Origin of the sequence: Desulfoluna butyratoxydans, assembly GCF_900699765.1 — a bacterium.
Lineage (GTDB): Bacteria > Desulfobacterota > Desulfobacteria > Desulfobacterales > Desulfolunaceae > Desulfoluna > Desulfoluna butyratoxydans.
In genome coordinates this window covers 57672-115342 of sequence record NZ_CAADHO010000010.1, presented here as the reverse complement: position 1 = coordinate 115342, position 57671 = coordinate 57672, and the positions used below count along the sequence as shown (strand labels likewise).

General features: G+C 59.8%; 38 protein-coding genes and 2 tRNA genes (2 of these 40 cut by a window edge). 18 read left to right on the top strand and 22 right to left on the bottom strand.

Annotated features, from left to right (window positions below; genetic code table 11):
• Positions 1 to 524 carry the 3' portion of a DUF3334 family protein gene (locus MSL71_RS21600; protein WP_180144772.1) on the top strand. It extends 34 nt beyond the left edge of the window, so the window shows 524 of its 558 coding nt (coding positions 35–558); its start codon lies beyond the left edge, outside the window; it ends in the stop codon at positions 522 to 524.
• Positions 525 to 543: 19 nt separating this feature from the next.
• Here the strand turns inward: MSL71_RS21600 and recB are convergent, their stop codons facing one another.
• Entirely contained in the window at positions 544 to 4095 is a 3552-nt protein-coding gene (gene recB / locus MSL71_RS21595) for an exodeoxyribonuclease V subunit beta (protein ID WP_180144769.1), read from the bottom strand.
• Complete coding sequence (gene recC, locus MSL71_RS21590) at positions 4092 to 7337, bottom strand: exodeoxyribonuclease V subunit gamma (RefSeq protein ID WP_180144767.1); 3246 nt, start codon at positions 7335 to 7337, stop codon at positions 4092 to 4094. The genes recB and recC overlap by 4 nt, the downstream gene beginning before the upstream one ends.
• 336 nt (positions 7338 to 7673) lie before the next feature.
• Here recC and MSL71_RS21585 point away from each other — a divergent pair, with 336 nt between their 5' ends.
• The 6 genes from MSL71_RS21585 to MSL71_RS21560 are packed head-to-tail and all read left to right on the top strand — an operon-like array spanning position 7674 to position 15524.
• Entirely contained in the window at positions 7674 to 8315 is a 642-nt protein-coding gene (locus MSL71_RS21585; protein ID WP_180144765.1) for a MotA/TolQ/ExbB proton channel family protein, read from the top strand.
• Positions 8316 to 8330: 15 nt separating this feature from the next.
• Positions 8331 to 8792, top strand: a complete 462-nt coding sequence (locus MSL71_RS21580) for a hypothetical protein (RefSeq protein ID WP_180144763.1) — start codon at positions 8331 to 8333, stop codon at positions 8790 to 8792.
• 48 nt (positions 8793 to 8840) lie between these two features.
• Positions 8841 to 10250, top strand: a complete 1410-nt coding sequence (locus tag MSL71_RS21575; RefSeq protein WP_180144761.1) for a hypothetical protein — start codon at positions 8841 to 8843, stop codon at positions 10248 to 10250.
• A gap of 3 nt (positions 10251 to 10253) precedes the next feature.
• Positions 10254 to 12341: a hypothetical protein gene (locus tag MSL71_RS21570; protein ID WP_180144758.1), complete on the top strand. Its 2088-nt coding sequence runs from the start codon at positions 10254 to 10256 to the stop codon at positions 12339 to 12341.
• Complete coding sequence (locus MSL71_RS21565; protein ID WP_180144755.1) at positions 12338 to 14044, top strand: hypothetical protein; 1707 nt, start codon at positions 12338 to 12340, stop codon at positions 14042 to 14044. Before MSL71_RS21570 ends, MSL71_RS21565 begins: the two co-directional genes overlap by 4 nt.
• 1 nt (position 14045) lies before the next feature.
• Complete coding sequence (locus MSL71_RS21560; RefSeq protein ID WP_180144752.1) at positions 14046 to 15524, top strand: hypothetical protein; 1479 nt, start codon at positions 14046 to 14048, stop codon at positions 15522 to 15524.
• 115 nt (positions 15525 to 15639) lie between these two features.
• Here the strand turns inward: MSL71_RS21560 and dnaE are convergent, their stop codons facing one another.
• The 9 genes from dnaE to MSL71_RS21515 all read right to left on the bottom strand — a co-directional run bounded on the left by dnaE (position 15640) and on the right by MSL71_RS21515 (position 29558).
• The gene (gene dnaE, locus MSL71_RS21555) at positions 15640 to 19191 is read right to left on the bottom strand and encodes a DNA polymerase III subunit alpha (RefSeq protein ID WP_180144748.1); all 3552 of its coding nucleotides are present in this window, start codon (positions 19189 to 19191) and stop codon (positions 15640 to 15642) included.
• 238 nt (positions 19192 to 19429) lie between these two features.
• Positions 19430 to 20893 carry an IMP dehydrogenase gene (gene guaB / locus MSL71_RS21550; RefSeq protein ID WP_180144745.1) on the bottom strand — a complete coding sequence of 488 codons (1464 nt, stop codon included), beginning with the start codon at positions 20891 to 20893 and terminating at the stop codon, positions 19430 to 19432.
• A 744-nt stretch (positions 20894 to 21637) separates the two neighbouring features.
• Positions 21638 to 22708, bottom strand: coding sequence for a polysaccharide deacetylase family protein (locus MSL71_RS21545; protein WP_180144742.1), 1071 nt, complete (start codon positions 22706 to 22708; stop codon positions 21638 to 21640).
• Positions 22709 to 22864: 156 nt separating this feature from the next.
• Positions 22865 to 23974 (bottom strand): GGDEF domain-containing protein, encoded by a 1110-nt coding sequence (locus tag MSL71_RS21540; protein ID WP_180144738.1) that lies wholly within the window; start codon positions 23972 to 23974, stop codon positions 22865 to 22867.
• Between the two features lie 355 nt (positions 23975 to 24329).
• A complete protein-coding gene (locus tag MSL71_RS21535; RefSeq protein WP_180144735.1) occupies positions 24330 to 25820 on the bottom strand; it encodes an ABC transporter ATP-binding protein in 1491 nt (496 codons plus the stop codon).
• A complete protein-coding gene (gene gpt / locus MSL71_RS21530; protein ID WP_180144732.1) occupies positions 25817 to 26308 on the bottom strand; it encodes a xanthine phosphoribosyltransferase in 492 nt (163 codons plus the stop codon). Before gpt ends, MSL71_RS21535 begins: the two co-directional genes overlap by 4 nt.
• 83 nt (positions 26309 to 26391) lie before the next feature.
• Entirely contained in the window at positions 26392 to 27312 is a 921-nt protein-coding gene (locus MSL71_RS21525; protein WP_180144729.1) for an ABC transporter permease, read from the bottom strand.
• The gene (locus MSL71_RS21520) at positions 27309 to 28373 is read right to left on the bottom strand and encodes an ABC transporter permease (RefSeq protein WP_180144726.1); all 1065 of its coding nucleotides are present in this window, start codon (positions 28371 to 28373) and stop codon (positions 27309 to 27311) included. The genes MSL71_RS21525 and MSL71_RS21520 overlap by 4 nt, the downstream gene beginning before the upstream one ends.
• 123 nt (positions 28374 to 28496) lie before the next feature.
• Positions 28497 to 29558 carry a BMP family ABC transporter substrate-binding protein gene (locus tag MSL71_RS21515; RefSeq protein WP_180144723.1) on the bottom strand — a complete coding sequence of 354 codons (1062 nt, stop codon included), beginning with the start codon at positions 29556 to 29558 and terminating at the stop codon, positions 28497 to 28499.
• Positions 29559 to 29925: 367 nt separating this feature from the next.
• On the opposite strand from MSL71_RS21515, the gene guaD reads away from it, so the two are divergent.
• A complete protein-coding gene (guaD, locus tag MSL71_RS21510) occupies positions 29926 to 31245 on the top strand; it encodes a guanine deaminase (RefSeq protein WP_180144720.1) in 1320 nt (439 codons plus the stop codon).
• 125 nt (positions 31246 to 31370) lie between these two features.
• Here guaD and MSL71_RS21505 read toward each other — a convergent pair whose 3' ends face one another.
• A complete protein-coding gene (locus MSL71_RS21505; protein ID WP_180144717.1) occupies positions 31371 to 31703 on the bottom strand; it encodes a DUF4404 domain-containing protein in 333 nt (110 codons plus the stop codon).
• A gap of 103 nt (positions 31704 to 31806) precedes the next feature.
• Complete coding sequence (locus MSL71_RS21500; protein WP_180144714.1) at positions 31807 to 32478, bottom strand: CBS and ACT domain-containing protein; 672 nt, start codon at positions 32476 to 32478, stop codon at positions 31807 to 31809.
• Between the two features lie 551 nt (positions 32479 to 33029).
• Between MSL71_RS21500 and MSL71_RS21495 the strand changes: the two genes are divergently transcribed.
• The 5 genes from MSL71_RS21495 to MSL71_RS21475 all read left to right on the top strand — a co-directional run bounded on the left by MSL71_RS21495 (position 33030) and on the right by MSL71_RS21475 (position 37990).
• A complete protein-coding gene (locus tag MSL71_RS21495) occupies positions 33030 to 34160 on the top strand; it encodes a branched-chain amino acid ABC transporter substrate-binding protein (RefSeq protein WP_180144702.1) in 1131 nt (376 codons plus the stop codon).
• A 103-nt stretch (positions 34161 to 34263) separates the two neighbouring features.
• Positions 34264 to 35172: a branched-chain amino acid ABC transporter permease gene (locus MSL71_RS21490; protein WP_218951103.1), complete on the top strand. Its 909-nt coding sequence runs from the start codon at positions 34264 to 34266 to the stop codon at positions 35170 to 35172.
• 65 nt (positions 35173 to 35237) lie between these two features.
• Positions 35238 to 36491, top strand: a complete 1254-nt coding sequence (livM, locus tag MSL71_RS21485) for a high-affinity branched-chain amino acid ABC transporter permease LivM (protein ID WP_180144699.1) — start codon at positions 35238 to 35240, stop codon at positions 36489 to 36491.
• Between the two features lies 1 nt (position 36492).
• A complete protein-coding gene (locus tag MSL71_RS21480; protein ID WP_180144696.1) occupies positions 36493 to 37290 on the top strand; it encodes an ABC transporter ATP-binding protein in 798 nt (265 codons plus the stop codon).
• Positions 37283 to 37990: an ABC transporter ATP-binding protein gene (locus MSL71_RS21475; RefSeq protein WP_180144692.1), complete on the top strand. Its 708-nt coding sequence runs from the start codon at positions 37283 to 37285 to the stop codon at positions 37988 to 37990. Before MSL71_RS21480 ends, MSL71_RS21475 begins: the two co-directional genes overlap by 8 nt.
• Before the next feature lie 100 nt (positions 37991 to 38090).
• Here MSL71_RS21475 and MSL71_RS21470 read toward each other — a convergent pair whose 3' ends face one another.
• Positions 38091 to 38549 (bottom strand): hypothetical protein, encoded by a 459-nt coding sequence (locus MSL71_RS21470; protein ID WP_180144689.1) that lies wholly within the window; start codon positions 38547 to 38549, stop codon positions 38091 to 38093.
• A gap of 451 nt (positions 38550 to 39000) precedes the next feature.
• Between MSL71_RS21470 and MSL71_RS21465 the strand changes: the two genes are divergently transcribed.
• A complete protein-coding gene (locus tag MSL71_RS21465) occupies positions 39001 to 39825 on the top strand; it encodes a pterin-binding domain-containing protein (RefSeq protein WP_180144686.1) in 825 nt (274 codons plus the stop codon).
• 60 nt (positions 39826 to 39885) lie between these two features.
• Here the strand turns inward: MSL71_RS21465 and MSL71_RS21460 are convergent, their stop codons facing one another.
• The 6 genes from MSL71_RS21460 to MSL71_RS21435 form a co-directional block, all read right to left on the bottom strand.
• The gene (locus MSL71_RS21460) at positions 39886 to 42054 is read right to left on the bottom strand and encodes an acetate--CoA ligase family protein (protein ID WP_180144683.1); all 2169 of its coding nucleotides are present in this window, start codon (positions 42052 to 42054) and stop codon (positions 39886 to 39888) included.
• Positions 42055 to 42361: 307 nt separating this feature from the next.
• On the bottom strand, positions 42362 to 43465 hold the full coding sequence (locus MSL71_RS21455; RefSeq protein WP_180144681.1) for a hypothetical protein: 1104 nt from the start codon (positions 43463 to 43465) through the stop codon (positions 42362 to 42364).
• A 212-nt stretch (positions 43466 to 43677) separates the two neighbouring features.
• Positions 43678 to 44478, bottom strand: coding sequence for a hypothetical protein (locus MSL71_RS21450; protein WP_180144678.1), 801 nt, complete (start codon positions 44476 to 44478; stop codon positions 43678 to 43680).
• Between the two features lie 476 nt (positions 44479 to 44954).
• Positions 44955 to 46031, bottom strand: coding sequence for a PorV/PorQ family protein (locus MSL71_RS21445; protein ID WP_180144675.1), 1077 nt, complete (start codon positions 46029 to 46031; stop codon positions 44955 to 44957).
• A gap of 53 nt (positions 46032 to 46084) precedes the next feature.
• Complete coding sequence (locus MSL71_RS21440) at positions 46085 to 46891, bottom strand: hypothetical protein (RefSeq protein ID WP_180144672.1); 807 nt, start codon at positions 46889 to 46891, stop codon at positions 46085 to 46087.
• Positions 46892 to 47227: 336 nt separating this feature from the next.
• A complete protein-coding gene (locus MSL71_RS21435) occupies positions 47228 to 47386 on the bottom strand; it encodes a hypothetical protein (RefSeq protein WP_180144669.1) in 159 nt (52 codons plus the stop codon).
• A 468-nt stretch (positions 47387 to 47854) separates the two neighbouring features.
• Here MSL71_RS21435 and MSL71_RS21430 point away from each other — a divergent pair, with 468 nt between their 5' ends.
• Positions 47855 to 51217, top strand: a complete 3363-nt coding sequence (locus MSL71_RS21430) for a UvrD-helicase domain-containing protein (protein WP_180144666.1) — start codon at positions 47855 to 47857, stop codon at positions 51215 to 51217.
• A gap of 84 nt (positions 51218 to 51301) precedes the next feature.
• Here the strand turns inward: MSL71_RS21430 and MSL71_RS21425 are convergent, their stop codons facing one another.
• Positions 51302 to 52240, bottom strand: a complete 939-nt coding sequence (locus tag MSL71_RS21425; protein WP_180144663.1) for a bifunctional riboflavin kinase/FAD synthetase — start codon at positions 52238 to 52240, stop codon at positions 51302 to 51304.
• Positions 52241 to 52407: 167 nt separating this feature from the next.
• On the opposite strand from MSL71_RS21425, the gene MSL71_RS21420 reads away from it, so the two are divergent.
• The 3 genes from MSL71_RS21420 (at position 52408) to MSL71_RS21410 (ending at position 56540) form a co-directional block, all read left to right on the top strand.
• A tRNA-Leu gene (locus tag MSL71_RS21420) sits at positions 52408 to 52494 on the top strand.
• A 235-nt stretch (positions 52495 to 52729) separates the two neighbouring features.
• Positions 52730 to 52816 (top strand) — tRNA-Leu (locus tag MSL71_RS21415).
• A gap of 256 nt (positions 52817 to 53072) precedes the next feature.
• On the top strand, positions 53073 to 56540 hold the full coding sequence (locus MSL71_RS21410; protein WP_180144660.1) for a response regulator: 3468 nt from the start codon (positions 53073 to 53075) through the stop codon (positions 56538 to 56540).
• A gap of 15 nt (positions 56541 to 56555) precedes the next feature.
• Here the strand turns inward: MSL71_RS21410 and MSL71_RS21405 are convergent, their stop codons facing one another.
• On the bottom strand, positions 56556 to 57671 hold the 3' portion of the coding sequence (locus tag MSL71_RS21405) for an MATE family efflux transporter (RefSeq protein WP_180144657.1). 324 nt of this gene lie beyond the right edge of the window; only the last 1116 of its 1440 coding nucleotides appear in the window; the start codon falls outside the window, past its right edge — the gene reads right to left on this strand; its stop codon occupies positions 56556 to 56558.

The window sequence follows — 57671 nt, the reverse complement described above, 5'->3', positions numbered from 1 at the left end:
TCGCCGCCGTCCTCTCCGAAGCGGTGTCCCATGTGCTGGAAATCAGCACCCGAAAGACCATTGCGTGCGCAGGGACCCTCCAGACCATCCCCAAGCTCATCATGCGGCCCGACATCAGCTGCTTTGTGCAGCTCAGCGGTGATTTCAACGGGCTTATTGTCTTTAATTTCAACGACCGCACCGCCGTCAAGCTCTACCGAAGCTACATGACCTCCATGGGCATCCCCGAAGGCGACCTCGTCAAGGACTTCACCTCCAACGAGGTAACGGACAGCATCGGTGAGATCTTCAACCAGGTGGTGGGTGACTTCACCCGCCTCATCGAAACCGAATTCGGTCTCTCCATCCTCCGGGGCCAGCCCAAGGTCCTGGCCCTCACCAGCGCCATCACCCTTACCATCGACGCGGACTACCACGAGAACCGGCGCCTGGCCTTCTCCATCGACAACGACCGCTTCCAGGCCGAACTGGCCCTGGAACAGACCAAGTTCACCCGCCTGCCCGATTTCAAGCGCCCGTCATAAACGTGGCGGAGGCTGTTTCTCAGGCCTGGCATTCAATGAGCAGCTCATCGAGTTCCCGGATGCACCCCTCTTCGGGCCGGTCATAAAAGACCCCGTTGCCGGTTCCGTCCACCCCGCGGAGAAACAGGTACCAGGACCCGGCCATGTGGGTATCGTAATCGTAGGCCTCGCCCAGCTTCAGGGCGAGGTGGCGGTTGAGGGCCACAGTATAGAGAAGATACTGAAGCCCGTAGTGGTGCTCCCCCATGGCCCTTGCCAGGGCCTCTTTTCCGTAGCGCTCCGGGCTGTTTCCCAGATGGTTGGACTTCCAGTCGATGATGCCGAAGCCGTCCCCCACCTGAAAGATCAAATCCACAAACCCTTTGAGGTACCCCTGCACAGGGGAAAAACGAAGCCCCTCCATGATGAGCTCCCCATCGTCAAAGGAGCCGTAGCCCCAGCGGTTCAGAACCTCGTTTAAGGCCTCTGCGCTGACGCGTTTCAGGGGAAAGGTGAACTCCATCTCGTGGAGACGTGAACCGGCCGACACCTCCCTCAGGACAAACGGGGTGCCAAAGGATTCAAGGGGTGTTGACAGCACCTGGGCCACCATGGTGGAGACAGGCTCTTCCCAGTCCTCCGGGTCGTACCCGTGCCGGGAGAGCAGGTCGGCACAGGCCGCATCCCTGGCTTCATCGTCCGCGTCAAAGGGGATGGTCTCGAACAGGGTATGCATGAAAGTGCCCGGCGTGGCCCCTTTGGGAAAGGCAAAGATGCCTTCAGGGGGAATCTCGTCGTCGGGTTTTGCGTGGGCCCTGGCGTCGTGATCGGCCTCGCCGCTCTCCCTGCCCGAAGAGGCAAGCCCGGAAAAGCTGGTGACCACCCGGGGTTCCGGCGGGGTCCCCCCAAAACGGCGCGCCGGTGCCAGCTCGGTGCTGTCTTCCTTGAAGGACAGGGTCTGCACCTCCTCTTCCGGCTCACAGAGTCGGACATCCACGGCCCCTTGGGACGCGGCAGCCACCTCGTGGAGATGGGTGGCCAGCTCGTGTTCGCCCAGGGCGCTGACAAGGGAGGCCGCCTCCGGGGCGCTTGCGCTCTCCGGGGCATGGAGGAGCCGGGCCATGGCGCTGCGCTCCATGCCTTTCACCCGGCCCCAGGGGATCACCATGTGGTGCCTTGCCCGGGTGAGGGCCACGTAAAGCAGGCGAAGCTCTTCGGCCAGGGATTCCCCGGCGGCCAGGGCCATGTGCTCTTCCAGCTCTTCGGAACCCGCGTCGTACACCAGACGCCCCTCCTCTCCGTGATAGAGCGCCCCGCCCTTGGGCTCCCGGTACCCCATGAAGGGGAATGGCAGAAACACCACGCCGTACTCCAGGCCCTTGCTCTTGTGGATGGTGACGATCTGCACGGCCGTGCGGTCGCTCTCCAGGTGGAGCTGATGCTCTTCCAGCCTCGGCGAGGCCGGATCCCGCATATGGGACAGCCACCTCAAGAGACCCTCCGGTGAGAGGCGCCTTGAAACGGACTCCCGATGCAACAGCTCCATGAGGTGCTGCATGTTGGTGACACGGCGCTCGCCCTCGGTGATACCCACAAGGCGTTCATAGGGTTCCTCCGCCTTGATGAAGCCCCGGATCATGCCCATGAACCCGTCCTCCTTCCAGAGGGCATGCCACTCGGCAAAACGAACGCTCCAGCGCTCCAAGTCCCGGGGTGATCCGTCCAGGGCGGCCAGGGTGTCGGCATCCAGGCCCATGAGGGTGGTCCCAAGGGCCGCCTTGATGAGGGAGAGGCGCCAGGGCCGGAGACAGGCAGCAAGGAACAGGACGGTCTCTTCGGCCTCCTCGCTGTCAAAGATGTTGCCGGAGCTGTAGAGAACTGCGTGGATTCCCAGGGAGGTCAGGTGGTTTTTCACGGCCCGGGCCTGGTCGTTGGTGCGCACGATCACCGCCACATGCTTTTCGGAGAGGGGCGCGTCACCGATGCAGGCCCTGCCCTGGCGCCCCAGGCTGAGCAACGAAACCATCTCGGAGCCGCACAGGTCGATGCACAGGTTCTGAGCCGCCTCCTTGGAGAGGGGTTTTTCCCCTGCCTCGAACCGCTGGACCACCATGGCACTCACCGGTGATCCGTCTATGGTCAGGGTCTCTTCGCCCTCGTCCCCTGCGCTTTTCACCGGAGAAAAGTGGATCTGCTCAAAGAGAAAGGGGGAGGTACCCCGGGAGAAGAAAGTATTGACCGCCCGCACCATGCCCCGGGTGCTGCGGTAGTTCACATCCAGGGTGTACCCTTTTTCCGCTTCTCCGGCTGCCCTCAGATAGGCAAAGATATCGGCCCCCCGGAACCCGTAGATGGCCTGCTTGGGGTCGCCGATCATGAACAGGGTGGTCTCTTTGAACAGCTGATCAAAGATCTCGTACTGCTCGGGGTCCGTGTCCTGAAACTCGTCGATGAGGGCCGCGTCGTAGTTTTGCCCCACGCTCCGGGCAAGGCGCTCTCCCCCGTTTGCCCCGAGGGCCCCGGCCACCCGGGAGAGAAGGTCGTCAAACCCCATGATTCCGGCCCGCTCCTTTTCCCGGTCCATGGTCTCGTCCACGTACCGCGCAAGGGCAATGCAGTGGGCAACAAGGTTCCCCTCATAGAGTGCCTTCAGTTCGTCCAGGGCTTCCAGCAGAGGCTCCATCACCTCAAACAGGGGGTTCTCGGCCACGGCTTTTCCCTTTTTGGCGGCAGCCTGAAGGGTGGCCCGGGAGAGCTTCTCCAGGTCCTTTGTGTCGCCAAAGGGAATACTGCCGGAAAAAAGGGCACGGGCCGCAGCCCCCGCCTTTTTGTCCGCCCCTTTGCGGTACTTGTTTCGGTTCAGGGCCGGGTCTGTGGCCAGGATGGCCAGGGCACTCTCCTGCTCTTTCTCCCACACCAGGGCGGCCCGTTGCTGAAGCTCGGCAAACCGCATTTCGACATCGGCCACGGGCAACGGCTCAGAATCGGGCAGAAAGGTGATGCGGGACAAGGGGGTACTGAAGGAGAGAAACGCCAGGAGTCCTTCGGGCAGGATCTTACGATCCTTGATCCACGCCGCGTACAGGGCAGAGGCCCCCTCCACCATACGCCTGTAGTAGTCCTCCACCGCCCGCTGTTTCAAATGGTTCAGGTCGGTGACCAGTTCCATGTCCAGGGGGGAGCCGGTTTCAAAGGCGTGGTCCGACAAAAGGCGCCTGCAGAACCCGTGAATGGTAAAAATGGCGGCCTCGTCAAAGTTGCGCAGGGCGGCCCTCAGGCGACCGGCCGCCTCGCCCCGGCCCTCCTTTTCGGAAAACAGGGTGGCGTAAAAGGGATCCTCATGGGGCGCCCCTTCCAGGAAAGAGAGGGCCTCGCGCAGCCGTCCCCGGATCCGCTCGGCCAGCTCCTGGGTGGCGGCTTCGGTGAAGGTCACCACCAGAATGCGGTCCACGGAGATCTTTTCTTCCACCACGAGGCGCAGGTACAGGGCGGCGATGGTGTAGGTTTTTCCGGTTCCGGCGCTTGCCTCGATGAGGTTTCGACCGGAAAGGGGTGTGGCTGAAAGATCCAGGGTTACCAGGGTATGTGTCATTGATCGCTTGCCTCCAGCATGGGGCGGAAAAGAAGTTCAGCACATCGCGCAAAGGCGGGCTCCGCAAGGGGATCCCGTCCCCGCACCGCCGTCCGTATCCAGGGATCGTTGAGGTCTGCCATTACGGAGAAGGCGTTTCCGTAAAACGCGGAGCGTGCCTTTGCCATGGCCTTTGCCTCATCCCGGGTCTTTGCCAGCTCCCGGGCGTAGGTTTCGGAGGCAAGGGGGAACAGGGGCAAGAGCGCCCCCTCCCCTGCGGCAAAGAGCCGGACAAGGTCTTCCAGACACGCCCTCGGATTGGGGGGCACCACCATGGAGGCGATCTCTGCCCCTCCGGTTTTGCGATCCAGCCCCACCACAACGGCACGGGACACGGCCATGCCGGACTCGGCGGCCATAAGGAGGCGCACCCAGGCGGAGATCAGGTCCCTGCTGCGGACCTTGCCGAAGCGACCCGCCACCAGGGTCTCCCCAAAAAAGGGCCCCACCTCGCCCGACAGAGCGACACCGGAAACTTCAGCCCACCGTCGCTCCACCCAGGGTTCGTTTCCATCCACCAGGGATGCCACGGCCTCGGCCACGGCCCCCGCCTCATGGGTCAGTTCCCGAAGCAGGTGGGCCCCCACTTCCCCCCTGGGAAGGATCCCCATGCCGGAGACCACGCCCTGGGCTTTTTCCAAAGCGTCCCCCTTCAGGGCCCGTTCAAACAGAAAGGTCCCGGCCCGATACCGATCCAGACCGGTGAGGGTAAAGGGTTCGCAGCTCTCCGGGGCCTCCTCCCCTGCCCCCAGCTCCATGCCGAGCCCCTCCCGAAGGAGATACCGGCAGGGGTGGGCAAGAAACGCCTCCAGGGCCTCCAGGGAGAGCCCCGGGGGCAGGACTGGTGCGCTGTCCGGATCGGCAAGACGTGCAAAGGGCGGAGGCGGCACCGGTACCTGGGCCATGCGGCCTGCCACACGGCGACTGGCCGCATCAAAGGTAAACAGCCGGGAATCACCGGGCTGGAAACAGCTGCCGGAAAAGGGGTGCAGGGGATGGGCCACCACAACCTGCTCCGAGGCCGCCCCGCCAGTCATGCCATCCACGTAGTCCAGAAGCTCGGAGAGCAGCACCGAGGGCTGAAGGGTGCTGTTATCCCGGATGCTCTGACCGGTGTAGCTCACCCAGAGGGTCTCCCGCACCGAAAGAAGGATCTCCAGGAAGAGGTAACGATCGTCCTTCCGCCGGGATCGGTCCCCCCTGCGCGGGGAGGCGGCGATGAGATCAAAACCCGGGGCCTTGTGCTGGCGCGGAAAGGTGCCGTGGCCCATGCCCAGGATGGCAATGACCCGAAACGGGATGCTCCGCATGGGGAGCATGGCGCAGAAGGTGACCCCGCTGGTGATAAAGCCGGATACCGGGTCCGGTGCGGCCAGGGCGGTCTTGAGGATAAAGCGCACCACGGGATACTCCACGGGTTCTCCGTTTTCCGCCTCCTCCGCGGCATCGCCCATGCGGTTCAGGCAGTCCCGGATCCCCTGGAGCCCTTCTCCGGCCCCCTCGTCATCGGTGAGAAAGGTCCCCAGGACCCACTCGAAAAAATCGACCCACTCCCGGGCGGTCCGGGATGTTTCAAGGCCCTTGACATAGGCGGTCAGACTGGACAGGAACCAGTTCAGGCGCCCCAGGAGCGCCCCGTGTTCCCCCTCCACCGGACCGGCCGGAAGGATCCCGTCATAGAGGGCCGCCTCTTTGTCCCCCACGGCATACCCTGTGAAAAGCCGGTCAAAGCCAGCCTTCCAGCTGTTGCCGTCAAAGGGGGAAAAGCCTTCGGCCCCGCGCTGGGAGCCGTCCACGCCCCAGCGGACCGAGGTCTCCCGGATCCAGCTGCCCACCCGTTCCAGATCCCCCTCGTCCACGGCAAAAGCGCTTCGGATGCGGTCGTTCTCCAGAAGCTCCAGAACACCCCCGGCCTCAAACCGGAACCCGGCAAGGTCCAGGAGAAGGAGAAGGGCCTCCACGGCCCGGTCCCCGCTGCCGTTGGCCTGGTCGGCAATGGAAAAGGGAATACGGATCCCCCCTTCCACGCGCCTGCTGAACACCGCCTCGATGACGGGGGCATAGGTGTTGATGTCCGGGGCCATGACAAGGATGTCCGAGGGTTTCAGCTCCGGGTCCTCATCCATCATGGCCAAGATGGCGTCCCGCAGCACCTCCACCTCCCTCAGGGGGCTGTGGCAGCTGTGGATGCTCAGGGAGGTGTCGGACGGGTCCAGGACAAAGGGCTCCCCATCACCCCGGGAGCGATCCTGAAGATGATAGATATCGGACTGCACAGCCCCCAGCAGGGTCTCCCCTTCGGGTTCCACAAAGAGGAGAAACTCCTCCAGGCCGCGTTCGGCCATCATGTCGAAAAACTCACGTCCCTGTCCCCCCATGGATGCCAGGAGCGGGTTGCCCCCCTCCATGAGAAGGGTTTCGTCCTCCCCCTGGTCGAGGCCCTGTTTCTCCTTGAGACGCCGCTGCTCCGAGTCGGAGAGGATGTCTCCCCAGTACTGGGGACAGGGGTTGAGCAGAAAGAGGTTGACCTGGCATACCTCCGACAGGGCGGTGAAGAGTTCCATGTGAAATTCCGGCAGGGAGGAGATGCCAAACACGCACACCCTTTCAGGAGTTTTTTCACCTTTTTTTTCAGCAGATTCAACCCACGACTTAAAGTCTTCCATCAGGTGGACCCGGTGGCGAAAACCGAGGTCCTCAAGGAGCCTCCGGTAGAGGATCGCCTGGAAATCATCCCCTTCCCCTTTTTCCCACTCCTTGATCATGTCCGGCCGGTAGGTCAGGTACTGGTCCAGGGTGTCGGCCAGGAGTTCGGAGATCTGGTACCGCTTCAGGGCGTCGCCGTCCCCGCCCAGAAAATGGGCCACCTGGGCAAAGGCGGGCTGGGCCGTCCACGCAGAGAGGTTCCTCATGATCTTCCAGGCCGCGCTCTTGGCGTCAAACCGCCTGGTGTCCGCAAGGTCCGGCACGGCCAGGGCAAACATATCCTGGAGAAAGGCGTTGGGAAACCGCCAGCGCACATTGGCGCAGATCCCGTTGTTGCGGGCAAGGGCCAGGGAGAGCCATCGGGCCATGCCCTGGCTCTGAAGCACCACCACGTCCTCTTTCAAGGGGTTGCCCGTGGGGGCTTCCAGGATCTTGGAGAGCCCCATGGCAAGGATTTCCAGGCGATTCCCCGTAAACAGATTCAATCCAGCGTCCATGCGCGTTGGTCTCCGATACCGTCAATAATTCATCGTTAAGGTAAGCCTTGTGTTGATATGCCACTTGCGCCCCACGGACGCAAGATGCCATTTTGACTCCGCCTCCATGTTACCGCTACGGGGCCACCCGGGCCGAGAGGCCCGCTACAGCAGGCTCGAACCCAAAATAGTATTGACAATACAGGCCTTATCACCTAATTTGCTTACCTGAGTTTACAATGATTACACAGAGAACATATATTTCACACCAACAACACGGCAACACCTTCGCAAGAGGGCATCACGGCACGCGCAGCGCAGCTTACGCTCCACCGACAACCCACACCCCGAGGCCGTATGGAATTTATCGTTCACATCTTCAAACTCTACCCCAACCTCATCAGCGACCTTGTTCAGGGGGTGGTGTACATCGGCAGTACCCTGCTGTTCCTCAACGCCCTGTGGCTGATTGTCCTGGCCTATCGCCATGCCCGCCTGGTGAAGGAGAGCGAACTCATGGCCCTGGCGGCGGACCCCGCAACCCTCGATGATCCCCTGATGACCGCCGCCGTCAAGACCCTCCGGTCCGCCCACGACGAGCATAAGACCACGGCCTACCCGGTCTCGTTCCTCATCGACGCCACCCACCAGATGATGGAAAACACCTACCACACCCGCTACATCAACAAAATCACCATGATCACCAACCTGCTCCCCCCCATGGGGTTCATCGGCACCATTTTCGGGATGATCATGATCTTCCTGGCCAAGGGAGATCCCAACAGCGACCTCAACACCACCGGGCTCGGAGTGGCCCTCTTCACCACCCTCATCGCCCTCACCTGCTTCGTGATCCTCGAGGTGTTCAAAAAAAGCCTCATCAACCTGGCCACCTCCCGCATTGAACGGGCCCTTGGGTACCATCAATCCATTTGTGAGATGACGGCCCCGGTAACGGAAGACGTCCCTCTGGCCGCAGACGCGGCCACCACCCCATAACATCCGGCGAGCACCATGAGATACGACGATTCAAAAATCTGGCTCTTCTCCTTTGCCGACCTGGCTTTTCTGCTCCTCATCGCCTTTACCCAGGCCTCCACCATCGGCAGAAATCCCGTTCACATCGGCGAGATGACCATCCCCAAGGTGGTGGATGCCCAAACCATTTCCAGCCTGGACCAGCCCCGGGTGTCGTACCAGATCCGTGTCCTCAAGCCCACCATCCCCGAAACCACGCCGTTTCAACTGGTGACGGTGGTGGACGGCGTGCTCCACGCCGATGAGCGCACGTTGAACGCCCAGGACCTGAGCGACCGCCTGACACAGATGCTCCGGGAAGGAAAAAACCGCCCCATGCTGGTTCCGGACCAGTTTTCCCTGAGCAAGGACACCCTGATGGCCATGTCCCTCATCGAAAAAATCTACGACGACCACGGCAAACGCGTCACAGTCCGAAAAATCTCCGGGATGCCCTAGGGCCCGGACCGGAAAAAGAGATCAGACAAAGAGGGGACGGAATTCGTCATGCGCACCATTCCCATGCAATATTACGGTTACGGCTCCGCCCGCATCACCATGCCGGGAACCGTCGCCCGTGGCGCTCGCCGCGAATGGCTTGTGAGCCCCTCGCTGATGCTCCTGCTGATCTCCCTGACCTGTTTTGCCGTGCACAAGCTCCTCTTCAACGAACCCCTCTCCCTGACCCGATCCCGAACCATCATCGTCATCCCGCGCACAGAGCCCCTGCCCGAGCCCACGGTGGAAAAAAAGATCAGCTTCTTCAAGGTGGTGAAAGACGCGGCAAAAAAACGTGCCGAGCCCAGAAAAAAGGAGCTCAAACGCATCATGGAGCCCCCTGCGGCCCTCCCCAAGGAGCCGCCTCTACCCGTGAAGGCAAAGCCCCGCCTGCTGGTACCGCCACCCAAGATGCCCCTGGCCCCTCCCCCCAAAGCCCTTGCCACCCCGGCACCAGCACACCGGCCCCAGCCCGAGATGCGGCCCCCGACCCGTATGAAGCCAACACCTGCGATCCCGGCCCCCCACACTCCGTCGCCCCGGTCAATGCAGCCGGTGACCAGAGAGTTGAAGCCAAAAGCAGCCCCTGTGCTCTCCACTGCGCAGCCGCAGCCCCTGGCCCTCTCTGCCCGGGCCCCCCGGCAGCCCCTTCGGGACCCCGCGCCGCACCGTCCCCACAAAGCCGTGCCCGAGCCCAAGGCAGCCCTGTCCCCGGTCATCACGAAACCGGCTCATAAGGCCCCTGCAACCGTCCCGGAAACGCTCCCTCAAAAGCGGTTCACGCCCCTGGCCCTCTCAGATGCACCTGCCGCAATGCCCATGGGCCGATCCAAAACGCCGTCCCCCTCCCCGGCCCTTGGGGGGACACCCAGACGCTCCGGCCCTGCGCCCGTCCTGACCCAGCTCGCGGCCCCGTCGGTCCACAGCGCAGCCCCGCCGACATCCATGGAGGCCCCGGGACCACGACGGGGTGCAGCCCTCAAGGGGCTTGCCCCGGCACCGACACAGGGCCCGGCAGCCTTGCCCCTGGCGTCCGCCTCCGCAGGTACCACGCCGACCCAGGGAGAGTCGCGCCCCCGGCGCCCGTCTCTGACCGCGCTTCCGGAAGGCCTGCCCACGGGGCCGGTCCCGACGCCCTCTGCAGGCGAAACGCCGGATATCCATACCCTGGTCACCATCCGGGGGAGCACCCTTGACCACTCGCTGCGCGTCACGAGCCTCAAGGAGGAAATTTACCGAAAAGCCCGCCACATGAGTCCGGAGAAGAGCCCGTACACCTTCCGCATAAGGGGGTACACCTGCACGGTGGTCATCCAAAACGGAGCCCCACCCACGGCCCTTCTCAGCTTTGAACCCAACGACGCCACGTTTGAGGTGGTGTCCGCCCTTGAGCGGTCGCTGCCACGGAGGACGATGTAACCCATGATGTCTGAATGCCACACCACACCGCCGCCCCGTCCGGGGCTATGCCATGCACGGACAGTCGCCTTTCTGTGGGCACTTGCCTGCACCCTGCTGATCTTTCCACCGCCCCTTGCCGCCGTCTCCATCATGACGGAGAGCCAGATGGGCATGGAGATGAAAGAGGAGCCGCCCCCCGCGACCAACAGCCCCAAGATTTCTGTCTCCAACGACAGCGGGCAGATGCTCTGGATCGCGTCGGTGGGCCGCCTCTACATGAAAGATACCTTATCCCCTAAAGAGCGGACCTCACTTCTGGAGACCCTGGAGAGCCACCTGGGAATCCAGGCAGACGGCCACCTGGACATCGCCGCCGCACGCCAGGCATCAGCCCGGCTGAGCCGGTACAGCGGCCTCAGGGAGAAGCCCTTCTCCAACATCTACTTCGACGACAAGCTCAACCTCACCGGATACAACGCCATCTACCTTGAGACCTGCGTGCTGAACCGGGCCGACGAAGGCCCCCGCTTCATTCGGTACTTCGAGAACGGATACCACCCCAACAGGGCCCTGTTTGTCAAAGAGGAGCCCTACTACAAATCCCTCTACTATTACCTCTACCTCACCCAGGAAGACCTGGTCCGGGCCGTCAACGATGCCGTGGCATACCTCTCCAAGAACCCCGACGGCGCCCCCCCCTTCACCGCCGAGCAGATCAGGGGCCTTGAAACCACGGTGAAGGTGTGCACGGAGCTCGACAACCTGCGGCGAAGGGGCCTTGCCGCCAAGGAGTCTCCCTGGGAGCGTATCTTCACCCCGGAGGAAAGCGCCTGGCTCGACGCCACCCTGGCCTACTTCACCAACATCGAGACCCACATCGCCCTGAGCAGCTACGACTGGTTCAAGCGCTCCCTGCCCCTGTCCATCAGCAGCCGCGTCATTGCCCACAGCCTCCGCCAGACCTGGACCGAGCAGGCGGTCTCCCACCGTACGGTCCTGCCCCTCATGCTCTTTATCAACAAGGGGACCAAACAGTTCAGCGTGGAAAAACTCTTCAATGAGACCTTGGCCATGCTGAAAATGGACAACCGCGAGGTGGACCTGGTGGTGCTCTCGGCCATGAAGAGCTGGCTCCTCAAACAGATTGAACAGGGCATCAAGGTGGAGGATCGCACCACCTACAAAAAAATACTCGATGAGCTCAATGTCTGCCCCACCGGCTGGATCTTCTACAACCTCTACGCCTGCCGGGAGCCCCTGGCGGCCATGGAGGGCTACATGGCCGGATGGGAGGGGCTCAGCAGCCGGGAGCGCCGGACCCTCTTCGACACACAGGTCCAGCCTCTCTACTACGAGGCCAAATCGAGGATCGACATCGTCTTCAACGACCTGGTCAAGATCTTCGGCGGAGAAGAGATCTACGGCGGAGAGTACAAAACCACCAGCATCAATCACATCTTCCACCGGTACCGGGGCGAGATCGACTACACCTATGAGTTTCTCCAGGCAGGGGTCTACGGTGACGCCCTCTCCGATGCAAGGCTCCCCCTGGCCAACGCTTCCAGGAGCTGCCTCCACGACTTCACCGCCGCCTTTGTCAAGGCGCCGGAGCTGCGAGTCAATCACGTCAACCTCCTGAACGCCTACACCCTGCTCTTCCGTGAGCTGGCCGCCCAGGGCAAGGTGAGCCTCATCACCCTCCATGAACGGGAGATGGAGGAACTGATCCGCTCCGAACGCTACAGGCTGGGCTCGGCCCTGGCACACAGGGAAGACAACCGCTACGACATCTACCGCATCATCGCCGACACCTACCTGGCCACCCCCCGGCTCCGCACCCGGGCCCTGAAGGTAGCGGCCCAGAGCTTCGATTTGGCCCGCACCTATTACATCGAGGCGGCAAGGCGGGAAGGTTTCATCTCCGGGACCCTGCCCGGTGCCCTCTCCGCCGACGCCACGGAGGTAGACGATTACGAGCGGCAATACGAGTACTACCAATCCATCGCAAAACAACTCGGCAAAAAGATCCTGCTCCTCCTGCCCCCGGAGGATGTGGACCTTTACAACCGGATGCAGGATTCAAGGAATCCGGAAGGGTATCTGTTATGATGACAAAGGGACGACCACGCCTTGCGGCGACGATCCTTCTGGTGCTGCTGTGGAGCTGCCCTGCGGGCGCTGATTTCATGGAAGAGTTCAAGACCCGTGGCCGCAGCATCAGCCTGCTCCACGCCGTGCCCCGGCACCCCCTCCCGGCCAATACAGGCATCACGGCCCTGAGCCGGAAAGACATGGCCCTTGTAAACACCCTGGCCGCCACACCCGAGGAGGGCCCCTTTCTCCCGGTGGACGACATCGAAACCATGGTCAAGCGCATCGACGGCCTCACCGAGGAGTTTGAAGCCTCCAAGGACGGAGAGCGGCTTCAGCGACTCCGGTTCGATATCGCTTACGAGTATTTTCTCCTCTACCTCCACTACCAGAAGATCAAGTACGGCTTCAGCGAAACCAAGCGGCTCCCGGACGAGAGCATCCCTGTCACCGACGCCGAACTGCGGCAGTACCTGATGCTGAGCCGCCATTACCTCTCCCCCTTTCTCGAAAAAAAGGAATCTGACAAGGCCATCACGTCCCACCGGGTGGCAGACGACGTCACCTTCAGGGTCCGGGGAAATCCAGAGTCCTACCTGAACGTCCACTTCCTGGCCATGATGATTGAAGAGGAGCGCATGGCAGGCGGCTGGATCGAGCCGGACTCACCGGAACCCATCAACCTGACCTGTGATGCCAAGACCTGGCACTGGCTGGAAACCCTCTGGAAGCGCTACCACCGAAAAAGCAGGGAGAGGGTCTATGTTCCGTCGGCAGGGCAGCTCTTCTCGCTGTACGAGCTCTACCTGCGGTACCACTTCCTGGGTCGCAGCCTTCGGTACGACCAGAAGCTCGACCCCCTCACCCACACCCGCACCCGCACCCTCCTGAGCCGACTCTGCGAGCTGGGCAAAACCGCAGGCATCCGCGGTGGGACACCCTACGAGCGGTACGTGGAAGAGGCCAGCAAAGACTCGGGCAACACCCGGTTCCTGGTGAGCCTCTATCTGGCCAGGCGTGGATTTGCCGTGCTGCGCAACGGCACATTGCCCGCCTCCAAGGCAGAGCTCTTCACCCTCTACCAGCAGTACTACGACCGGGCGGCCCAGCAGGTCCGATACAACATCACCTTCCGCAAAACCATCTACAACGAGCTGATCCTCCTGGGGGTGGAGACGGGCAACCTCCGACTCATGGAGGACATCCTCTACCAGTACGGCCTCATGGGCATGCGAATTCCCGGCCCCGATGACGGGGACCGGTTCATCGGAGACTCCGCACGGTTCACCATGGCCTACCTTGTTGCCAATATCCTGGAGAAGAAAAGGCTCTCCGGCCTCACGGACAACTCGGCCAGGTATGCCGACATGGAGGGCACCCTGGTGGAGTCCCTCACCTCATCGGCAAACTCCTACTGGCGCTATGCTTCGGTGTTTCATCGGTGCCTGGCGGAGTATTACGCAGGTGCCCACGAAGACCGGAGCGAGGCACGGGCCATCTACCACTCCCGAAAGGCCTTTCTGACCCTCTGCAAAAAACTCTCCCTCAACGGGCAGGGTGGCGACGTCGATGCCTTCCGGGGCATGCCGGAATCCCAGCAGTTCCTGAAGCTCTTTCTCTACTACCAGAAAAAATACCCCACGAGCCCCGATGCCTCGACCCCCCGGGAGTATCGTGCCGACCGCATCATTGAGACGACATTACAGCAGAACAGGAGTTAGCATGACACGACGAACCCTTGATCACCCCAACCACCCCGCCACGCCCCGTCGAGCCCGCACCGGCCGACACCCCATCGTTCGCCTCATGGGATGCCTGTGCTTCGCATGCGCCCTGCTGGCCGCCGGATTCCACACCCCTGCAGTGCAGGCCGCGGAATCCTCCACCATGGAAGAGCTCAAGGCCAATTACCTCACCAGCATCTACGACGACTGCCGGATCTTCCTTGAGGGGATCGAGTTGTTCATCAACCGCGACTACCCCAGGTTCTGGTCCGACATCAGCACCGGAAAGCCCGTCTCAAAATCCATGATCCAGCGTTACATCCGGGAGCTTGAGTATTTTGAAGGGCAGCTCGACGCCCTGTACGAAGAGTTCATCAGCTATGCGGACACCACGGCCAACAAGTCCAACCACGGCCAGACACGGGTCCGGGACCTTGAGGCCAAGATTTACCAGATCCTCGCCTACGCCTACATGCGCACCGGGGATTTCGCCATGAGTCACGCCCTGACCGCCAACGAGGACATCATCACCAGGGAGTTCACCATCCCCCTCATGGACATTGAAGGGAAAAAGCAGCCCTTTGCCCTCACGCGGGAGCTCAAGCGCCTGCAACTGCTCATCAGCGCCAACCTGGAGGTGGTGGAGATCCGCATGACCTACTTTTTCCCCTCGGACCTCGACAGCATCAACGCCTACCTCAAGGTGGACGAGTACGACGGCGGCAACCCCTTCAACCTCACCTTCCTGAGCTACTACGACAACGCCTTCCTTGAACTGGGGGACGGGGAAAGCGGCGTCATCCACTTCAGCGAGATCATCCGGTTCTTCAACCGGATGAAGTACAACGACGCCTTCAGCCAGGGCATCGACAACACCAGCGGCCGGGAGCAGGTCTACAGGCTCCCCATCATCAAGGGGCAATACGGCATGGCATTGAAGGACGACGCCATCCTGGGCTACGCCTCCCCGGACAACACCACCCTGGGCCTGGAGCGCCTCTGCCGATATACGGGCTTTACCCGCACCGATTTCAGGACCCTGAAGCTTGAAGAGAAAAAGAACATCACGGACAGCACCACCGAAGAAAAAGAGCTCTACATCTCCCGGGTGGAAAGCCCCAAGGCGGTGGACGCCGAGGAAAGCGACGCCATGACCTATTACGGCAATGTCCCGTCCAACGGGGAGCTGAGGCCGGGGAGCCCCATACGCTACGGCACCTACCGCCTCTTCGAGGGGGGAGAATACCTGGGCCTCATCGAGCTGGTCCCCTGCTACAAGGGCCAGCACTGCGCCAAGCAGAACCCGGACAAGGCGGTCACCGAGGTGAAGGTCTACAACCACGAGCTCAGCTTTTACGAGGACACCCTCGATTACATCCGCATGAACACGCGCATGTACGGCACCGCCCGAAACATCACCCGCGACGACGCCTCGGAGATCCACATCGGCAGGGGCTGCGCTTCGGGTAAGCGGTAGAAACAAGCACAGGCACGCCTGAAACCAAAACGGGTCCCGGGGCATCTTGCCCCGGGACCCGTTTGCGTGTATCCCCGATCACGTTCTCTTCTCAGCGCATCCGCGCCGCCGTGTTCTATCCGTTCCCGTTTCCATTGGCCTTTTTCCGGTTCATCCAGGCCGGTTTTTTCCGCTCTTTCAATTTGGGAGGCATGGCCACGGTGCGGACCCTCTTGTTCCCCACCAGGGCCTTGAGGTCGTCGATAATCTGGGGAGAGACCGTCACCCCGGCGTAATCGGGCAGCTCAATGGTGGTCACGGAGTGGCCGCGCAGCAACAGGTGAACCGTCACCGTGCTGGGGCCGGGGTAGCGCTTGAGCACGGCGTCAATGCGGGGGATCAGCTCCATCTGGATCTCCCCTGCGTCCAGGTGCAGGGCAATGCCCCCGGTCCAGAGCCCGATAACCTGGTCCATGCGCACCAGGCGCTCGGCCGCAATGGTGACGTTGTTCTCCTTCACCTGGGCCACACCCTCCACCATGACAATGGAGTCGGCGTGCAAAAACTCCCTGACGTCGGTAAAGGTGGAGGGAAAGACCACCACCTCGATATCGCTGTAGAGGTCCTCGATGGTGATAAAAGCCATCTGGTCCCCTTTTTTGGTGCGAATCACCTTGACCATGGTGATCATGCCCCCGAAGCGGACCGCTGAGCCCTCCACCGCGTTCTCCTTATTGAGACCGGTGAGGGTGGCATAGCCCTTCATCACATCTTCGTACTGGTGCAGGGGATGGCCGGAGATATAAAAGCCCAGCACTTCCTTTTCCAGGGTGAGGCGGTGGCGCTCTTCCCACTCCGGGATATCGGGCAGCACCGGTACGTTGATGCGTGCCCCGCCCTGGGAGGGATCGCCAAAGAGGCTGAGTTGGGGGTCTTTTTTCTCTTTCTGGACCCTTGCTCCGTGGTCCAGGGCGTCTTCCATGGCCGCGGTGAGCTGGCTTCGGGTGGCGCCGGTGGAGTCTAAGGCACCGCTCTTGATCAGGGCTTCCAGGACCCGCTTGTTCACCTTGCGAAGGTCCACCCTCTCGCAAAACTCAAAAATGGTGGAAAACTGGCCATTTGCCTCACGTTCCTCAAGAATCACCTCAATGGGACCTTCCCCCACGCCCTTCACCGCGGTGAGGCCGAAACGGATCTTGCCGTCCAGAACGGAGAAGACGCCCTGGCTCTCGTTGATGTCCGGGGGCAGCACCTCAATGTGGTTGTTCTTGCACTCGGCAATGAACTTGACGATCCCCTCGGCGTTACCGATTTCACTGGTCAGAAGGCCGGCCATGAACTCCACGGGAAAGTGGGTCTTGAGCCAGGCCGTCTGGTAGCACACCAGGGCGTAGGCGGCACTGTGGGATTTGTTGAAGCCGTAGCCGCCGAACTTTTCCATAAGGTCGAAGAGCTCACCGGCCGTCTCTTCCGGATGGCCGTTTTCAAGGGCCCCCTTCATAAACAGGGTGCGGTGTTCGGCCATGGCCGCGGCAATTTTCTTGCCCATGGCCTTTCGCAGGCCGTCTGCGTCGGCCATGGTGTAGTTGGCAATGACACCGGCGATCTTCATGACCTGTTCCTGGTAGAGGATAACCCCGTAGGTCTCCTCCAGGATGCCGTCAAGGCCGGGGAGCAGGTACTCCACGGGCTCGCGACCGTGCTTACGGTTGACGTAGGCATCCACCATACCGGAGTCCAGGGGCCCAGGGCGGTACAGGGCCACCAGGGCGGTGATGTCGCTGAATTTTTCCGGTTTGAGCCGCACCAGAAGGTCCTTCATGCCCGAGCTTTCCAGCTGGAACACGCCGGTGGTGTTGCCGCTGGAGAGCAGGTCAAAGGTGGCCTTGTCCGCAAAATCGATGTTGATCATGTCGGGGCGCTCAATGCCCTGCTTTTCGATCATGCCCAGGCAGTCGTCGATGACCGTGAGGTTTCGAAGGCCCAGGAAGTCGAACTTGACGAGGCCGATCTGCTCCACCCTCTTCATGTCGAACTGGGTGATGGTTTCGTCGTTTCTCCCCTTGAACAGCGGCAGGTACTCCACCAGGGGCTTGTCCGAAACCACCACGCCGGCTGCGTGGGTAGAGGCGTGGCGGGTGAGGCCTTCCAGGACCTTGCAGACGTTCATCAGCTCGGTGTAATCGGGCCGGGAGTCCACAAGTTCCTTGAGCTCGGGCTCCTCGATGAGGGCCTTGTCCAGGGTAATCCCCAGGGTTTCGGGCACCAGCTTGGCGATGCGGTCCACCTCCCCCAGAGGAATATTGAGGGCACGGCCCACGTCCCGGATCACCGCCTTGCTCTTGAGGGTCCCGAAGGTGATGATCTGGGCCACGTAATCGCCGCCCCCGTACCGGCCAACCACGTAGTTGAACACCTTCTCCCGGCCACGGATACAGAAGTCCACGTCGATATCCGGCATGCTGATTCGGGAAGGGTTGAGGAATCGCTCGAAGATCAGGCCGTGCTCGATGGGGTCCAGGTCGGTGATGTTCATGGCATAGGCCACGATACTGCCCGCGGCCGAGCCCCTGCCCGGTCCCACGGGAATCCCGTTGTCCTTTCCGTACTGGATAAAGTCGGCCACGATGAGGAAATAACCCGGAAAGCCCATGGTGATGATGGTATCCACCTCGTACTTCAGGCGCTCCTCATACACCGCCACATCCGTGTCCGGATTTCGCTCCAGAATGGCCTTCATGCGCCGGTCAAAGCCGTCCCGGGCCGTTTTCCGGAACAGGTCGTCCGTGGAGAGGTCGTTGGTGGCGTCGAACTGGGGGAAATGGTAGGTGTTGAAATCAAACTCAATGTTGCAGCGGTCGGCAATGGCCACGGTGTTGGCGAGCACCTCCGGGGTGTCGCCGAAGGCCCGGGCCATCTCGGCGGGGGACTTGAAGTGGAGCTGGTCCGTGCCGAACTTGAACCGCCTGGGGTCGTCCATGGTGGTGCCGGTCTGGATGCACAGGAGAATTTCGTGGGCCTTGTGGTCCTCGTAGTTGAGGTAGTGGCAGTCGTTGGTGGCCACCATGGGAATCCCCAGGCGCTTGCCCATGTCGAAGAGGACCTCGTTGACCTGGTACTGCTCGGTGAGGCCGTTCTCCTGAACCTCCAGGAAAAAATTCTGCTCCCCGAAAAGCTTCTGGTAATGAAGGGCCAGGTCGTCGGCCTCCTGAAGCTTTCCCTTCATGATCAGCTTGGGGATTTCCCCTGCCAGGCAGGCGGACAGGGCGATGACGCCCTCGCTGTGCTGGGCCAGCACCTCCCGGTCGATACGGGGCTTGTAGTAGAATCCCTGCAACTGGGCAATGGAGGCCAGCTTACAGAGGTTGGTGTACCCGGCGTTGTTCTCGGCCAGGAGCACCAGGTGAAACAGGCCGGTGCCGTCTTCGGCCCCCTCCTTGCGCTTCAACCCCCGGGGCGCCATGTACGCCTCAAACCCGATGATCGGTTTCACCCCGGCTTTGTTGGCCTTGTCGTAAAACTCCACGGCGGAAAACATGCTGCCGTGGTCGGTGACGGCAACGGAGCTCATGCCGAACTCCTTGGTACGGTCGAGCAGTGGGTCCAGTCGGATGGCACCGTCCAGAAGGCTGTACTGGGAATGTACGTGCAGATGAACAAAATCCGGGATATCGGTAGATTGGGTCATGATCTCTATAATCGGGGTGTATGGAGGTTGTAGGAAGTGCTCACGTTTTGCCGGAGGCCAGGCCGCCAGATGGGAAGGCTACGGCAGGGTCAGGAATATCGCCATTGGGACCCCGTTGCAACCCTTTTTATCCGCGGCTCTCTCCGGGAACAGAAAAGGCCCCCTCCCTGGGCGGGAGGGGGCCTTGAATCGGCTGGCGGCCCATGGAAAAATGGGCCGCCCGAAACCGGAAAACACCTTACTCGAGGCGGTAGTTGGGCGCCTCTTCGGTGATGATGACGTCGTGGGCGTGGCTCTCTCGGAGCCCTGCGTTGGAGATGCGGACAAAGCGTGCCATCTCACGGAGCTCTTCGATGGTGCGGGAGCCCACGTAGCCCATGCCGGCCTTGAGGCCGCCGATGAGCTGGAAGAGGTTGTCCACCAGGGAACCTTTATAAGGCACACGGCCGACAATCCCTTCGGGGACGAGCTTTTCATTCTCTTCGTCCTCACCCAGGTAGTAGCGGTCCTTGCTGCCGGACTGCATGGCTTCGAGGGAGCCCATGCCGCGGTAAACCTTGTAGCTTCGACCCTGGTAAATAATGGTGTCCCCGGGGCTCTCTTCGGTACCTGCCAGGACGCCGCCGAGCATAACGCTGTGGGCACCTGCGCCGATGGCCTTGGCAATGTCGCCGGAGAACTTGATGCCGCCGTCTGCGATGAGGGGCACGCCGGTGCGATCGGCAACGGCCTTGCAGTTGGAGATGGCGGTGAGCTGGGGAACCCCGCAACCGGAGACGATACGGGTGGTGCAGATGGAGCCGGGACCGATCCCCACCTTGATGGCGTCAACCCCTGCGTCCACCAGGGCCTGGGCCCCTTTGGCGGTGGCCACGTTGCCTGCGATGATCTCCACGGAGTCAAAGGTGGCTTTGAGCTTGATGATGGCGTCGATGACGTTTTTGGAGTGTCCGTGGGAGGTGTCGATGCAGAGAACGTCGGCACCGGCCTTGAGCAGGGCCTCGGCGCGCTCCATCATGTCCTCGCCCACACCGATGGCAGCACCCACGCGGAGACGGCCGATGCTGTCCTTGCATGCGTTGGGGTACTTCTTGACCTTTTCGATGTCTTTGGTGGTGATGATGCCGGAGAGCTTGCCTTCGGGGTTGACGACGAGGAGTTTTTCGATGCGGTGCTTGTGCAGGAGGGCTTTGGAGTCTTCCAGGGTGGTGCCTTCGGGGACGGTGATCAGGTTCTCGGCGGTCATGACCTCGGAGACCTTGCGCTCGAGGTTGGTTTCGAACCGAAGGTCACGGTTGGTGACGATGCCCACCAGCTGCTCACCCTCGGTGACGGGAACCCCTGAGATGCGGTAGTGCCGCATGAGCTTGTTCACTTCGTAGATGGTGGCATCGGGCCGGACAGTCACAGGGTCGATGATCATGCCGCTTTCGGACTTCTTGACCCGGTTGACTTCGATGACCTGCCGCTCAATGGGCATGTTGCGGTGAATGATGCCGATACCGCCTGCACGTGCCATGCTGATGGCGGCACGGGATTCGGTGACGGTGTCCATGGCTGCGCTGAGCAGGGGAATATTCAGAGTGATATTCCGGGTCAGTCGCGTAGAGCAGTCGCAATTGTTGGGAAGAACGTCGGAGTAGTTGGGAATCAAAAGGACATCATCAAAGGAAAAAGCTTGTTCCGGCGGAATGGTTTTCATGGAAGTTACCTCCAAAAAGCGGATGTGTAAAAAAAAGACCGAAGCCCACAGGGGAAAAAAACACGAACCCACCCCGGAAGGGCAAAGACGGGCAGCCGAACCCGGCGGTGACCACGGCGCGCTTATCCCCTTGGAATAAAGTCACATCGCCGCAGTGCGAGCCCGTGGTTCCGGCACCGAAATTCGGTTTACCTCGCCTTCATCAACTCCTGAATACACGACACCCTTTCGGTAACGACGTCCGAATACAAAAATGCCCAGTACCGCTGGGATCATTTCCGGGGTGTGGGGATGCAGAAGGCAGGTCGTGCGGGCCGGGTTCCCCCCCGGTCCTTGAAGCCTTGTTCAGGTTGTAGCGGCATTCTCGGGATCATGCTGAACGTGAGCCCTTTTTCTTCTTTCCGAGATTTTACTCATTTCGAAAAAAAAGGCCCGCCCCATGGGCCGAAAATGCATCAGGGGTACAAAAAAATCCGGGAAAACCGGATTGGGTTCGGGGCAATTATGACAAGAACTCATGTTACCCCGCTTTTTTTGGGCGGAATAATACATGAGATGGTCCCCTCTGGCAAACTCTTTTTGCGGGTCTTGAAAAAAGTCTTCAGGCGGCACCGGCATACAAGATGTATCCACTCGCTTTCGTTGGACTACACGATATTGGCGCAAGCCCCCTTCACATCGCAGGGGCGGCCCTTGCCAATGCCCGCCCCCCTGGAAAACGAGGGGACGGGCACTCACCGGGACTTACTCCTCCCGAACGATCCACTGCCTGGAAAACCAGTGATAGGCCCTGCGATCCCCAGCCGGGACCGTCAGGTTGTACTTGTGGCGCCCTGGGGGCAACGGCTTTTCAGATCGCACCTTGAAGGTCTTGCCCGGGACCACCCACCGGACCTCCACCCGGCCCTGGCCGGAGACAAAGCAACTCAGCTCGTTCCAGATGGCATCGCCCTCCCCCACCGACACCTCCAGCTCCGGCTGCCGGTCCGTGGTTTCCGGGTCCCACGGCGTCATGGAGACGATGGGAAAGGCAAGGGTCCGGGCCTTGGTGCGAAACGACCGGATGGTCCCGTAGGCCTCGGACATGGGGAATCTGGGCACCGCCTTGAAGTCGGTGGTGGGCCCGGCCGCCCCGGAGTGCTGACCAAAGGCCAGGAATCCGAGCTCAGCCACCAGAGCTGCCACCTTGCTGTTGTACTCTCCGTACGGATAGGCCAGCATCTTGGGGCAAGGCCCCAGCTCCTTGTCCAGCCTTGCCTGGGCCTTGAGCACATCTGCCCTGATCCGGGCAAGCCACTGGGCTTCGGTCTCACCGTCCGCCCTGTCGATCATGTGGGGGTGGGACGCCGAGTGGTTTGCAAACTGCACCCCTTCCGCCTTGAGCTCACGCATCTGATCCCAGGTCATGTAATCCGAAAACCGCCTGTCCACCCCATCGGTGGCAACAAACACGGTAAAGGGCCACCCCTTCTCCTTCAAGAGGGGCCAGGCGTTCTCATACACGCTGGCATAGGCATCGTCCATGGTCAGGGCCACGGTCTTTTCCGCAAAGGTGTCGCCACGCTTCAGGGTAGCCACCACCTCATCCAGCGGGGCCACCCGGTAGCCGTTTTCCTCCAGGTACGCCAGGTGTTCCTTGAACTGTTCCATCCGGATGTTGGTGGACGGAAACCGCTCATCACCAAACCGGTGGTACATAAAAATGACGGCTGAGCCGGATCCGGCATACGCCGGTGCCACCCCTCCGCAAAACACACCAACAAGCACCAGGCCCATGAGGGCCTTCATCACACATCGCAAACCAATCAACCTCATAAATCAGACAACTCCAGTTCCATGAAAACCCAGTTATTAAAAATTTTCTACAGAGCCTTATTAAAGGGACCCGCCGGAATTATTCCGGTTCTAGCCAAGGGAGTCCCATGTTCATTTCATCGTGTTTCCAGACGAATGAAGTGGGCCTGTGATGGGTCACTCTTCAGGCCCCTTGATTGAAATACCCGGCATCTTGATTGAAAACCCCGGTTCCTTTTTTGCTTCGTACATCTTCTTGTCCGCGGCCTTCACAAGGGAATTCACGTCCACACTCGCCTCAGGGGTCGAGATGGCCACCCCCATGCTGCAGGTCACCCCCGAGCCCTTTGTCCGCGTTTCAATCTCATCGCACAGCCGCCCACAGACCATTTCGGTATCTTCCAGGGTAATATCGGACAGGACAACACAGAATTCATCGCCACCGTACCTTGCCATCACCTCGGTCTCCCGGAGGGTCGCCCGCATGGCCTCGCCGACAGCCACAAGGATTTCATCCCCCCGGGTGTGCCCCTCTTCATCGTTCAGGGCCTTGAACCCGTCCAGGTCAAAATAGACAAGGACCACAGAGTGGTTGCGCCTCTGCCCCCGAAGCAGCTCTTTTTTCAGCTCCGAATAGAAGGCGCGCTGGTTCAAGAGCCCGGTGAGCCCGTCATTGCGTGCCTGCTCCACCAAAAGCTTGGTGCGCTCGGCAATGACCTCTTCAAGGGAGGCCGTGTACATCTCCAGTTCGTCATTGCTTCGCTGCGCCTCGTCCATCAGACTGAAAATATAGGTATCAAAGGCAAGAAGCAGGTCAAACATGACCAGCTTGTCGATGGCCGATTTGCTTCGCCTGCACACATCACATCTCTCTTCGGCGGTGCTATCCACAAGCCCGCACAGCAAATCCTTCAGGATAAAGATGGCTGCCACGTAATATTTCGGGGCAACCCCGATGCGCTTGTGGACGACCCCCACGCGAAGCCGAGAGTGCACATAATCTTCGCTGTACTCCCCGTCAAACATGCTCAGGATATACTGCCGCTGATAATTCCTGAGCCGGTGCAGGGTTTCGGCATCGCCTATGACACGGTCCATCTCATCAAAGGAGAGGATCCGCTCGTAAAAATCCTCGACGATATCATCGATGCGTGCCCTGACCATCCCCCGCATGGACACCAGGGCCTCCCTGCACTCTTCATCAATATCCAGATACTCCTTGCGACGCATAATTTCATGGGGCGAAAACTTGAGCTGCTTGAGCAGTGTCAGGCTTGTTGTCTTCATGAAGACCCCCTTGAGGTTGGTCCTGCTGTCCAAAGGTGGTGTACGGAAAAAAATGATGGAAGGTGTTTGAGCGAAAAAGAAGACGACTCCGGGGCGAGTTGAAAGATGATGTATGATCTCACAACCGTGGCAAGACGTCCAGCCCGGTTAGCCCGGCTCGCCCGAAGGGTGAGAAAATCGAGCAGAAAATCGTGAATTGCATTTTGTATTTGTGAAATGTCTAATTTTTTCACAGCAACCACTTGTAATAATATTAAATCATTACAAGCAGCCCGTTTTCTCATGAAATACCCGGATTAGAGCTGCGAAAGGGGACGGCGGGCGCCCCCTCGCAGGCAACGTTTTTTACTGAACCTCAAGCCGCTCCGGCCATCATCAGGCCGACACGGTCCCGTTTGTCCGTGTCCGCAACGTCGAAGACATCCACGATCCGGCCTTCAAACATCACAGCCACCCGGTCCGAAAGGGAAAACGCTTCGTTCAGGTCCCCTGTAACCAGGAGGATACCGGCATTTTCCCTGGCGCTCACAAGGTGGGCCCAGATGGCCTTGGCCGTGGCGATATCCAGTCCCTGGGTGGGCTGTTCCGCCACGATGAGGCCCGGGTTCCTGAAAAACTCACGGCCCAGGACCAGCTTCTGGAGGTTCCCGCCGGAGAGGTGACGGGCCTGGGACGAGAGGAGCCCGGGCAGGACGCTGTAGCGGTCCACCACATTTTTGGACTCGTTCTCCACCCGTTTCCGCCTCAACCAGGGGCCCCGCCTGAAGCCTTTCCGGGTGGTGAGCAGAAAATTGTCGGAGAGGTTCAGGGAAGGACAGGTGGCCAGACCGATACGGTCCTCGGGAATATAGCTGAGGGTCTCCCGGTTTTTCCGCTTGGAAAAAAAGGACTTCCAGGTGTGGCCGAGGATGGAGATCTCACCCCGTTCCGGCACCTGCAGGCCGCAGATGGTCTCCACCAGGGGTTTCTGCCCGTTTCCGGCCACGCCAACAATACCGAGGATCTCCCCGCGCCGCAGGGAGAGGGAAACGCCCTTGAGGCCGTTTCCGGCCAGGTTGTCCACGTCCAGGACCACCTCCCCCTCCTCCACCTCGTCTTTCACCACCGAGAGAATGGTCTCCCTGCCCACCATCATGCGGGCCAAATCGTCCTGGGACCCCACGTCGGCGATCTCTTTCTCCTCGATGATCTCCCCTTTTCTGAGGATGGCCACCTCGTCGGCCACACGCATCACCTCTCCGAGCTTGTGGCTGATAAAGACGATGGATTTTCCCTGCTCCGCCATGAGGGCCAGGGCCTTGAAGAGCTGGTCCCCTTCCTGGGGGGTGAGCACGGCCGTGGGCTCATCAAAGATGAGGATCCGGCTCTTTCTCAGGAGGAGCTTGAGGATCTCCACCCGCTGCTTCTCACCCATGGAGAGATCGGACACCCTGGCCGCCGGATCGATGTCCAGGCTGTGGGAGACGGCCAGCTCCTTCACCGTGGTCTCCATCTCCCGCGGCTTGAGGAGGCGACCGCCCTCCTGGCCCAAAAAGACGTTCTCGGCAACGGTCATGGACTCCACAAGCTTGAAATGCTGGTAAACCATGCCGATGCCGGCGTCGATGGCGTCTTTGGCCGAGGCGAACCTGCGGGGCACACCGTCCACGACAATGCGCCCGGCATCGGGCTGAAGGCGCCCGGCCAGGATGCTCATGAGGGTGCTCTTGCCCGCCCCGTTCTCACCGAGGAGGGCTTTAACCGTGCCCTGGCGGATGGACAGACAGATATCCCGGTTGGCCTGGACGGTCCCGAAGGATTTGCTGATCCCCTCCAAGGCGATGACAGTCTTGGCAGGCTGTGTCATTTTTTCTTAGTCATCCCGGCTATGGGTTCCACGAAACGGGACTCGGAGTCCCAGGGGAAAAGAATCCAGGTGTCCTGGCCCACTTCGGTGATGAAGGTGTCCACATGGGGCTTGCCCTCGGGCTTGGCATAGAGGGTGGCAAAGTGGGCGCCGGGCAGCATGTTCCTCACCACCTGGGCGGTCTTGCCGGTGTCCACGAGGTCGTCGATGATAAGCCAGCCCTCTCCGCTGTCCCGCAGGGGCTTGATGATGGTGGCCTGCCCCTGGTCTTTCCAGGTGTAGCTGGAGATGCAGATGGTCTCCACGTAGTGGATGTCCAGCTCCCGGGCGATGACCGCCGCAGGCACCAGGCCGCCGCGGGTGACGGCGGCAATGCCTTTCCACTTGATGTCCATGTCGAGAAGGCGCCAGGCAAGGGCCTTGGCGTCACGGTGCAGCTGCTCCCAGGAGATGGGATAGCTTCTCTGGTATTGGTTCGAATCGCTCATGCTTCACTCCACATTTACGCATCGGTAATGGTTAACACTATGCAAAGTATATACAACTTCGGGGATGATGGTTACCCCGAAAATCAATCTGCAGGTTCTATGTTGACGCCCAGGGCCTGGGGCGTGGCAGAGCTGCCGCCCCTCCAGGATGAAAAGACCAGAACACTCAGGGTCAGGGCGTAGGGCAACATCAACAGAAAAGACGAGGGGATGTGGGTCCCCGAGGCCTGGAGCCGGAACTGAAAGGCCATGACGCCCCCGAACAGGTAAGCTCCTGCAACGGCACGCAGCGGGTTCCAGAAGGCAAAAATCACCAGGGCCACGGCAATCCAGCCCCTGCCGGCGGTGAGGTGGTTGGCCCACATGTGGGTGTATGCAAGGGAGAGATACGCCCCGCCGAGCCCCATGAAAAAACCACCGGCCATGACACCCATCCACCGGTAATTGACAGAGCTGATCCCCGCCGCCTGGGCGGCGTCCGGGTTTTCGCCCGCCGACCGGAGCCGGAGCCCTGCGCGGGTGTATCGGAAAAAGTACCACATGCCCACGGGAATCAGGTAGGAGACGAACACCAGGGGATCGTGCTGAAAGAAAACGGGGCCCACAAAGGGCAATGTGGACAGAATCGGAACATCCACCGGGCCGAATCCCGGGGCGTTCATCCCGATGAGGGGCGTGCCGAGGTAGTTGGCCATGCCCACCCCAAGGATGGTCAGGGCAAGGCCGGAGACCACCTGGTTGCCGAGAAAACCGAGACAGACCAGCCCGTGGATCGATCCCGCCAGAACGCCTGCAAGCCCACCGGCAAGGAACCCGAGCCAGGGGCTTCCCGTGGCAAGGGAGATGGAGAAACCCGCCAGGGCGCCCACGGCCATGATGCCCTCCACGCCGAGGTTCAGGACCCCTGACTTTTCACAGAAAATTGCCCCCAGGGTGGCAAAAAGAATGGGCGTGCCGGACTGCACCGTGGCCGCCAGGAGGGGAATAAGGATATCGGGGGTCATGGGCGCTGCCTCCGTGCGAATCGGTAGTTGACGAAAAAAGTCCCCGCCAGGATGGTCAACAGGATAAGCCCTTCCATGATCTCACCAAAAGCGGCCGGAACCTGGAGTTCCAGCTGAAGGTTCTCCACCCCCACCCGGAGGCCGGCCAGGAGAAACGATGAGATGCCTATATAAAAAGGATTCAGGCGCGCCAGCCAGGCCACCACAATGGCGGTGTACCCGTATCCCACCATGATGGTGGGCTGGAGCCTGTTGAGGGTGGCAGATGCCTCCACAAACCCGGCCCAGCCCGCAAAGGCGCCGCTGAGGAGCATGGAAATGATCACCAGCCGTTCGTAGGGCAGCCGGGCATACCGGGCGGCACGCACGTTCTCCCCGCTGGCCTTGAGTTCAAAGCCCATGAGGGTAAACCGGAAAAAAACGTAGATAACCAGCCCCGACAGCACGCAGATCAGAAGCCCCCAGTTGAGGTTGGTCTCACCGATCTTGCCGATGACGGCACCGGCGGAAAATTCCTGGGTCATGGGAAAACCGAAGCTGTCCGGGGACTTCCAGGGCCCGTAGACCAGGTAGTCGAGAAAAAGGATGGCGATGTAGTTGAGCATCAGGGTCACGATGATCTCGTTGGCCTTTGCCTTGAGCTTCAGCACCGCCGGGATCACGCCCCAGAGCCCGCCGAAGAGAAAGGCGGCCGCCATCATGGCAGGGATCATCACCCATGCGGAGTGGCCGGGAAAGCTGATGGCCACCCAGGTGGCGCCGATGGCACCAAAGGCAAACTGGCCCTCGGCGCCGATGTTCCAGATCTGGAGTCGAAAGGCAATGGCCACGCCCAGGGAGCAGAGATAAATGGGGATGGCCTTGATGAGGCAATCCTCGATGGCGTAGGTGGACCCGAAGGCGCCCTGAAGCAAGAGCCAGAGTCCCTCCATGGGAGAGTTGCCCTGGAAGAGCAGCATGCCGGCGCTGATAACAAGGGACATGACCACCGCCCCGCAATAGATAAGGGCCGCTGTCCACCCCAGGGTTTCCGGGCGTTTTCTGATGGTTAAGTCTAACATCGTGGTATGTGATTCGTCTTTGTCGGAGATCAATAAAAGAATGGGGGGAACATCTGTCCCCCCCACAGCGTCAAACACGGGTCGGCGGCTGCCCCGATCCGGGTGTAAGCCGCCTCCAGGGCGTTACTTGGTGGTACCCACCACACCCTGCACAAACCAGTCCATGCCCAGGAGGGCACCATCGGCGGGCACGGCGCCCTCTGCGATGCGGACCGTACCGGCCTGATCCTTCACAGGACCGGAGAAGACCACGTAACCGCCCTTCTTGATCTCATCACGACGGGCAAGGACCCTGGCCTGCACGTCGGCGGGCACAAGATCGCTCATGGGGCTCAGGTCCACCACACCCTCGGCCAGGCCGTTCCAGGTGGAGGCGCTCTTCCAGGAGCCATCCTTGACGCTCTTGAGGACCTCCATATAAAAAGGTGTCCAGTTCCAGATGGGGGCCACGAGGTGGGACTTGGGGGCAAAGGAGCTCATGTCGGTGTTGTAACCGATGGAGTAGACACCGCGCTCCTGGGCGGCTTCCTGGGGACCGGGGGAGTCCTGGTGCTGGGCGATGACGTCGGCACCCACATCCAGAAGGCTCTTGGCTCCCTCTTTCTCTTTGGCGGGGTCGTACCAGGTCTTGGTCCAGACCACGCGCACCTCGGCTTCGGGGTTCACGGCCTGGACACCCAGGGTAAAGGCGTTGATGCCGCGGATCACCTCGGGGATGGGAAAGGCAGCCACATACCCGAGCACGTTGCTCTTGGTCATGGAACCCGCCACCATGCCGGAGAGGTATCGGGCCTGGTACATGCGGCCGAAGTAGTTGCCCATGTTCTCGGAGGTCTTGTAACCGGAGCAGTGCATGAACACTGTCTTGGGAAAACGCTTGGAGACCTTGAGCATGGGATCCATGTAGCCGAAGCTGGTGCCGAAAATCAGATCGTATTTTTTGCGGGCCATGTTCAGAAAGACGCGCTCGGAGTCGGCCCCTTCATTGACCGCTTCCAGGTACTTGACCTCCACATCGGGCAAGGCCTCAATGGCCTGTCGGGCCACATCATGGGCATAGGACCACCCGGCATCTCCCACAGGGGATACGTAGACAAAACCAACCTTCATTTTCTTTTCTGCCGCCTGTGTCGTCCCCACTGCCATAAGCAATGCGAGCACCAGCAGAACCAGACCTTTACGCATGTACATCCTCCACGTGTGTAGTTTGGTGCAATCATAAATGAACTGTGACGCACTCGAAATATATGAAAGTCCTGCATTCAGCAAGACCAAAGCCGCCTGAATCCGTAGAAAAGAGAGAATCCTTGCATTTCCCGGATGAAAATGGTTAATCTGTCCGTCGCGTCAAAATTCCAAGCCCCCGGGCATTCCCCCTGGGCAACAAAAAAACACCTGCACAGCTCCTGTGCCCATGCCATGACAGGCACACGAGATATCCTTCTTTTCCGGACCTTGCAGCTTTCGGCCCAGACATTGCCCGTGACGCATACATCACCCAAGGTACCGGAACCACGATATGTATTACAAAAACATGTGAAATAAAATAAAAATGTCCACTCAAGAAAAAAACAGGCAATTCATTGCTGTAAAAGGAAATATCCTTTACTTCACGGAAGACCCCAGGAGCAAAGGGAAAAAGGCCTGGCACCACCACCCGGACGGCCTTCTCCTCATCCAAGACGGCTCCGTGCTGTACGCCGGAGACCGAAACGGCGCCCCCATCCCCCACGACGCCGAGCCCACCTGGTACGACTACTCAGGCAAGCTGATCATGCCCGGCTTTGTCGACACCCACATCCACCCCCCGCAGCTCTCGGTCATCGCCTCCAACAGCATCGAGCTCCTGGACTGGCTCGACACCTACACCTTCCCCGAGGAGCAGCGGTTCGCCGATGAAAAGGTCTGCCAAAAAGGAGCGACCCGGTTCTTTGACGAGACCCTGAAAAACGGCACCACCACGGCCCTTGCCATGGCCACGGTCCACGCCGGGTCCGCCGAGGCCCTTTTTCAGGAGGCACAAAAGCGCAGGCTCCGATTCATCACCGGCAAGACCCTCATGGATCGCAACGCCCCTGCCCCCCTCACCGACACCCCGGAGTCGGCCTACGACGAAAGCCGCGACCTCATCGACCGCTGGCACGGCACCGGGCGCCTGGGCTATGCCGTGACCCCGCGCTTTGCCGTCACCTCCACCCGCGAGCAGCTGGAAGCCGCCGGAGAGCTCATGACCCAGGCCGACGGCCTGATCATGCACACCCATCTTTCGGAAAACCACGAGGAGATCCGCACGGTGCGGGAGCTCTTTCCGGAAGCTGCAAACTACCTGGACGTCTACGACCGGTTCCGGCTCGTGGGCAAGGGGTCGGTGTTCGCCCACGCCATCCACCTGGGTGAAGAGGAGTATGAACACCTGACCCGGAGCGGCGCCTCGGTGTCGTTCTGCCCCTCCTCCAACCTGTTCCTGGGCAGCGGCCTCTTCCGCATGGACAACGCCGAGAGGCACCGCATCCCCGTGGGGCTGGGAAGCGACGTGGGCGGCGGTACCTCCTTTTCCCCGTTCCACACCATGGCCGAAGGGTTCAAGGTGTGCCAGCTCTGCCGCACCCCCTTATCAGCCACCACCGCCTTTTACCTTGCCACCCTGGGCGGGGCCCGCACCCTGGGACTGGAACACGCCGTCGGCACCTTCCGGCAAGGGGCCGAGGCCGACTTTGTGGTCATCGACCCCGAGGCCACGCCCATTTCGGCGCGTCGTGCCCAGCGGGCCGAAAGCCTTGAAGAGCTCCTCTTCGTGCTGATGATCCTGGGGGACGACCGCTTTGTGGCCGCCACCCACATCCTGGGCGAACCGGCCTACACCCGACCCTGAGCACTCTGTCTCAAGCCGAAGTACCACACAAAAAAGCGGGCGCAGCACCCATGGTGCTGCACCCGCCTTGAACTTACACAGGCACCGGCAACCCGGACACTCCCGGGCCGCCGTCAACCCACCGTTTAAATCCCCATATTCGAAAAAAAGGTACACAGGGCGTTGACCGCCGACACCAGCCTGGGGTGCGACGCCTCCAGCCCCTCCACCGAGGCCATGAGCCCCTCGGATGAAATGGAGACCAGCTTGGGATCGGGGCTTTTCCGTACCACCTCATGGGTGGTGAGCCCGGTGAACCCGGCAATGCTCTCCGCCTCCTCCTGGTTGCTCTCCGCAAGGATCCTCACCTCATCCTTGAGTGTCTCCAGGAGCTTCTGGAGTTCCTGCCGCCTGACCGGATCCATCTGATCTGCCGATTCAAGCAGAGCCTCGATACGCTTCATGGTGCTTTCAATCATGGTGTGCCTCCTTGTCGGGCACTTCCCCCGGATACGCCACAGCAACCGGCTGTCATGACCTTACCGGTCGTTGCCCGTGAAGCATCCGGGTTGGACCCGCCCATCAATCGGATACGTACGAAGAGTGATCCTCGACATACCCGGTGATCACTTTAAGACCCATGGACTCCAGGACCTGGACAGCCTTGGCCTTGTCCCGCCCGTGCACACGGATCACCAGCTGATAGACCCCCTCGAGCCCTTTCTCCGGCCAGGTGATCAGGCTCGCAATATTGATGCTCTCGTCACGCAGCCGACTTGTGATGTCGGCGATCATGCCCAGACGGTTCCTCACCAGCACGATGAGCCTCTCGTTCTCTTCCCCCAGTCCGATGGCGTCCATGAGCACCCCCATGACGTCCGTCTTGGTGACGATCCCCACGGGACGCCCCTCTTTCATCACGGGCAGCGAGCTGATCTCGTTTTCGCGAATCACAAGGGCGGCGTCTTCCACCGGGGTCCCAGGCGTCACGGTGATCACGTTCTTCACCATGATCATCCCCACCGTCACCTGGTCCAGAAGGTAATTGAGTTCATGGGTGCTGAAGGTGGTCGCCGGAGAGGCCAGGTTGGCCTTGACGTCCCTGTCCGACAGGATCCCTTTGAGATTGCCCGCATCATCAAGGACGACCAGGTGTTCGATGTGATGTTCCTTAAGCAGGTCCATCGCCTGTTTGATGGTGGTTTCAGGCTTAACCGTAATCAGGTTGGTGTGCATGATTCTGCCAACGTACATAATAACTGCTCCCTCGTGGTAAAGAATGGATTTTCAAGGAAACACGCCCGCGCCATTCCTAAAAGGCACGCCCCCTCTCCAAGCCTGTCATTGCTGATCTACACATCAATATAAGTAATACAAATCTTATTTTTAATCTACTAAAACCAAATAAATCGAGTCAACGAGCCGTCATCACGGAAAAATATGGACAATGGGGCCCGTATCTCTCGAGAGCCTTGACAACAGGTTCCCGAGGCCATCCGTTTCACGGATGATAGGGAATCATAATTCCCGTTTTTTCAAGCCTATGCCATGGCCATGGCCCTGTCAAGTAAAACTCTGTAAATACAAAAGAAACCACCTGAAATACTTAAGGATATTCTCACCCACCTCCCCAATGTTTCACGTAATTACAATTGACTTTTACGCAAAGGTTATATTATGAAAAAAGATTACTGACTCGTCCCCCCACATCTTGACTTACCAAGAAAATACAAGGGTGCACGATTTGGTGTTGTTTTGCAAATTTAATTCGGTTTTTCACTCAATTCCAATCAAAAGGGAGACTCATGAAACGGTTTCGTATTTCTTTAACCGCTACGGTATTGTCGGTATTGTTCGCGCTGTGTCTCACAGCTGGCCAGGTGTTTGCGGCTGACACCATCAAGCTCGGGGTCGCAGGCGCTCACAGTGGGGACCTCGCCTCCTACGGTCTTCCCACGGTCAACGCCGCCCGCTTTGTTGTCGCCGATATCAACGCCGCCGGCGGCGTCCTCGGAAAACAGGTTGAGCTGATCACCGAAGACGACGTCTGCAAGCCCGAAGTGGCCGCAAGTACCGCCACCAAACTCGTCACCAGCAACGTGGACATCGTCCTCGGCCACATCTGCAGCGGCGCCACCAAGGCAGCCCTGGGCATTTACAACGGCGCCGGTCTTGTCTGCATCTCCCCGTCCGCCACCGCTCCGGACCTCACCGTAAGCGGCGACTACCCCAACTTCTTCCGCACCATCGCCCACGACAAAGTCCAGGCCGAGCTCCAGGTCAAATTCGTCATCGAAACCTTGGGCGCCAAAAAAATCGCCATCCTCCACGACAAGGGCGACTACGGCAAAGGCGCGGCCCTGCTGGCCAAAGAATTTGTGGAGGCCAGCCCCAAGGCCGAGGTGGTTCTCTTTGAAGGCGTCACCTCCGGGTCCGTCAGCTTCGGCCCCATTGTCCAGAAGGTGAAGCGCTCCCGCGCCGATGTTGTCATCTGGGGTGGCTACCACTCCGACGCCTCCAAGATCATCCGCCAGATGAACAAAAAGAAGGTAAAATCCCTGTTTGTGGGTGCCGACGGCCTCAAGGACGAGACCTTCATCAAGGTGGCGGGCAAAGATGCCGAAGGCGTCTACGTCTCCGGTCCCATGGACTACTCCAAAAACCCCCTTGCCATCAAAGCCAAGGAGCAGCACCTGAAGGCCTTCGGCGAAGACCCCGGTGCCTTCTACCTGGAAGCGTACGCCGCCACCCTGGCCATCCTCAATGCCGTTGAAAAAGCCGGTTCCACCGACTACGACGCCGTTGTCAAGGCCCTGAGAACCGAAGATGTGGACACCCCCCTGGGCAAGATCCGTTTCGACGAAAAGGGCGACCCCATCGGCGTGGGCTTCACCATGTACCGGGTTCAGGGCGGCAAATTTGTCGAGCTGAACTAAGACCGGCCCCTAATGCCTGACCGCAACATCAAACAGGGGCGGGCCCGTAAAGGGCCCGCCCCAAAGCAGGACCGGCCACGTTAGGGCCGTTGGAGACGGACATATGGATCTGGAGTATTTTCTGGAACTCTTTCTGGGAGGCCTGGTGAAGGGCAGTATCTACGCCCTCATCGCCCTGGGGTACACCATGGTGTACGGCATCATCGAATTGATCAACTTTGCCCACGGCGAAATCTACATGCTGGGGGCCTACACCGCCCTCATCGTCGCCAGCGTCCTGACGGTCCTGGGCTTTCCGCACCTGGCCATCGTCATCATGGCGGGGCTGGCGGCCGTCATCTGGGCCTCGGCCTACGGCTTCACCGTGGAAAAGGTGGCCTACAAGCCCCTGAGGAAAGCCCCGAGGCTCTCTCCCCTCATCAGCGCCATCGGTATGTCCATCTTTCTCCAGAACTACGTGCTTCTGGCCCAGACCGACAAGTTTCTCCCCTTTCCCGAACTGATCCCCGAATTCGACTTCTGGGAACCCTACTCCCATATCATCGGCTCCCCCTCCCTTGTGATCCTCATCTCCACCGTGGTGATCATGCTGCTTTTGACCTACATCATCAAATACACCACCATGGGCAAGGCCATGCGAGCCACGGCCCAGGACCGTACCATGGCGATGCTGGTGGGCATCTCCGTAAACAAGGTGATCTCCTTTACCTTTGTTATCGGCTCCAGCCTGGCCGCCATCGGCGGTGTGCTGGTGGCCTCCCAGATGGGACAGATCAACTTTTACATCGGCTTCATGGCGGGCATCAAAGCCTTCACCGCAGCCGTCCTCGGAGGCATCGGCAGCATCCCCGGAGCCGTGCTCGGGGGGCTTGTCCTCGGCATGACCGAGAGCCTGGCCACCGGCTACATCTCCAGCGATTATGAAGATGTCTTCGCCTTTGCCCTGCTGGTCCTGATTCTCATCTTCAGGCCTGCCGGTCTCCTCGGGCGCAACACCACCCAGAAGGTTTGATCGGGTGCGGCCCGCCGCATGCCGGGCCGTCCTTCGGAACCGCAACCATGGATACAGGACCCAGGATGTTCAAGTTATCTGAAATAAAAAAATCGTTTGTCGTCGCCCTCTGGTTTATCTTTCTCACCTTTCCCATCATGGTGATCAAGGTAAACACCATTGAAAACGCCATCACCTGGCGATGGCGCAACATGTTCATGATCGGTATCGGGAGCTTTCTGGTCTCCCTGATCTGGCGCTACCTCCAGGAAAGCCAGGCCGCCGGCAAGAGCCCCCTCTCCCTGCTCACCGGCAACCGCCTTGCAAAGCGCATGGCAAAGGCCCCCCTCTCGGACCGCCCCACGAAGGACGGGGTCATCCGGGAATCCAACCCCATGATCCAGCGCACCTTCTACGGACTCCTGGTGGTGGCGGCCCTCCTCTTTCCCTTTGTGAACCAGTACCAGACCACCATCCTCACCACGGCCCTCATGTATGTGATCCTGGGCCTCGGCCTCAACATCGCCGTGGGCCTGGCAGGGCTCCTTCACCTGGGATACGTGGCCTTTTACGCGGTGGGAGCCTACACCTACGCCCTTTTGAACATGCACTTCGGCATCGGCTTCTGGGCCGCCCTTCCCCTGGGCGGGATCCTGGCCACCGTCTTCGGCATCGCCCTGGGCATCCCGGTGCTGCGCCTGCGGGGAGACTACCTGGCCATCGTCACCCTGGGCTTCGGGGAGATGACCCGCATCACCCTGGAAAACTGGGACGCCCTCACCCACGGCCCCAGCGGCATCGCCCAGATCCCCAAACCCGGCCTTTTCGGCATGGAACTCACCACCCAGCAGGGCATCATGTATGTCTATTACCTGGCCGTGGGCCTGGCCGCCCTGACGGTCTTTGCCACCTACAGGCTCCAGAACTCCCGCATCGGCAGGGCGCTCATGGCCATGCGTGAAGACGAGATCGCCTCCCAGGCCATGGGCATCAACATCACCCGCACCAAGCTCACCGCCTTTGCCTTAAGCGCCTTTTTCGCGGGAATGGCCGGGGTTCTGTTTGCCGCCAAGACAGGCTTCATCAACCCCCAGAGCTTCACCTTCATGGAGTCTGCCATCATCCTGTCCATCGTGGTCCTGGGGGGCATGGGGTCCATTCTGGGGGTCATCATCGGCGCCCTGATCCTCATCCTCCTGCCCGAGTACCTCCGGGAGGTGGGCAACTACCGCATGCTGCTCTTCGGCGCCAGCATGGTGGTGATGATGATCTTCCGCCCCCAGGGAATCATCGCCAACGTACGCAAGATTTACAAGATCGACAGGGGAGGACGGAACTAGCATGGCCACCGAAACGATACTGGACGTCAAGCAGCTCACCATGGACTTCGGAGGCCTCCGCGCCCTGAACCATGTGGACCTGACCATCGAAAAAGGCGAAATCGTCGCCCTCATCGGACCCAACGGCGCGGGAAAGACCACCTTCTTCAACTGCGTGACGGGCATCTACAGCCCCACCGGCGGAGACGTGTTCCTGGGAGACGGCACCCGCCCCCCCACCCGCATCAACGGCATCAAGCCCAACCGCATCGCCGCCCTCGGCATGACCCGGACCTTCCAGAATATCCGCCTCTTCCAGAACATGACGGTGCTGGAAAACGTCATGATCGGACGGCATATCCGGACCCGGTCCGGTATCTTCAGCGCCCTGACCCGGACCCCTTCGGCCCGCCGGGAAGAGAAACAGATCACCGACGACGCCTACGGGCTCCTTGAAAAGGTGGACCTGGCGGATTGGGCCGACGAGTTTGCCAAAAACCTGCCCTACGGGGCCCAGCGGCGCCTGGAGATTGCCCGGGCCATGGCCACGGACCCCGCCCTTCTGCTTCTGGACGAACCCGCCGCCGGCATGAACCCCCAGGAGACCCAGGAGCTCGACACCCTGATTCGGAAAATCCGGGATGAAGAGGAGATCACCATCCTCCTCATCGAGCACGACATGAAGCTGGTCATGAACCTCTCCGAACGCATCTACGTCATGGACTACGGAAGCAGGATCGCCACCGGCACCCCCATGGAGATCAAGAACAACCCCGCCGTTATCAAGGCATATCTCGGAGAAGAGGTGGTCGATGCTTAAGATCAGCAACATCAACACGTTTTACGGAAACATCCAGGCCTTGAAGGACCTCTCCATCGAGATCAACGAGGGAGAAATCATCACCCTCATCGGCGCCAACGGGGCCGGCAAGACCACCACCCTCATGTCCATCTCCGGTGTGGTGCCCCCCCGATCCGGGGAGATTACCTTTGACGGGGTCCCAATCCACGCCATGAGCCCGGAAAAAATCGTCAAAATGGGCCTCTGCCAGGTGCCCGAAGGGCGACGCATCTTCCCCCAGCTGAGCATCCTGGAAAACCTCGACATGGGCGCCTATCTCCGGGAGGACAAAACCGGGGTCCGGCAGGACCTTGAGTACGTCATGGACCTCTTCCCCATCCTCAAGGAGCGGCGCCACCAGGCAGGCGGCACCCTTTCTGGGGGCGAACAGCAGATGCTGGCCATCTCACGGGCCCTCATGGCGCGGCCGCGCCTCCTGCTGCTGGACGAGCCCTCCCTGGGCCTGGCCCCCCTGATCATCCGCCAGATCTTTGACATCATCACCCGCATCAACAAGGAGAGCGGCACCACCATCTTCCTTGTGGAGCAGAACGCCAACCTGGCCCTGAAATCGGCCCACCGCGGTTATGTCATGGAAAACGGCGCCGTGACCCTCTCGGACACCGCCGAAAACCTCCTGGCCAATGAAGAGGTAAAAAAGGCGTACCTCGGTATCTGATACGCTTTTTCCCCCCTTTATAAAAAATACGAAGGGGCGTCTCCACCGTGCTCACCGGTGGAAACGCCCCTTTGGTTTGTTCTTCCATGCCTCTCCTCCGCTACTGGATGGAAACCACCTCTTTCAATGCGATGACATGATCGACCTGGGCCCTGGAGGCCTCATTAAGGGCCAGGAACCGCACCTTGCACAGACGCTTGCCCGTCTTTCCAGACACCCGCTCATCCAAAGGGGTATCCGAGATCACTTTAAAGGGAAGGTTGTCCGCCAGGAACCCCCGACCCGTCACCACGATTTCCGCGCTGGAGAGGAGCCCCTGCTCCAGGGGCGGTTCGCCGAAATAAAAAAAGCTCATGGATTCATGACTGATGGAGAGCACCTGGCAAATCTGAGGTGCCTTTTCTGGAATCACCGCATACACGCCGTCGGAAAGCCAGGCCAGGCCGCGGGGCGCCCTTTTGTCACACAGCTCACCCTGAAGTGCTTTTTCAGCTTTCTGACGCATGAGGCATCGATGGCACATGGTGACATCCAGACGACGTTCCTTTTGCTCCAACATAATAGACCTCCATGATCTGTACATTACTGATTTCAGGTGAGATGAGGCGAAGATCGCTGAAGTGTCGAACCCGGCCGATCCGCTGAGGAGGTTGCAAAAATCACTGTTGACAGGAGTCTTCGGGTATCAGAGGATGGGATTTTCCGAACAGACTGCGTTCTTTGCCGTAACGTGTGTTTACTTCGACGTGGGGTCCATAATATTTTGGAGGTGATGCTTTGTCTATAGATACACCTTATCATTTTCATGGGCATTCCCCCCGAAGGAACGTTGCATCATGCAAATTCCCGGGACAATCCCATGCGCCTGCCCCTTTTTTATCCAGGAGAAACCCCCAGTCATTCTGCCTTCATGTGGGAACAACCGGGAAAACGCCCCGGAAAAAACGGTTTGGGCCACCCCCTGACGCCATTGTCCGGTTTCAAACCCCGAGCGCCCCTGACGCCAACCCATGACAGCACATGAAAGGGCCCCTGCCATGCGTATCGTTTCCGACAACTTTCAGCTTATCAACCCGATGCTTCAGGATGCTGTGGCCCGAAAAGACACCCCGGCCATGGAGGCCGTCATCCAGGGGCTCCTGTCCACCGGTGCCCACGCCATCGATCTGAACATCGGGCCCCTTGGCAGTCGCAGCCCCGCGGTGGTTCCCTACCTCATCGATGTGGTGCGAGGCATCACGCCGTTGCCCCTGTTCATCGACTCCCCCCATGCAGAGCCCGCGCGCCAGGCCCTGGAAACGGGCCACCCGGACATCCACATCAACGGGTTTTCCCTCCACCCGGACCGCCTGGCCGCACTTCTCCCCCTGATGGCCCGGCATGAACAGGCCCGTTTTGTGGGATACCTGCTCACGGAAACCGGGGCGGTGCCCACGGAACCGGACGGACGGCTCCATGTGGCAGCCCACCTCTTCACGGCCGTTGCCGAGGCAGGCACAGACCTCCTGGACCGGCTCATCGTAGACCCGGTGGTGGTGCCCCTGCTCTGGGACGAAGGGGCGTTCCAGGCCCTGGAGGTGATCCGCACCCTGCGAGCCCTGGAGGAACTTGCCGGACGGCCCGTCCAAAGCATGGCCGGGCTCTCCAACCTCACCAGCGGCAAGGTCCCCGAGGACAAGCGCAAAACCATGGAGCACACCTACATCCCCCTGCTGGCCGAAGCCGGGCTGGATTACATCCTCATGAACACCAACCGGAAGGAGAGCGTCCGCGCGGTCCACGCCGCCAACCTCCTCACCGGCGGTCTTCCCTTCTCCTGGGAAGCCCTGAAATAAAAAAACGCCGTGGAGCCTTTCTCCACGGCGCTTTTTATGTGTGTCAAACAGTCTTGCCCTTTACGGCTCGGTAGGCTCGTCATCACCCTCGTCGCAGCCAGGCTCGGAGAGATCCTGCAGGCGCAGGACAATGTCGGCCACGGTGGCCCCTTTGCCCTTGGGGTGCACCAGCATGGGGTTGATATCCAGCTCCCGGATCTCCGGGTGATCGGTCACCATCCGCGCAACCCGGGCCAGGCATTTTTCAATCTCCTCGATATCGGCAACGGGCTTGCCCCTGAACCCGGTGAGCAGGGGATAGGCCCGAATGCTCTTGATCATGCGACGCGCCGTGTTGCGACCAAAGGGGGCCACACGAAAGACCACGTCTTTAAAGAGCTCCACAAAGATCCCTCCAAAACCAAACATCACCATGGGGCCGAACTGCTCGTCCTGCTTGGTCCCGATGATCACCTCATCCCCTGCCATGGCCATCTGCTGAACCAGGACCCCCCGAATGCGGGCGTCTTCCTTGTAGGCTTCGGCACACGCAAGGATATCTGCGTAGGCGGCCTCCACCTCGGCGGGTTCCCGAATCCCCACCCGGACCCCTTTGGCGTCGGATTTATGGATAATATCGGGCGAGACAATCTTCATCACCACGGGGTACCCGATGCGCCGCGCAATGTCCACGGCCTCCGACGGCGAGGTGGCGATCTCCATGTCCAATGTCCTGAGGCCGTAGCACTGAAGGATGCTGCTCCCCTCGTACTCGCCCAAAAGGGTATCTCCGTTGTCCAGGTATCCCCGGATAAGGGCCCGGGCCCGTTCTTCGTCAACCTCCAGTTTATACTGGGGAAGGACCCGGCGACTCAGCCAGCAATGGGCAAGGTAGAGTTTCCCCAGCACCTTGGCCGCGTTTTCGGGGAAATCGTACACCGGCACCCCGGCCTTCTGGAGGATCTTCACCCCGGGGGAAACGTCCACAACCCCCATAAAGGCACAGGTAATGGGCTTTAAGGTCCGCCGTGAGATCTCGGAGATGGCCGTGGCCGTGCCGATGGCATCGGTCATGGACTGGGGGGTCAGGATGATGAGGGCGCCGTCCACCCCTTCGTCGCTGATCACCGTGGTCAATGCGTTTTCGTAACGGTCCCGGGCAGCGTCCCCGATGACGTCCACCGGGTTGTTGAAGTTTGCCGTGGGGGGCAGGTGGCGCTTAAGCTCCTCCACGGTCTCTTCGCTGAACACGGCAAGGTTCATGCCCGCGTTTTCCGTCATGTCCGTGGCGATGATCCCCGGTCCCCCCGCGTTGGTGACAATGGCGATGTTCCGTCCGGTGGGGTACTTCCTCGGAGAGAAGCCCTGGGCCAGGTCAAACAGTTCGTTCACCGACTCGCAGCGGATGATCCCGGCCTCTGCAAACAGCGCGTCGTATACAGCATCCGTTCCGGCCAGGGAGCCGGTATGGGACGCGGCAGCTGCAGCCCCGGCCACCGAGCGCCCGGACTTGATCACCAGCACCGGGGTGGGGTTGTCCCCGGAGGTGATCTCCTTGGCCACGTCGATGAACTCCTTGCCCTTGCGCCCGAGTTCCTCCATATAAATCATGATCACGTGGGTCTCAGGATCGGCGTGGTAATACCGAAGCAGGTCCAGCTCATCCACGTCGGCCTTGTTTCCGATGGAGACAAACTTGGAAAACCCGAAGCCGCGATCCGCCGCAAAGTCAAGGACCGCCGTGCAGAGGGCCCCGCTCTGGGAGATAAAGGAGATGTTGCCCTTGGAGGGCATGCGCGCAGAGAAGCTGGCGTTAAGAGACACGGTGGGCGACGGGTTGATCACCCCCAGGCAGTTGGGCCCCACGATGCGGATCCCGGCCTCCTTGCAGATGACCTTGATCTTCTCCTCGATCTCCAGGCCTTCCCCCCCGACCTCCTTAAAGCCCGCCGAGATGATCACCACCCCTTTGACCTTTTTGATCACGCACTGCTCAATGGCTTTCAGGGCAGCCGGCGGGGGCAGGATGACCAGGGCCAGGTCGATGGGGTCGGGGATGGAGAGGATCGACTCGTAGCAGCGAACGCTCAGGATGGATTTGGCTTTGGGGTTCACCGGGTAGAGGGTGCCCTGGAACCCCCCGTGCAGGATATTGCTGAAGATGTCGTGGCCCACCTTTCCCTTGGTGGTAGACGTGCCGAGAACGGCAATGGATTGAGGTGAAAAGATGGCGTCCAGACTGTGTCCCATGGGTCGACCTCCTTGGCTGTGGGTTGATGTCAAATCGGCAGAAACCTTTGAGCATCAAAGCAACGACAACCACCTAGGCATTCCGGCCCCTTTCCCTTCCGGCGCAGGACAAAAAAAACACCTTGCAGGTGGCGAGAAAACAAGGAAACGCAAAATCTTCGTTTGCAGTAAACCCCATTTTAAAGGATCATGTCAAACAGTTCCCCTTCAAGGGACCCGAACACACGCAAAAAAACAAAAACGGAGCTGCCCTGAGGCGGCTCCGTTCCCTTTTCTCGTCCACATCCCGTCACCATGTAAAAAAAACCTACCAGCTCCACCCGGCGGAGAGCTGGGCCGCAAAGCGACGGTCCTCTTTCTGGCCTCCGGTGACACCGACCTCCTCTCCGTAGGTGGCCGCATCAAGTCGCAGAAAAGAAACATCCACAGTCACCCCGGCCGTGTAATACCCCTGGGAGAGCCCGGTCCGAAGGGTCAGCAGAATGGGAAATACGAGTTCAGCCCCCATGTGAAGCTTCTTCTCCGTGGAGCCATCGTCGGTGAGGTTGTCCGTGATGTCGTGATAATCAAAGGCCTCGGTGAGGGAAAACCCGAAAAACCGCTGGGTAAAAGCAACCCCTGCATTGAACTGGGACTCCTGGTCCCGGGCCTCCCCGAAATCCATCTCCCGGATGTTGATGCCCGCAACGCCCAGGCTGACGTCGGTCACCCCTTCAATCTCCCTGCGCCAGATCATGCCCAGATCAAAGGAGGCATCACTCCCGTCCACCTGGTCGTCGTCAAGGGTGTCCTCAAAATCTCCGTCGGCGATATCCAGGGCCGTATAGGTCTCCATGATGCTGCTGCGGTTCAAGGCCGTCACGCCCACCCCGAGGCTCAGACCCGGCACATGGGGAAGCTCATAGCCCGCACCGGCCTTGCCACCGTAATCGATATCGGAGACGATTCGGAGTTCCGGATAGACCGGGTTGCGAATGGTCAGGTCCGCCACGGCCCTGCCAACCCCTGCCACCATCACGCCCACGTTGCCCAGGCGAAACCCCGCATGAATATCCGCCCCCAGGGTGATGTGATGGTTCTCCCCCACGTACTTTCGCAACAATTCGGTGACCTCGATGACATCGTCCTGGTCAATGTCGTCGTAATCGCTGTACAGGTCAAAGGTATCCTCGGAGGCGACCACCATGGGGTTGAGGATCCCCAGGCTCCCTCCCCGGAGCCTGCTCAGGCCGGCGGGGTTGTAGTCCAAAGCATTCCGGTCGTCGGCCACGGCGGTAAAGGCCCCGCCCATGCCCAGGGGCCGCACGCCCATGAGACCCGACCGATACGGCTCGCACCTTCCGGTGGCCGCCGAAAGAAAAAGCACGGCGGCAACAAGGAGGCATTGCAGTGTGTACACCGGTTTTCCCATGGATTCCTCCGTGCGCATACGGGTTCTACTCCCAGGGCCAACGCATTTAACAATTCCGTTGCCTCCGGCGGGTCGCTTTTTGAAAAAAGCTCCGCAAAAACGTTCCGGTAATCAAGACACGCAAAAAAACAAAACCTGTTTGTCAAACTTTTCAAAAGTTTGCCCCCCGGCAGGGCCGCCGGAGGCAAAATCGAGCTGCGTTTACCCTGGTTCTACTCCCCCAGGGTGTTGACATAGTCGATCAGCTCGATAAAGGAGACAGCCCCGTCTCCGCCTGTATCGATCTCTCCAAGGAACGCCTCGAACTCCCTTCCCAGAACGTTTCCCGGCCCAAGGGCCGCTGCGGCCAGTGAGACAAAGCCGACATCCCGGTTAATCTGCGCAAGCTCCTCCGGGGTGATACGCAAGGTGACAAAGTCCCCGGCAACCAGCCCCCGGGCCTCTTTTATCCAGGCCTCGGTGAGCCCCACGAAATCGGGGGGCGTAAAGCGGTCCCCGAAGTTGCGGCAAAAAATCTGGCCGAGGATCAGCACCGCATCGGTGAGCCCGTAGATCCCCAGCTTGGCCTTGCCGTAATCGCTCAAACCGGATGTGCCCCCAGCAGACCCAATGAGCGCGGTGATGGCCTGATCCATGGTTGAGAGCGTGGCACCGATCTCGGAGCAGGCCAGCAGCCCCTCGTCTCCTTGGCCCAGCATCCTGCCGAACTGATCGATGGTGCCGCCGCCTCCATCAGCGGCACCGCTGTATATGGCTAAACTGTCGACCCCAGCTTTGCCCGCATAGGCGGTGGAGAGGTTCTCCAGCACCTCCCCGGTCTGCTCCAGGCCGGAGAGGATGGCGATGGCCGTGTCGTAGTCACCGCCGTCAGCGGCAATCCTGGCCTCTTCAAGGCGGGCCTCGTAGCTGTCGCTGTCGTCGCACCCCACGCCAAGGAATGCCAGAAACAACACGCAGGCCAAAACGGCCGCAAGATAGCCCACAACACATGAGCCGAAACGGGTTGAATGCATCGTCCCTCCCGTGATTCTAATCCTGCCGGGTTGCAACGCATCCCGGGGCGAATTCCAGAACTCACCGCCGGTCATGCGCCGAAATGTCTGTGTATGTAAGTCTTATAAGGTAAAGGGGCATGGAACCCAGTCCGCAGGTGCGAAGGCCCTGCTCAGGACGCGGGCTGCCACGGGCCGGAGAAACAGGCCCTGGTGGAGACTCGGGACGCTCATGATAAAGGGGAGGTCGAATCGGTTGATTCTCTGGGGAGGTGCCGCATGCTGTATCGCATGTCCGTGTTTTTCATTATCGGGGAGAAGGGCCGTAAAGGCAAGGCCTTCTCCATGACGATGACGCCTGCCTCTCACAACCCCATGGGAGGGAGACCGCAGAAACGCCCTTGGTTCCATCCGCGCGCTTTCCTGGTCTCCGAAAAACGCGCGGATGTATATTAGGGTATTATTATAGGGTGGACCACCTTGCTCGGTATGCGTTCTTACCAGCTCCAACCCATGGAGATCTGCGCCACATACCTTCGGTCCTCTTTCTGCCCGGCGTAAGCCCCCATCTCTTCTCCGTAGGTGGCCACATCAACACGCAGCACCTTGAAATCCAGGGTGGCACCGGCCGTGTAGTACCCCTGGGAGAGACCGCCCCTTAAGGCCAGGAGCATGGGAAACTTCAACTCAGCCCCCATGTGAAGTTTCTTCTCCGTGGAGTCGTCTTCGGCGAGGTTGTCTGTGATGTCATGATAGTCAAAGGCTTCGGTCAGGGTGCACCCGAAAAAACTCTGGGTAAAGGCCACCCCGGCGTTGTACTGGGTTTTCTGGTCCCGTGCGTCGCCAAAATCCATCTCCTTGATATTGATTCCCGCAAGGCCAAGGCTCACACGGGTCAACCCTTCAATTTCGCTGCTCCAGATCATGCCCAGGTCAAAGGACGCATCGCTGCCGTCCTTCTGGTCATCTTCCAGGGTGTCTTCGAAATCATCGTCGGCAATGTCCACGGCCGTGTAGACCTCGTCGATACTTTTCCGGTTCAGGGCTTTCACCCCCACGCCGATGCTCAGGCCCGGTATCATGGCCAGCTCGTAGCCTACACCCACCTGCCCGCCGTAGTCGATGTCCGAGGTAAGGTGCAGTTCCGGGTAAGTAGGGTTTCGAATGGCCATGTCCGCATACCCCCTGCCGACACCTGCCACCATCACCCCGGCGTTGCCCATGCGGAACCCCGCATACAGGTCGGCAGCGAGCTTCACGTGGTGGTTCTCCCCCACGTATTTTCTCAGCAGCTCGGTCACTTCCGCTGTGTCGTTCTCGTCGATGTCGTCAAAATCATTGTAGAGGTCATAGCTGTCCTCGGAGGCCTCCACCAGGGGGTTGAGGACGCCCATGCCAAAATTCCGTGCCCGGCTCAGCCCTGCCGGGTTGTAGTCGATGGCGTTTTGATCATCGGCCACGGCGGTAAAAGCACCGCCCATGCCCAGGGGACGCGCGCCCATATTCATGGAACGGTAGGGCTCGGCCCAGCCCGAAGAGGCCAGAAGAAGAACAGCTGCCACCAAAATAGACATTTTTCCATACATCTTTAAAACCATCATCATCTCCGTTGTGCCTGGGGCCCTTATTAAATCGTGTTGAGGTACGTCACAAATTCCGTTGCGCTGACATAGCCGTCGCTACTGGTGTCGATCTCTTTCAAAAACGCGTCAAACTCTTCGCCCAGGTCGTTGTTCTCAATGCCGGTCCCCAGGGCCGTAATCCCTGCTTCAACGGCATCTAAGTCCCCGTTGATCTGAACCATGGGGTCCACACCGTCCCCCAGGGCCAGGCCTGTGATGTCCGCTTCTACAAACCCACCCCCCAGGGCCCGGATGGCCTCTTCGGTGAGGGTCACGTCTTTGTCGCCATCCTTTGAGGAGATCATTTTGCCCATCACCAGCACAATGTCGGTGAATCCGTAGATGGCAAGCTTGACCTTCCCGTCGTCATCGAGGTTGGCCGCCACCCCTCCCACGGAGTCCAGGAGGATGGACTTGGCAAGGTCGATTTCGGATAGCTTGGTTGATATGTCCGCAGCCGTGAGGATGTCGTCCTCCCCGGTCCCCAGCATTTTTCCGATGAGATCGATGCTCCCGTCCCCCGAACCCCCGTCGTCCACCTGCTTCAGGATCTCAAAGGTATCGATGCCTGCGAGACCCGCATGGGCGGATGCAAGGACTTGGAGAACATCGGTCCCCACCATTCCGTCCAGCAGAGAGATCGCTTTGCTGTAATTGCCGTCGTCAATGGCCATCCGCGCTTCTTCCAGCTTCGATTCATGGCTCGATTCATCATCACACCCCACGGTGAAGGCACAAAAAAACAACAGACAGAAAAGCACCATTGCCACGCGCAACGGAGCCGCCGATTTACCGGTGTTCTTTAAGTTCATAGTTCCCCTCAATAACAACTCAAAACGGTTCAACACCAGGGTGACCCGGAGCAGGCGCCCCCCCCTGCCTCGGCACGCAGCAGCGCCCCTGGGGCGCTGTTCTGCCCGCCCGGACAAAGATCCCATCCGGGGAACAGCTCCGGTTGCCGACGATATATTTCCTATTCGTCACACTTAGGAGCATTCTTTAGATATAGAATGGCTAAAAATCGGATTTTAAACGTGGAGTAAACAACAAGGCAGGCAGGTCGTGGAAAGGAAAATGGCGCTCAGCACAAAAAAAGGCCCCGCATGTTTCCATGCGGGGCCCGGATAAGCTATGGTCAGGTATGGGGCTCAGTATTGCGGAGGCTCAAGGCCTCTCAGCCCAAGCATCGTCTCCAGGGATGCCACCCGTTCGTCCATCTCAATGAGATAGGTCTCAAGCATATCGATATACTCTGCAAGCTTGCGTGATATGCGATATTCTTCTTCCTTGGAAGCCAGACGATTCATCCGATCCTCCATCGCTTGTCGTTCTCTTTGGTCCAAACCGGGCATCTCTTCATCCCCCCTTACCTTTTAAAACGATTAAACCTCTGCAGACATGCAAATTACCACTCACCACGCATCATATGAGATATTGAAGGCCCCGTATATAAGTTAATAGCATTAAAAATCCGGGAGAATTCCCCACGCCACCCCGGGCCAGACAACACCAAAGAATTTCAGACAGATCGTGACAATCAACCCCTGTTCCCTCAGCTTGACTCTTGTGGTAATAAAGCCCTCCACACCGATACCCACGCAGCAGAAGCATATAAAGTCATATTCTTCTGCATCTTTAGAAATGTAAAACGTCGTCGGAGTTCACACGCCGCTGATGTGCCCCCTCCCCGGGTCACGCCCGGATATTCCTGTGGACCTTTGCCCTGTGCCTGCACTATGATGTGCCCAACAAATGAACCACCTGCGGGGAGAATTATGCCGTTTATCGCCGATCTTCATATTCATTCTAAGTACTCACGGGCCACATCACGGGACCTTGACCTTGAAACCCTATACCGCCATGCCCGCCTCAAGGGCATCGACCTGCTCGGCACCGGTGATTTTACGCACCCGGCCTGGATGGCCGACATTGAGGAAAAACTTGTTCCCACCGGTGGTGGCCTGTTTACCTTGCGGCCCGACCTGGCCGAGGCATCCGCCGAGGGCCTGTCTCCTTCCGTTTCCGGGGAGCTGCACTACATGCTCTCCGCTGAGATCAGCTGCATCTACAAAAAAGACGGGGCCACCCGAAAAAACCATAACCTCGTTTTTTTCCCGAGCATCGACTCAGCCAAAGCCTTCAACAAAAAACTCGACGCCATCGGAAACATCACCTCGGACGGCCGCCCGATCCTGGGACTCGACGCCCGCGACCTCCTGGAAATCGTCCTTGAAACCGACGATGCCGGCGTTCTGATCCCCGCCCACATCTGGACCCCCTGGTTCTCCATGCTGGGGTCCAAATCCGGTTTTGACTCGGTGTCGGCCTGTTTCGGCGACCTGAGCGACCACATCTTTGCCGGGGAAACCGGGCTCTCCTCAGACCCTCCCATGAACCGGCGGGTCTCCATGCTGGACGGCATCACCCTCATCTCCAACTCCGATGCCCATTCACCAGCCAAGCTGGCCCGAGAAGCCAACCTTTTTGACACGGAGCTCTCCTACGACGCCATCTTCCATGCCCTGAAGGCCGAAGGGAATCCCGGCTTTGAGGGGACCCTGGAATTTTTCCCCGAAGAGGGAAAGTACCACATGGACGGCCACCGCAAATGCGGGGTAAGCCTGGAGCCCCAGGAGTCGGTGGCCCTGGGAGACCTGTGCCCGGTATGCGGCAAACCCCTGACGCTGGGCGTACTGCACCGGGTCCTCGCGCTGGCCGACCGGTCCGAAGAGGAGGCGGAGACCGTCTCCCCCCGCTACCCTGGGTTTGAGAGCCTCATTCCATTAGAGGAAATTCTCTCGGAGATCTTCTCCGTGGGCCCAAAATCCAAAAAGGTCCAGACACAGCTCTCGGGCCTCATCACCAAGCTGGGCCCTGAACTTGCCATTCTGCGGGATCGCTCCCGCGACGAGCTTTCCGAATCAGGGATTCCCCTCCTCGGCGAGGCCATCATGCGGGTCCGACAGCGCCGGGTGGTACTCGAAGGCGGATTCGACGGAGAGTACGGGGTGGTCAAAGTCTTTTCAGAAGACGACAAGGCCGAGCTTCCCGGCCAGACCCTTCTCTTTCAGGTCCCCAAAGCGCCCCCTGCGGATCGCATCCGTGAAGCAGGGCCATCTGCCAAACCGGCGCCACCGGCCGTAAAAAAAAACGACACCGTCCCTGAGCCTCCGGCCGCTCCCGCCAAAGGCCTCAACGCCCTGCAGGATGAAGCCGTGAACCACCCCCCGGGCCCCCTTCTCATCGTGGCAGGGCCGGGGACAGGCAAAACCCACACCATCACCCGGCGCATCGCACGCCTGGTTGAAAACGGCATCGACCCGGACTCCGTCCTTGCCATCACCTTCACCAACCGTGCCGCCGAGGAGATGGCCGAGCGCCTCCGGGGGCTCATCGGCCACCGCATCCCCCTGGCCTGCACCTTCCACGCCCTGGCCCTGGACCTGTTGAACCAACGGGAAAAAATGCCCGTGGCCATCGCCGACGACACCGCCAGAAAGCGGTTGCTGAAAGAGGCGCTCCTTGTCTCCCTGTCTGCGGAAGAGCGTAAAACCATGCGCCCCGGACACCTGAGCAGGCTCATTGAGCGGGCGCGCCAGCAGCTCATCTCGCCGGACGACGACCTCTCCAGGGTCACGGAGATCCATGCCGACCTTTTCCGGCGCTGCTACAGCGCCTACGAACAGCTCCTGAAGCGAAACGGCCTCATGGATTTCGAGGGCCTTATTTTCCGACTTGTCCGGGCCCTGGAAGAAGACACCGATTTCCGGAGCGAACTCACCCGGCGGTTTGCACATATCTTCATCGACGAGTACCAGGACCTGAACCATGCCCAGTACCGCCTCACTCAGCTTCTGGCCCCCCAAGGACACGCCATCTGCGTCATCGGTGACCCGGACCAGGCCATTTACGGATTCCGGGGGTCGTCGGCCCACTACTTCCACCGGTTCCTCTCGGATCAGCCCGACGCAACCCGGATCACCCTGACCCAGAACTACCGATCCAGCAAAACCATCCTGGCGGCGTCGGGAAGCATCCTGGGGGACAAGACAAAAGTCATCTCCGACATCGACGGCGCCAGGCACATCACCATCCTCCCCTGCCGCAGCGGCGAGGAGGAGGCCGTTGCCATCGGGAAACAGGTTGAACAGCTCATCGGGGGCATAGGGTTCCACTCCATGGATTTCGGCGGGGCCACCTGTAACGAGACGGACCTGAGCTTCGGAGACATGGCGATCCTCACCCGCACCCATGCCCACGGCGTGGAAATCGCCGCAAAACTTACGGCAGCCGGAATTCCCTGTGCCGTCACCGCCAAGGGAGGCACCTTCGACCACCCCGTCATGCACCGCTTCATCGCCGCCGTAAAACTTGCCACGGACTGCGGAAGCCTCATGGACCTGGAAACCGCCCTTCCCCTGTTCTCCGGCAAGTCCGTGACCTTCCCCCTCTACCCCCCTGTCTCCAAAGACGGAACCCAGCTGGGTATGGCAGACCTCATCGCCAACCCCTACCTGCTCACCGACACCTGGTGCAGCGACCGGGAGGCGATGGTGGACGCCCTGGGAGCGATCCTGAAGCTTCGGATGGCCTGCGAAAGCCACGCACCGGCCGTGCAGATCCGCTGCCTGCTCGAAAAGCTTCCCGCCGTTGCCGAAGAGCGCCAAAAAGACGAGATGCTGGCAGATGCCTTCACAGCCCTCATGGACCGGGCCGAAGCCTTTGGAACCCGGGGCTCCACAGCCCGGTTTCTCGCCCAGACCGCCCTGGTAAAGGAGCAGGACACCCTTGCCGTCAAGGCCGAGAAAGTGAGCATCCTCACCCTCCACGCATCCAAGGGCCTTGAGTTTCCAGTGGTCTTCATCGCAGGCTGCGAAGCGGGAAACCTTCCCTTTGAACCCGCGTACGGAGAGCCCGGCGACCCCGAGGAAGAGCGCCGCCTCTTTTACGTGGGCATGACCCGGGCCAAAGAGCGCCTCTTCCTTACCCACGCGGCCAGGCGCCTCCGCTTTGGCGAGCCCGTGGAGTGCGCCCCTTCCCCCTACCTGTCCGACATCGAAGAGCACCTGAAACAGAGCCGGCAACGCACCCTCCCCCAAAAAAAGGCCCAGGGCCCGGTGCAGATGTCCCTGTTCTAAACAGCCCCAAAAACGCAAAAAGCCGGGCACCCCTTTCGGGGATGCCCGGCTTCAGCCAAGTCAAATCCGTATGTCCGCCCGTGATCAGACGGCGGCGAGGTCCTTGAAAAGCACCCGTGCGTTGTCGATATCCGCTTCGATCTGGCGGGAGAGTTCGTCGATACCCGAGAATTTCTGCTCGTCTCGCAGCTTCTGGATCATGTTGACCTTGATGGTCTCACCGTAGATGTCACCGGAAAAGTCCAGGATATGGACCTCCACCGTAAAAATATGATCATCGAAGGTGGGGCTGTAGCCGATGTTGGCCACGCCCTGGAACTGCCCCAGACTGCAATCCACGGTGACGGCATACACACCGGAGGCCGGGCAGAGTTCGTCGTTCAGGTTGATATTGGCCGTGGGAAACCCCAGGAGCTTGCCGCCCCGGTCCCGGCCGGAGACCACTTTTCCCCGGACCTGATAAAACCGGCCCAGAAGTTCCGGAGCCCGGTGCACCTCGCCCCGGCTGATGATCTCCCGAATTCGGGTGCTGCTGATACGCTTCTCCCCCAGGTTCACCCACTCCGGGGTGATCACATCGAAATTCATCTCTTCGCCGAACCGTTTCATCAGGGCTATATCCCCTTCGCGTTTGCGTCCGAAATAATAGTCGTTTCCGACAATGATGGCTTTCATCCCCAGCTTGCCGATCAGGAGATCCGTCACGAAGCGCCGAGCATCAATGGAAGAAAATTCTTTGGTAAAAGGCACGGTCACGAGTGCATCCACGCCGCAGGCACCGATGAGCTCGGCCTTCTGCTCATGGATGGTGATAAGCGGCGGATGATCACCGTTGCAGAGAACCCGCTTCGGATGAGGTTCAAAGGTGACCGCCACGCTCCGGCCCCCGATCTGTGCCGCCCTGTCGACGGCCAATGCAAGCAGTGCCTGGTGGCCCTTATGAACCCCGTCGAAGTTACCGATGGTGATCACACTATTTTGGAAGGGATGCTCGATTCCCTCGAATCCTTCGTATAATTCCATGATATTTCAGCATATCTCCATTTTTCAACTTGACTGCGTATAAAAAGAAATTTATAAATTCTTTTGTTGGTAAAATCAATGTTTTTCCCATCTCCTTTTTCCTGGGCCTTTTTTGCAAAAAAGGCTTGATCAAGCCGAAAGGCGCTGCTATAACGCTCTCACAAATTGCCGAAGTGGTGGAATTGGTAGACGCGCTGGTTTCAGGGACCAGTGGGCGCAAGCCCGTGGGAGTTCGAGTCTCCCCTTCGGCACCAAAAGAATTCAAAAGCCTCTGCTTGATAAAGCAGGGGCTTTTTTGATTTGTGCACCAGGAGACGGATCGCCCTTTGCGGGTACGTCAGGGAGCCGCCACGGGTAACACGCGAGTCTCACATGGCATCCGGCATCCCCACGGGAAAGCCGTGCTCCGACCACAAAAAAAAGTCCCCGTACGTGCACAAAAAGGCTTGAACGACGGGCAAAGCGCTGCTATAACGCTTTTCACAAATTGCCGAAGTGGTGGAATTGGTAGACGCGCTAGTTTCAGGGACTAGTGAGAGCAATCTCGTGGGAGTTCGAGTCTCCCCTTCGGCACCAAAAGAATTCAAAAGCCTCTGCATGAACATGCAGGGGCTTTTTTGTTTTCGGCACACACCACACGCACCCTGCGTCAGCCGGAAAGTCCCCGCCCCGGATTTGCCGTTTGCCGTTCCGCATAATGTCATGTATATTTAGGTAATCCTATCCTTGCCGTCTGATGTGGCGCCCTCGCGCCCAACGCATCGCCCAAATGCGCCCATGCCGGCTTCCATACGTCGGCCGCTCCGTTACCCCAAGGACAGAATCAAAACCCATGACACCCTCTGCCCCAAAAACCGGCAAGTCCTTCACCCTCTTTTCCGGGCTGGGACGAACCCTCACAAGCGGATTCCTGCTCTTTGCCCTGGTTCCCCTGACCCTGGTGAGCATTATCGGTTACGACAAAGCCCACCGAAGCCTCAAGGCTTCGACCCAGAAAACCCTTGAAATCGCCGCTGAAATGAAGACGCAGGAGATCAGCACCTATTTCAAGCACATGCTGGCTGAACTCTCCTTCGAAGCCGAAACCCTCGCCAACATCGCCCTGCTCGAGGAGATGGTCTCGGCTTTTCGCCGTTCGGGAAAAGAGCTTACGGATTTCGTCACATCGGACACCTGGGGCGCCATCAGCGCCTCCCTTGGCGAAAACCTCCGCCATGTCAAAGACACCTTCGGCTACCACGACGTTTTTCTTATCAGCCAGGATGGAGACGTCCTCTATACGGTGGCCCAGGAGCCGGACCTCGGCACAAACCTGCTTACCGGCCCATACAAAGCCACCAAACTTGCGGCCTCCTTCAGAAAATGCGTTCAGACCCGAGAGATCGTCTTTTCCGATTACGAGCACTTCGAGCCCTCGGGAAACAGGGTGTGCGGCTTTTTTACCGCCCCGGTCCTGAACCTCGACGGCCAGCGAATAGGCTGCCTCACCTTTCAGTTCTTCATCGACCCCATCAATGCCATCATGCAAAGGGAAACGGGCCTGGGGAACCGGTCCGAGACCTTTCTGGTGGGCTCGGACCTCACCTTGCGGTCCAACTCTGTGCTGGACAGGGAAAAAAGCCTCATCAAGGAAAAGATCCTCACCGACCAGACCGCACCGCTTATGGGGCACCACGATCACGGGGCATCGATCTACACCAGCCATACCGGCAACCAGGTACTGGGCATCCATCGCAGTTTCCTGATCCAGGGAATCGATTTTGGGGTTATCGCAGAAATTGAGGAGACAGAGGCGTTCTCCGGCATTTACGAACTGCGACGGCTGACCCTTTTCCTCATCGGAACAACCGCCGTTTTCGTGATCCTTTTTGCGGTGATCACCGTCCGGCGTATTGCGGGCCCCGTAGCCCATCTCTCCTCGGCTGCCAAGCAGGTGGAGGGCGGGGACTACTCACAGACCATTCACATTTCGTCCAAAAACGAAATCGGGGAGCTGGCCGACGCCTTCAACACCATGATGGACTCCCTGAGAAAAAACAGAGAGACAAACCGCCTGACGGAATGGTTTCAAAAAGGCCAGGTATCCCTAAACACGGAAATACGAGGCATCCAGGGGCTTCCCGACCTTTGCCGGGACATCATCACCTTTCTGGCCACCTACCTGAACATGGACATCGGAGCCATCTACATTGCCGACGATAACAACGACCTGACCCTCACCGGAAGCTATGCCTACGCACCGGCCACGGGCACCATCCGTGAATTCCAGTCCGGCCAGGGACTGGTGGGACAGGCCGCCCTTGAAAAAAGGCGAATCCTGCTGGACCGGATACCGGACGACGGCATGAGAATCCACACCGGCCTGGGCGACATATCGCCCCACGCCATGGCCATCACCCCCTTTGTGCACGACGAAAAAGTCATCGGGGTGACGGTCCTGGGAACCCTGGGGCATTTTTCCGACAGCGTCCTCGAATTTCTCGACCTGGCATCAGAACACATCGCCGTGGCCGTTCACACCCTTCTGTCCCACATCACCGTTCAGAACCTTCTGGAGCAGACCCAGGAGCAGGCAAATGAACTCGCCGCCGGGCAGGACAAGCTGCGCCGGAGCAACGACGCCCTCAGGGCTCAGTCAGAAAAACTCAAGGAACAAAAGAAGAACATCAACACGAAGAACAAAGAACTTGAAGCCGTTCGCAAGGAGCTCGAACAGAAAGCAAAAGACCTGGAGGTCACCTCCAAATACAAATCGGAATTCCTGGCCAACATGAGCCATGAAATCCGAACCCCCATGAACGGCGTCATCGGCATGACCGGTCTCCTGCTGGACACCCGGCTCACCGAGGAACAGCGCCGTTATGCCGAAACCGTCCGAACCAGCGGCGAGTCCCTCCTCTGCCTGATCAACGACATCCTCGACTTTTCCAAAATAGAGGCCGGCAAGCTGGAAATGGAGCAACTGGACTTTGATCTTAACTCCCTGCTGGGAGATTTCGGAGAGCTCATGGCCCTTAAGGCCCATGAAAAAGGCCTGGAATTCATCTGCGCAAGCTCACCTGAAACGCCTTCCTATCTCAGGGGGGATCCCGGGCGCGTGCGCCAGGTGCTCATCAACCTGACGGGCAACGCCATCAAGTTTACCCATGAAGGAGAAGTCGAGGTGCATGCGGACCTCGACTCCCAGACCGACAACACCGCCATGATTCGCTTTACGGTGCGCGATACCGGCATCGGCATCCCTGAAGAGAAGCTGGACTCCCTCTTTGAGCAGTTCACCCAGGTGGACGCATCCACCACGCGCAAATACGGAGGCACCGGCCTGGGCCTTGCCATCTCCAAACAGCTCACAGAGGCCATGGGCGGGGAAATCGGGGTCCGATCAAAGCCGGGCAAGGGAACGGAGTTCTGGTTTACCACGCGGTTCATCAAACAGACGGACCAGAAGCCCCAACAGCTACCCACCACCGACATCCAGGGCACAAAAATCCTTGTGGTGGACGACAACAGGACCAACCGGGACATTATTCATATTCAATTAACCACATGGGGGATGAACCCGGAGGAGGTGGAGGACGGGCCGACTGCATTGGAACGGCTGCAGGAGGCCGTTGACAAGGGGGCCCCCTACCAGCTGGCCATCCTTGACATGCAGATGCCTGAAATGGACGGCGAGATGCTCGGAAAGGCGATTCGATCGAACCCCCGGTTTTCCGAAACACGCCTGATGATGATGACCTCCCTGGGAGAACGGGGCGACAGACGGCGACTCGAAGAGATCGGCTTCTCCGCCTACCTGACAAAACCTGTTCGCCAGTCCGACCTGTTCGACAGCCTGGTCACGGTCCTGGCGGGCAACAAGGACAACACATGGAGGCCTGTGATGACCCGTCAGATCATCCCGGAGATGAAAACCGAAAACGGTCGCATTCTCCTGGCGGAGGACAACGCCATCAACCAGAGAGTGGGCATGGGAATCCTGAAAAAACTAGGCCTTCGGGCCGATGCCGTGGCCAACGGTAAGGAGGCAATCCAGGCCCTTTCATCCATCCCCTACGACCTGGTGCTCATGGACTGCCAGATGCCGGAGATGGATGGCTTTGATGCCACCAGAAAGATTCGCGAATCGGGCTCCACGGCCCTGAACCGCGCCATCCCCATCATCGCCCTGACTGCCAACACCATGGCCGGGGATCGTGAGAAGTGCCTCAATGCAGGTATGAACGACTTCATCTCAAAGCCGTTCTCTCCAAGAGACCTGGCCGAAATCCTCAGCAAATGGCTGCCGACGGAGTCGTGAAAGAAGAACGTTCCCTCAGGCCGCCAACCGCCCCTCCCCGGCGTCGTCAGCCGCCCTGCACGCCCTGCCCGCCGCCACGGCGCGTCCACTCACCATCACCAGCCTCACCCCGAGAAACAACCCGGAGACCGTCAGCCCCGCAATCAGGCTGAGCCAGAACCCGCGTGCCCCCATGGCCGGAACCAGGGCATCGGTCATGGACAGGGTGTAGCCCAGGGGCAGGGTAATGACCCAGTATGCCGTAAAGGTCAGGATAAAGGTCACCTTGGCGTCTTTGTACCCCCGAAGCGCCCCCTGGGACGTGGTCATCACGGAGTCGGAGACCTGATAGAGGGCAGCCAGAAAAAGAAGGTCCACGGCCACGGCCGTGACATCGGGGTCCCGGGTATACACCGCCACGATCTCCCGGGCAAACCCAAGGGTAAAGCTCAAGGTAAAAAGGGACACCACCATGGCCATCATGCACCCGGTGAAACAGGAGTACCTGGCCCCCTCGGGGTCCCGGGCCCCCACCGCGTGCCCGGCCCGGATGGTCAGGGCCATGCCGATGCTCAATGGAATGGAAAACACCAGCCCGGAAAAGTTCAGGGCGACCTGATGGCCGCCCACCACCACGGGCCCCAGCGCCCCCAGAAACAGGGTAATGCAGGCAAAAATGCTGCACTCCATAAAGATGGTCCCGGCAATGGGAAGTCCCAACGCCAGAAGCTCGCCCATACCGGCCGGAGATGGCAGGCTGAACTCGGCAAAGGGTTTACCCTCCCTGCAGGTCTCGCTGGACAAGGTGTAAAGGAGCATCAGCAGGAAAAAAAGCCAGAAGGTGAGCCCGCTGGCCCATCCGCACCCCGCTCCGCCCAGGGCAGGCAGCCCGAATTTCCCGTATATCAGAATATCGTTGGCCACATAGTTAAAGGGCACCGTCAGCAACGAGATGATCATCTGGGGCTTGGTCCTGCCTATGCCTTCGGCGTAGGACTTCAGCACAAAGTACCCGGCAATGGCCGGAAACCCGAAAGAGATCCCTTCAAGATACCCTTTGATAATGGGAACCACCTCATCCGTGGTTTTCATCAAGGCCAGCACAGGGTCCATGTGCCGAATGCCCACAAACAGCAGCAGGGAGAAAAACAG

Bases quoted from the DNA above. Each gene is read 5' to 3' on its own strand.
- MSL71_RS21585 (WP_180144765.1), top strand. From the start codon at position 7,674: ATGGAATTTATCGTTCACATCTTCAAACTCTACCCCAACCTCATCAGC.
- MSL71_RS21520 (WP_180144726.1), bottom strand. From the start codon at position 28,373: ATGTTAGACTTAACCATCAGAAAACGCCCGGAAACCCTGGGGTGGACA.
- livM (WP_180144699.1), top strand. From the start codon at position 35,238: ATGTTCAAGTTATCTGAAATAAAAAAATCGTTTGTCGTCGCCCTCTGG.
- MSL71_RS21570 (WP_180144758.1), top strand. From the start codon at position 10,254: ATGATGTCTGAATGCCACACCACACCGCCGCCCCGTCCGGGGCTATGC.
- MSL71_RS21410 (WP_180144660.1), top strand. From the start codon at position 53,073: ATGACACCCTCTGCCCCAAAAACCGGCAAGTCCTTCACCCTCTTTTCC.
- dnaE (WP_180144748.1), bottom strand. From the start codon at position 19,191: ATGACCCAATCTACCGATATCCCGGATTTTGTTCATCTGCACGTACAT.
- MSL71_RS21455 (WP_180144681.1), bottom strand. From the start codon at position 43,465: ATGGGAAAACCGGTGTACACACTGCAATGCCTCCTTGTTGCCGCCGTG.
- MSL71_RS21490 (WP_218951103.1), top strand. From the start codon at position 34,264: ATGGATCTGGAGTATTTTCTGGAACTCTTTCTGGGAGGCCTGGTGAAG.
- MSL71_RS21425 (WP_180144663.1), bottom strand. From the start codon at position 52,240: ATGGAATTATACGAAGGATTCGAGGGAATCGAGCATCCCTTCCAAAAT.
- recC (WP_180144767.1), bottom strand. From the start codon at position 7,337: ATGGACGCTGGATTGAATCTGTTTACGGGGAATCGCCTGGAAATCCTT.
- MSL71_RS21480 (WP_180144696.1), top strand. From the start codon at position 36,493: ATGGCCACCGAAACGATACTGGACGTCAAGCAGCTCACCATGGACTTC.
- guaB (WP_180144745.1), bottom strand. From the start codon at position 20,893: ATGAAAACCATTCCGCCGGAACAAGCTTTTTCCTTTGATGATGTCCTT.
- MSL71_RS21505 (WP_180144717.1), bottom strand. From the start codon at position 31,703: ATGATTGAAAGCACCATGAAGCGTATCGAGGCTCTGCTTGAATCGGCA.
- MSL71_RS21475 (WP_180144692.1), top strand. From the start codon at position 37,283: ATGCTTAAGATCAGCAACATCAACACGTTTTACGGAAACATCCAGGCC.
- MSL71_RS21445 (WP_180144675.1), bottom strand. From the start codon at position 46,031: ATGTCTATTTTGGTGGCAGCTGTTCTTCTTCTGGCCTCTTCGGGCTGG.
- MSL71_RS21540 (WP_180144738.1), bottom strand. From the start codon at position 23,974: ATGAAGACAACAAGCCTGACACTGCTCAAGCAGCTCAAGTTTTCGCCC.
- MSL71_RS21545 (WP_180144742.1), bottom strand. From the start codon at position 22,708: ATGAGGTTGATTGGTTTGCGATGTGTGATGAAGGCCCTCATGGGCCTG.
- MSL71_RS21525 (WP_180144729.1), bottom strand. From the start codon at position 27,312: ATGACCCCCGATATCCTTATTCCCCTCCTGGCGGCCACGGTGCAGTCC.
- MSL71_RS21440 (WP_180144672.1), bottom strand. From the start codon at position 46,891: ATGAACTTAAAGAACACCGGTAAATCGGCGGCTCCGTTGCGCGTGGCA.
- recB (WP_180144769.1), bottom strand. From the start codon at position 4,095: ATGACACATACCCTGGTAACCCTGGATCTTTCAGCCACACCCCTTTCC.
- MSL71_RS21450 (WP_180144678.1), bottom strand. From the start codon at position 44,478: ATGCATTCAACCCGTTTCGGCTCATGTGTTGTGGGCTATCTTGCGGCC.
- gpt (WP_180144732.1), bottom strand. From the start codon at position 26,308: ATGAGCGATTCGAACCAATACCAGAGAAGCTATCCCATCTCCTGGGAG.
- MSL71_RS21575 (WP_180144761.1), top strand. From the start codon at position 8,841: ATGCGCACCATTCCCATGCAATATTACGGTTACGGCTCCGCCCGCATC.
- MSL71_RS21430 (WP_180144666.1), top strand. From the start codon at position 47,855: ATGCCGTTTATCGCCGATCTTCATATTCATTCTAAGTACTCACGGGCC.
- MSL71_RS21470 (WP_180144689.1), bottom strand. From the start codon at position 38,549: ATGTTGGAGCAAAAGGAACGTCGTCTGGATGTCACCATGTGCCATCGA.
- MSL71_RS21560 (WP_180144752.1), top strand. From the start codon at position 14,046: ATGACACGACGAACCCTTGATCACCCCAACCACCCCGCCACGCCCCGT.
- MSL71_RS21565 (WP_180144755.1), top strand. From the start codon at position 12,338: ATGATGACAAAGGGACGACCACGCCTTGCGGCGACGATCCTTCTGGTG.
- MSL71_RS21465 (WP_180144686.1), top strand. From the start codon at position 39,001: ATGACAGCACATGAAAGGGCCCCTGCCATGCGTATCGTTTCCGACAAC.
- MSL71_RS21495 (WP_180144702.1), top strand. From the start codon at position 33,030: ATGAAACGGTTTCGTATTTCTTTAACCGCTACGGTATTGTCGGTATTG.
- MSL71_RS21580 (WP_180144763.1), top strand. From the start codon at position 8,331: ATGAGATACGACGATTCAAAAATCTGGCTCTTCTCCTTTGCCGACCTG.
- MSL71_RS21515 (WP_180144723.1), bottom strand. From the start codon at position 29,558: ATGCGTAAAGGTCTGGTTCTGCTGGTGCTCGCATTGCTTATGGCAGTG.
- MSL71_RS21435 (WP_180144669.1), bottom strand. From the start codon at position 47,386: ATGAATCGTCTGGCTTCCAAGGAAGAAGAATATCGCATATCACGCAAG.
- MSL71_RS21535 (WP_180144735.1), bottom strand. From the start codon at position 25,820: ATGACACAGCCTGCCAAGACTGTCATCGCCTTGGAGGGGATCAGCAAA.
- guaD (WP_180144720.1), top strand. From the start codon at position 29,926: ATGTCCACTCAAGAAAAAAACAGGCAATTCATTGCTGTAAAAGGAAAT.
- MSL71_RS21460 (WP_180144683.1), bottom strand. From the start codon at position 42,054: ATGGGACACAGTCTGGACGCCATCTTTTCACCTCAATCCATTGCCGTT.
- MSL71_RS21500 (WP_180144714.1), bottom strand. From the start codon at position 32,478: ATGTACGTTGGCAGAATCATGCACACCAACCTGATTACGGTTAAGCCT.